This window comes from Ensifer sp. 4252 (assembly GCF_050434565.1).
In the GTDB taxonomy this organism is placed as follows: Bacteria; Pseudomonadota; Alphaproteobacteria; order Rhizobiales; family Rhizobiaceae; genus Ensifer.
This window is the reverse complement of the sequence record NZ_JBNDIU010000021.1, coordinates 57,672-114,526: the sequence shown is the minus strand read 5'-3', so window position 1 is coordinate 114,526 and position 56,855 is coordinate 57,672. Positions and strand designations below refer to the sequence as shown.

At 60.1% G+C, this 56,855-nt stretch carries 50 protein-coding genes and 4 pseudogenes (1 of these 54 only partly in view); 32 read left to right on the top strand and 22 right to left on the bottom strand.

The window, feature by feature from the left end; translation table 11 throughout:
- Positions 1 to 96: 96 nt before the first annotated feature.
- The 8 genes from ABIE33_RS28445 to ABIE33_RS28410 all read left to right on the top strand — a co-directional run bounded on the left by ABIE33_RS28445 (position 97) and on the right by ABIE33_RS28410 (position 6,391).
- Positions 97 to 675 carry a HupE/UreJ family protein gene (locus tag ABIE33_RS28445; protein WP_429131283.1) on the top strand — a complete coding sequence of 193 codons (579 nt, stop codon included), beginning with the start codon at positions 97 to 99 and terminating at the stop codon, positions 673 to 675.
- A gap of 108 nt (positions 676 to 783) precedes the next feature.
- Positions 784 to 1,398: an urease accessory protein UreF gene (locus ABIE33_RS28440; RefSeq protein ID WP_429131281.1), complete on the top strand. Its 615-nt coding sequence runs from the start codon at positions 784 to 786 to the stop codon at positions 1,396 to 1,398.
- Positions 1,399 to 1,462: 64 nt separating this feature from the next.
- Positions 1,463 to 2,035 carry a YqhA family protein gene (locus ABIE33_RS28435; protein ID WP_429131279.1) on the top strand — a complete coding sequence of 191 codons (573 nt, stop codon included), beginning with the start codon at positions 1,463 to 1,465 and terminating at the stop codon, positions 2,033 to 2,035.
- Positions 2,036 to 2,075: 40 nt separating this feature from the next.
- Entirely contained in the window at positions 2,076 to 2,900 is an 825-nt protein-coding gene (locus ABIE33_RS28430; protein WP_429131277.1) for an urease accessory protein UreD, read from the top strand.
- A gap of 23 nt (positions 2,901 to 2,923) precedes the next feature.
- The gene (gene ureA, locus ABIE33_RS28425) at positions 2,924 to 3,226 is read left to right on the top strand and encodes an urease subunit gamma (RefSeq protein WP_429131275.1); all 303 of its coding nucleotides are present in this window, start codon (positions 2,924 to 2,926) and stop codon (positions 3,224 to 3,226) included.
- Between the two features lie 10 nt (positions 3,227 to 3,236).
- Entirely contained in the window at positions 3,237 to 3,542 is a 306-nt protein-coding gene (locus ABIE33_RS28420; protein ID WP_429131273.1) for an urease subunit beta, read from the top strand.
- Between the two features lie 9 nt (positions 3,543 to 3,551).
- Positions 3,552 to 5,255 (top strand): urease subunit alpha, encoded by a 1,704-nt coding sequence (gene ureC / locus ABIE33_RS28415; RefSeq protein ID WP_429131271.1) that lies wholly within the window; start codon positions 3,552 to 3,554, stop codon positions 5,253 to 5,255.
- Between the two features lie 98 nt (positions 5,256 to 5,353).
- Positions 5,354 to 6,391 (top strand): urea transporter, encoded by a 1,038-nt coding sequence (locus tag ABIE33_RS28410; protein WP_429131270.1) that lies wholly within the window; start codon positions 5,354 to 5,356, stop codon positions 6,389 to 6,391.
- A 34-nt stretch (positions 6,392 to 6,425) separates the two neighbouring features.
- Here the strand turns inward: ABIE33_RS28410 and ABIE33_RS28405 are convergent, their stop codons facing one another.
- From ABIE33_RS28405 to ABIE33_RS28390, 4 genes are all read right to left on the bottom strand, one after another.
- The gene (locus ABIE33_RS28405) at positions 6,426 to 9,572 is read right to left on the bottom strand and encodes an efflux RND transporter permease subunit (protein ID WP_429131268.1); all 3,147 of its coding nucleotides are present in this window, start codon (positions 9,570 to 9,572) and stop codon (positions 6,426 to 6,428) included.
- Positions 9,569 to 10,699, bottom strand: a complete 1,131-nt coding sequence (locus ABIE33_RS28400) for an efflux RND transporter periplasmic adaptor subunit (RefSeq protein ID WP_429131266.1) — start codon at positions 10,697 to 10,699, stop codon at positions 9,569 to 9,571. Before ABIE33_RS28400 ends, ABIE33_RS28405 begins: the two co-directional genes overlap by 4 nt.
- Before the next feature lie 257 nt (positions 10,700 to 10,956).
- A complete protein-coding gene (locus tag ABIE33_RS28395) occupies positions 10,957 to 12,018 on the bottom strand; it encodes a helix-turn-helix domain-containing protein (protein WP_429131264.1) in 1,062 nt (353 codons plus the stop codon).
- A gap of 410 nt (positions 12,019 to 12,428) precedes the next feature.
- Positions 12,429 to 13,487 carry a helix-turn-helix domain-containing protein gene (locus ABIE33_RS28390; RefSeq protein ID WP_429131263.1) on the bottom strand — a complete coding sequence of 353 codons (1,059 nt, stop codon included), beginning with the start codon at positions 13,485 to 13,487 and terminating at the stop codon, positions 12,429 to 12,431.
- A 250-nt stretch (positions 13,488 to 13,737) separates the two neighbouring features.
- Between ABIE33_RS28390 and ABIE33_RS28385 the strand changes: the two genes are divergently transcribed.
- Both ABIE33_RS28385 and ABIE33_RS28380 read left to right on the top strand, forming a co-directional pair.
- A complete protein-coding gene (locus tag ABIE33_RS28385) occupies positions 13,738 to 14,034 on the top strand; it encodes a type II toxin-antitoxin system RelB/DinJ family antitoxin (protein ID WP_429131261.1) in 297 nt (98 codons plus the stop codon).
- A pseudogene (locus ABIE33_RS28380) lies at positions 14,031 to 14,296 on the top strand (type II toxin-antitoxin system RelE/ParE family toxin). Before ABIE33_RS28385 ends, ABIE33_RS28380 begins: the two are co-directional and overlap by 4 nt.
- 73 nt (positions 14,297 to 14,369) lie before the next feature.
- Here ABIE33_RS28380 and ABIE33_RS28375 read toward each other — a convergent pair.
- Positions 14,370 to 15,309, bottom strand: a pseudogene (locus tag ABIE33_RS28375) (arginase family protein).
- A gap of 459 nt (positions 15,310 to 15,768) precedes the next feature.
- On the opposite strand from ABIE33_RS28375, the gene ABIE33_RS28370 reads away from it, so the two are divergent.
- Positions 15,769 to 16,329 (top strand): GNAT family N-acetyltransferase, encoded by a 561-nt coding sequence (locus tag ABIE33_RS28370; RefSeq protein WP_429131259.1) that lies wholly within the window; start codon positions 15,769 to 15,771, stop codon positions 16,327 to 16,329.
- A 1,039-nt stretch (positions 16,330 to 17,368) separates the two neighbouring features.
- On the opposite strand, the gene ABIE33_RS28365 is transcribed toward ABIE33_RS28370, so the two are convergent.
- The gene (locus ABIE33_RS28365) at positions 17,369 to 17,806 is read right to left on the bottom strand and encodes a hypothetical protein (RefSeq protein WP_429131257.1); all 438 of its coding nucleotides are present in this window, start codon (positions 17,804 to 17,806) and stop codon (positions 17,369 to 17,371) included.
- A 277-nt stretch (positions 17,807 to 18,083) separates the two neighbouring features.
- Between ABIE33_RS28365 and ABIE33_RS28360 the strand changes: the two genes are divergently transcribed.
- The 3 genes and pseudogenes from ABIE33_RS28360 to ABIE33_RS28350 form a co-directional block, all read left to right on the top strand.
- The gene (locus ABIE33_RS28360; protein WP_429131255.1) at positions 18,084 to 18,290 is read left to right on the top strand and encodes a hypothetical protein; all 207 of its coding nucleotides are present in this window, start codon (positions 18,084 to 18,086) and stop codon (positions 18,288 to 18,290) included.
- Positions 18,291 to 18,935: 645 nt separating this feature from the next.
- Positions 18,936 to 19,241 carry a DUF1236 domain-containing protein gene (locus ABIE33_RS28355; RefSeq protein WP_429131253.1) on the top strand — a complete coding sequence of 102 codons (306 nt, stop codon included), beginning with the start codon at positions 18,936 to 18,938 and terminating at the stop codon, positions 19,239 to 19,241.
- A 533-nt stretch (positions 19,242 to 19,774) separates the two neighbouring features.
- Positions 19,775 to 19,924, top strand: a pseudogene (locus ABIE33_RS28350) (LysR family transcriptional regulator); the annotation flags it as partial.
- 375 nt (positions 19,925 to 20,299) lie between these two features.
- On the opposite strand, the gene ABIE33_RS28345 reads toward ABIE33_RS28350, so the two are convergent.
- From ABIE33_RS28345 to ABIE33_RS28330, 4 genes are all read right to left on the bottom strand, one after another.
- Positions 20,300 to 20,494 (bottom strand): hypothetical protein, encoded by a 195-nt coding sequence (locus ABIE33_RS28345; RefSeq protein ID WP_429131251.1) that lies wholly within the window; start codon positions 20,492 to 20,494, stop codon positions 20,300 to 20,302.
- 646 nt (positions 20,495 to 21,140) lie between these two features.
- Positions 21,141 to 21,893, bottom strand: a complete 753-nt coding sequence (locus tag ABIE33_RS28340; RefSeq protein WP_429131249.1) for an ABC transporter ATP-binding protein — start codon at positions 21,891 to 21,893, stop codon at positions 21,141 to 21,143.
- Complete coding sequence (locus ABIE33_RS28335; RefSeq protein WP_429131247.1) at positions 21,887 to 22,954, bottom strand: FecCD family ABC transporter permease; 1,068 nt, start codon at positions 22,952 to 22,954, stop codon at positions 21,887 to 21,889. Before ABIE33_RS28335 ends, ABIE33_RS28340 begins: the two co-directional genes overlap by 7 nt.
- A gap of 3 nt (positions 22,955 to 22,957) precedes the next feature.
- Positions 22,958 to 24,088 carry an ABC transporter substrate-binding protein gene (locus ABIE33_RS28330; protein WP_429131245.1) on the bottom strand — a complete coding sequence of 377 codons (1,131 nt, stop codon included), beginning with the start codon at positions 24,086 to 24,088 and terminating at the stop codon, positions 22,958 to 22,960.
- A gap of 109 nt (positions 24,089 to 24,197) precedes the next feature.
- On the opposite strand from ABIE33_RS28330, the gene ABIE33_RS28325 reads away from it, so the two are divergent.
- Entirely contained in the window at positions 24,198 to 25,037 is an 840-nt protein-coding gene (locus ABIE33_RS28325) for a class I SAM-dependent methyltransferase (protein WP_429131243.1), read from the top strand.
- 170 nt (positions 25,038 to 25,207) lie between these two features.
- Here the strand turns inward: ABIE33_RS28325 and ABIE33_RS28320 are convergent, their stop codons facing one another.
- From ABIE33_RS28320 to ABIE33_RS28295, 6 genes are all read right to left on the bottom strand, one after another.
- Complete coding sequence (locus tag ABIE33_RS28320; RefSeq protein ID WP_429131242.1) at positions 25,208 to 26,089, bottom strand: dihydrodipicolinate synthase family protein; 882 nt, start codon at positions 26,087 to 26,089, stop codon at positions 25,208 to 25,210.
- Between the two features lie 27 nt (positions 26,090 to 26,116).
- On the bottom strand, positions 26,117 to 27,736 hold the full coding sequence (locus ABIE33_RS28315; protein WP_429131240.1) for an ABC transporter ATP-binding protein: 1,620 nt from the start codon (positions 27,734 to 27,736) through the stop codon (positions 26,117 to 26,119).
- Positions 27,729 to 28,652, bottom strand: a complete 924-nt coding sequence (locus ABIE33_RS28310; RefSeq protein WP_429131238.1) for an ABC transporter permease — start codon at positions 28,650 to 28,652, stop codon at positions 27,729 to 27,731. The genes ABIE33_RS28315 and ABIE33_RS28310 overlap by 8 nt, the downstream gene beginning before the upstream one ends.
- An 11-nt stretch (positions 28,653 to 28,663) precedes the next feature.
- Positions 28,664 to 29,578 (bottom strand): ABC transporter permease, encoded by a 915-nt coding sequence (locus ABIE33_RS28305; protein ID WP_429131236.1) that lies wholly within the window; start codon positions 29,576 to 29,578, stop codon positions 28,664 to 28,666.
- An 88-nt stretch (positions 29,579 to 29,666) separates the two neighbouring features.
- Entirely contained in the window at positions 29,667 to 31,166 is a 1,500-nt protein-coding gene (locus ABIE33_RS28300; RefSeq protein WP_429131234.1) for an ABC transporter substrate-binding protein, read from the bottom strand.
- Between the two features lie 27 nt (positions 31,167 to 31,193).
- Positions 31,194 to 32,078 carry a DMT family transporter gene (locus ABIE33_RS28295; RefSeq protein WP_429131233.1) on the bottom strand — a complete coding sequence of 295 codons (885 nt, stop codon included), beginning with the start codon at positions 32,076 to 32,078 and terminating at the stop codon, positions 31,194 to 31,196.
- A 237-nt stretch (positions 32,079 to 32,315) separates the two neighbouring features.
- On the opposite strand from ABIE33_RS28295, the gene ABIE33_RS28290 reads away from it, so the two are divergent.
- From ABIE33_RS28290 to ABIE33_RS28280, 3 genes are read left to right on the top strand one after another with little or no spacing between them, the layout of a single operon-like run.
- Positions 32,316 to 33,512: a sialidase family protein gene (locus ABIE33_RS28290; RefSeq protein WP_429131231.1), complete on the top strand. Its 1,197-nt coding sequence runs from the start codon at positions 32,316 to 32,318 to the stop codon at positions 33,510 to 33,512.
- The gene (gene pdxA / locus ABIE33_RS28285) at positions 33,509 to 34,465 is read left to right on the top strand and encodes a 4-hydroxythreonine-4-phosphate dehydrogenase PdxA (protein WP_429131229.1); all 957 of its coding nucleotides are present in this window, start codon (positions 33,509 to 33,511) and stop codon (positions 34,463 to 34,465) included. Before ABIE33_RS28290 ends, pdxA begins: the two co-directional genes overlap by 4 nt.
- Positions 34,466 to 34,472: 7 nt before the next feature.
- Positions 34,473 to 35,591: an iron-containing alcohol dehydrogenase gene (locus tag ABIE33_RS28280; protein ID WP_429131227.1), complete on the top strand. Its 1,119-nt coding sequence runs from the start codon at positions 34,473 to 34,475 to the stop codon at positions 35,589 to 35,591.
- A gap of 76 nt (positions 35,592 to 35,667) precedes the next feature.
- Here the strand turns inward: ABIE33_RS28280 and ABIE33_RS28275 are convergent, their stop codons facing one another.
- Both ABIE33_RS28275 and ABIE33_RS28270 read right to left on the bottom strand, forming a co-directional pair.
- Entirely contained in the window at positions 35,668 to 36,369 is a 702-nt protein-coding gene (locus tag ABIE33_RS28275) for a FadR/GntR family transcriptional regulator (protein ID WP_429131225.1), read from the bottom strand.
- Between the two features lie 3 nt (positions 36,370 to 36,372).
- Positions 36,373 to 37,401 carry a four-carbon acid sugar kinase family protein gene (locus ABIE33_RS28270; RefSeq protein WP_429131223.1) on the bottom strand — a complete coding sequence of 343 codons (1,029 nt, stop codon included), beginning with the start codon at positions 37,399 to 37,401 and terminating at the stop codon, positions 36,373 to 36,375.
- Between the two features lie 525 nt (positions 37,402 to 37,926).
- Here ABIE33_RS28270 and ABIE33_RS28265 point away from each other — a divergent pair.
- From ABIE33_RS28265 to apnL, 7 genes are all read left to right on the top strand, one after another.
- Entirely contained in the window at positions 37,927 to 38,754 is an 828-nt protein-coding gene (locus ABIE33_RS28265; protein ID WP_429131222.1) for a phosphogluconate dehydrogenase C-terminal domain-containing protein, read from the top strand.
- Positions 38,755 to 38,878: 124 nt separating this feature from the next.
- Positions 38,879 to 39,820, top strand: a complete 942-nt coding sequence (locus ABIE33_RS28260; RefSeq protein WP_429131220.1) for a D-ribose ABC transporter substrate-binding protein — start codon at positions 38,879 to 38,881, stop codon at positions 39,818 to 39,820.
- 68 nt (positions 39,821 to 39,888) lie between these two features.
- On the top strand, positions 39,889 to 40,527 hold the full coding sequence (locus tag ABIE33_RS28255) for a DUF2291 family protein (protein ID WP_429131218.1): 639 nt from the start codon (positions 39,889 to 39,891) through the stop codon (positions 40,525 to 40,527).
- A 2-nt stretch (positions 40,528 to 40,529) separates the two neighbouring features.
- Positions 40,530 to 42,074, top strand: a complete 1,545-nt coding sequence (locus tag ABIE33_RS28250; RefSeq protein WP_429131216.1) for a sugar ABC transporter ATP-binding protein — start codon at positions 40,530 to 40,532, stop codon at positions 42,072 to 42,074.
- Positions 42,074 to 43,138 (top strand): ABC transporter permease, encoded by a 1,065-nt coding sequence (locus ABIE33_RS28245; RefSeq protein WP_429131214.1) that lies wholly within the window; start codon positions 42,074 to 42,076, stop codon positions 43,136 to 43,138. Before ABIE33_RS28250 ends, ABIE33_RS28245 begins: the two co-directional genes overlap by 1 nt.
- A gap of 2 nt (positions 43,139 to 43,140) precedes the next feature.
- On the top strand, positions 43,141 to 44,175 hold the full coding sequence (locus ABIE33_RS28240) for a Gfo/Idh/MocA family protein (RefSeq protein WP_429131213.1): 1,035 nt from the start codon (positions 43,141 to 43,143) through the stop codon (positions 44,173 to 44,175).
- Positions 44,172 to 46,040 (top strand): D-apionate lactonase, encoded by a 1,869-nt coding sequence (gene apnL, locus ABIE33_RS28235; RefSeq protein ID WP_429131210.1) that lies wholly within the window; start codon positions 44,172 to 44,174, stop codon positions 46,038 to 46,040. The genes ABIE33_RS28240 and apnL overlap by 4 nt, the downstream gene beginning before the upstream one ends.
- A 3-nt stretch (positions 46,041 to 46,043) precedes the next feature.
- Here apnL and ABIE33_RS28230 read toward each other — a convergent pair whose 3' ends face one another.
- A complete protein-coding gene (locus ABIE33_RS28230; protein WP_429131208.1) occupies positions 46,044 to 46,760 on the bottom strand; it encodes a transcriptional regulator NanR in 717 nt (238 codons plus the stop codon).
- A 147-nt stretch (positions 46,761 to 46,907) separates the two neighbouring features.
- Here ABIE33_RS28230 and oiaX point away from each other — a divergent pair, with 147 nt between their 5' ends.
- The 3 genes from oiaX (at position 46,908) to ABIE33_RS28215 (ending at position 51,102) form a co-directional block, all read left to right on the top strand.
- Positions 46,908 to 48,164 (top strand): 3-oxo-isoapionate-4-phosphate decarboxylase OiaX, encoded by a 1,257-nt coding sequence (gene oiaX / locus ABIE33_RS28225; RefSeq protein WP_429131206.1) that lies wholly within the window; start codon positions 46,908 to 46,910, stop codon positions 48,162 to 48,164.
- Positions 48,165 to 48,167: 3 nt separating this feature from the next.
- The gene (locus ABIE33_RS28220) at positions 48,168 to 49,469 is read left to right on the top strand and encodes a four-carbon acid sugar kinase family protein (RefSeq protein ID WP_429131299.1); all 1,302 of its coding nucleotides are present in this window, start codon (positions 48,168 to 48,170) and stop codon (positions 49,467 to 49,469) included.
- Positions 49,470 to 50,025: 556 nt separating this feature from the next.
- The gene (locus tag ABIE33_RS28215) at positions 50,026 to 51,102 is read left to right on the top strand and encodes a nucleotidyltransferase family protein (RefSeq protein ID WP_429131204.1); all 1,077 of its coding nucleotides are present in this window, start codon (positions 50,026 to 50,028) and stop codon (positions 51,100 to 51,102) included.
- A gap of 6 nt (positions 51,103 to 51,108) precedes the next feature.
- On the opposite strand, the gene ABIE33_RS28210 is transcribed toward ABIE33_RS28215, so the two are convergent.
- Complete coding sequence (locus ABIE33_RS28210) at positions 51,109 to 51,465, bottom strand: hypothetical protein (protein WP_429131203.1); 357 nt, start codon at positions 51,463 to 51,465, stop codon at positions 51,109 to 51,111.
- 463 nt (positions 51,466 to 51,928) lie between these two features.
- Here ABIE33_RS28210 and ABIE33_RS28205 point away from each other — a divergent pair, with 463 nt between their 5' ends.
- Entirely contained in the window at positions 51,929 to 52,516 is a 588-nt protein-coding gene (locus ABIE33_RS28205) for a DUF1349 domain-containing protein (protein WP_429131201.1), read from the top strand.
- A gap of 638 nt (positions 52,517 to 53,154) precedes the next feature.
- Positions 53,155 to 53,298, top strand: a pseudogene (locus tag ABIE33_RS28200) (LysR family transcriptional regulator); the annotation flags it as partial.
- Between the two features lie 54 nt (positions 53,299 to 53,352).
- Here the strand turns inward: ABIE33_RS28200 and ABIE33_RS28195 are convergent.
- Together ABIE33_RS28195 and ABIE33_RS28190 are read right to left on the bottom strand one after the other, a co-directional pair.
- Entirely contained in the window at positions 53,353 to 54,339 is a 987-nt protein-coding gene (locus tag ABIE33_RS28195; RefSeq protein WP_429131199.1) for a quinone oxidoreductase family protein, read from the bottom strand.
- Between the two features lie 51 nt (positions 54,340 to 54,390).
- Positions 54,391 to 54,957, bottom strand: coding sequence for a TetR/AcrR family transcriptional regulator (locus tag ABIE33_RS28190; RefSeq protein WP_429131198.1), 567 nt, complete (start codon positions 54,955 to 54,957; stop codon positions 54,391 to 54,393).
- Between the two features lie 227 nt (positions 54,958 to 55,184).
- Between ABIE33_RS28190 and ABIE33_RS28185 the strand changes: the two genes are divergently transcribed.
- Positions 55,185 to 56,279 (top strand): branched-chain amino acid ABC transporter substrate-binding protein, encoded by a 1,095-nt coding sequence (locus tag ABIE33_RS28185; RefSeq protein WP_429131196.1) that lies wholly within the window; start codon positions 55,185 to 55,187, stop codon positions 56,277 to 56,279.
- A gap of 83 nt (positions 56,280 to 56,362) precedes the next feature.
- Positions 56,363 to 56,855: the beginning of an adenylate/guanylate cyclase domain-containing protein gene (locus tag ABIE33_RS28180; RefSeq protein WP_429131194.1), read on the top strand. It continues 1,976 nt past the right edge of the window; only the first 493 of its 2,469 coding nucleotides appear in the window; it begins with the start codon at positions 56,363 to 56,365; its stop codon lies beyond the right edge, outside the window.

Here is a 56,855-nt window from a genome sequence, read left to right as displayed (position 1 = left end):
CCGATTGGTAAGCATGTTTCCGGCGGGCCGCCGGAAACGAGAGTATCTGCCGGTTTTCGAACGCTCGTATTCGATCAACTAGACGGAGATGGTACGATGAGAAAGTTGTCCGTTCTGACCCTTGCATCCTTACTGACGGTGAGCACGCCAGCCCTCGCTCATGTCGGTCATGCTGAACACGGTTCCTTCATAGCCGGGGCATTGCACCCTCTATCGGGTATGGATCACATCTTGGCGATGGTCGGTGTCGGCCTTTGGGCGGCCGCCCTCGGCGGACGCGCGCTCTTGGCCGTTCCTGCGGCCTTTGTCGGCGTTATGCTGCTCGGCTTTGTCATGGCACTCTTCGGATTGCCCGTGCCTTTCGTCGAGCCTGTGATCCTGGCCTCGATCGTGGTCGTCGGGCTGCTGGTCGCCATCGCCCAGCCTGTCCCGACTGCAGCCGCCGCCGCGATCGTGGGCTTGTTTGCGTTTTTCCACGGCCATGCGCACGGCGCTGAGTTGGCTGGCAATAGCGCCTTTTGGTTCGGTGCCGGTTTCGCGCTTGCGACAGCCTTTCTTCACGCCGCAGGCGTCGGTCTCGGCATTGCCATGGGCCGCTTCATGCACGGTTCGGCGGGTGTGCGGATCGCCGGTGGTGTGGCCGCTCTCGGGGGTGTCCTTTTGCTTGCCAATTAGCAGGCGAAGGCTTCCGGTCAACTCTTCGGAGAAACTAACGTGCCGCGCGACCAAGTACCCAGCAGCTTGCCCATCCAGCTTCTCAGGCTCGTAAGCCCGAGTCAGCCAGTGGGTGCATTCGCCTACTCCCGGGGCCTCGAATGGGCAGTCCACGATGGGATTGTTTGTGACGAAGCCACCGCATCCGACTGGATACTCGGCCTGATAGAGCACAGCTACGCTGTCTGCGACGCAGCCCTATTCTGGCGCATGATGCAGGCGCTTGCAGCGGGAGACCGCGTTGCATTCCTGAACGCCAACGCGTGGCTGTCGGCGGCGCGTGAGAGCCGGGAAATCGAACTCGAGGACAAGCAGATGGGAGAGGCGTTGCTGCGGGTTCTGAACGACCTCGACGTGTCCTTAGCTCGATCGTTCGTCGACAGGCGACTGAGCTACCCGGCAGCATTCGCTATCGCCGCAACACATTGGAACATCACGGCGTCCCATGCGCTCCAAGGGCTGCTGTGGAGCGCCATCGAGAGCCAGGTGTCTGCGGCGATCCGGCTCGTGCCATTGGGGCATACCGCCGGTCAGCGTCTTCTCATGGACGCGGCCGGCGTCATCGAGCGCGCCGCCCTAAGGGCTGAAACCATTGAGGACGACAACATCGGCAATGCCGCACCGGCCATGGCAATGGCCAGCGCTTGGCACGAGACGCAGTACAGCCGGCTGTTCCGCTCATAGGATCTCTTTCGTAGCTATGGGCGAACCAGGACCAGTTATTTAGAGTAGCAACGAGGGCAGTGATTTGGTTTCTCTGTTTGGCGGCCTCCGGTCCATTCTCATCCTTGCCGCGGCCTGCGTGCTGTTTGGCGCTTTCCTAATGTTCTGGGAGGCGGTCCTGATGCTGTGGCAGAGTTTCCGGATGGCGCGGCTCGACCCCGATGTTTCGGTAATCGTCGCGGTCTTGCGCGCGACGGACAAGATTCTGCTGGGCATCGTACTGATGGTTGTCGGTTGCGGCATCGCGCTCGGCTTTGCACTCGACGTTCCCGAGGCGCAACGCTCGAGGCTGCCGCAGTGGATGATCATCGATACGGTTGCCGAGCTGAAGAACCTCTTCTTCCAGATGATCATCCTCTACCTCGTCGTGCATTTCGCAGCACAGGTGGGTGAAATGCAGACGGCCCTGGAATGGGAGGCTCTCGTTTTGCCGATATCCGCACTTCTGCTGGCAGGTGCGATGAAACTAACCGCGAGTTCGCATCATCTGTCGGAGGAGGTGCGTCGTAACCGCAGCGACGACGATCGGAGCCAGTCTGATCAATTGGCCCGAGTGCAGCCGTCAATCTCGAGAACGAAAGGCGCTTTTGAAAAGTAAGACCGCCGGGAAAGACAGATCGAAGAGAGGATTTTCGCCAATGGCAGATGGCTGGCACGCCGAGCTTGAACTGTGGTTTGCCAATTCCCACGGGAAGACGCGACTGATGCGCCGGCGGCATTGTGGGCCGCTTGCTGTCCAGCGTGCTTTTCATCCAGAAGACGACGGCTCCGCCCATGTTTATATCCTCCACCCCCCAGGGGGGGTGGCCGGCGGCGACGTACTCGACATTGCTTCCCATCTCGCGCCATCGTCGCGCGTGGTTCTCACCACGCCCGGTGCCACGAAATTTTATCGCAGCGAACGCGGCATGAGCGTGCAGCGAACCCTGATCGATGTCGGGGCTGGCGGCACTTGCGAAAATCTGCCTCAGGAAACGATCCTTTTCGAGGGAGCCGATGCCTCGATCAGCACGCGCATCATGCTCGGCGATGACGCTGTGTATGCCGGCTGGGATCTCATCAGCCTCGGTCGCCCGGCCGCGGGCGAGCGCTTCGCGCGCGGGCGCTTTCGCCAGCGCATCGAAATCGCGCGCTGTGGCGAAATTATCTGGTTCGAGCAGATGGCGTTCTCCGACGCCCCTGAGGTTTTGACCGCACCGTTCATCTTTGCCGGCCACCCGATCATGGGGACGATGGTCTACGCGGGCCCGGCGCTCGAAAATACGGTTGAGCACATCCGTGATCATTTGGGTGAAGCGGCGCGCGGGGTGTTCTCGGTAAGCCAGCTCGAACGCGTGATCGTTTGCCGCTACCTCGGCCAGCGCATGTCGGAAGCCAAGAGACTTTTTCTCCAGGCGTGGAGCGTTCTTCGCGAACGAGGCCTGATGAAGAAGGCCGTCGCACCACGCATCTGGGCAACGTGAACCCAAACAATGAGGAAAATGCCATGGAACTGTTAGGGCGAGAAAAAGACAAGCTCTTGATTTTTACCGCGGGCCTGGTCGCCGAACGCCGCAAGGCAAAGGGCCTGAAGCTGAACTATCCCGAAGTCGTGGCATACATTTCGGCAGCACTGCTGGAAGGCGCCCGCGAAGGCCGAACGGTCGCCGACCTCATGACCTGGGGAGCGACGCTGCTGGCCCGCGAGGATGTGATGGAGGGTGTGCCAGAGATGCTCCACGACATCCAGGTCGAAGCCACTTTTCCGGACGGCACCAAACTAATCACTGTCCACAACCCCGTTCCATGAGGAGGCCATCATGATTCCCGGCGAATACTTTATCGAGGATGGCTCCATAGACCTCAATGCTGGGCGGCAGACGCGCAAAGTCGACGTCGCCAATTCCGGCGACAGGCCCATCCAGGTTGGCTCGCACTATCACTTCTATGAAACGAATGAAGCCCTCCTGTTCGACCGCGAAGCCACGCGTGGCTTCCGCCTTAATATTCCGGCAGGAACGGCCGTCCGCTTCGAGCCGGGCCAGGAACGCACTGTGGAGCTCGTGGCGCTCGATGGAAAGCGCGAGGTTTACGGGTTCAACGCCAAGGTCATGGGCAAGCTATAGGAGGCTCGGATGGGAACGATCACACGACAGGCCTATGCCGATCTCTACGGGCCTACGAAGGGCGACAGAATACGGTTGGCCGATACGGAACTCGTCATCGAGATCGAGGACGATCGCACCGTCTATGGCGAGGAGGTGACCTTCGGTGGCGGTAAGGTCATTCGCGATGGCATGGGGCAGGGCCAGCGCCCGGCGGCCGAGGTCGCCGATGTGGTCATCACGAATGTCATCATCGTTGACCACTGGGGCATCATCAAAGCCGATGTCGGCATCAAGAACGGCCGTATCTCCGCCATCGGCAAGGCGGGCAATCCGGATATCCAGCCGGAAGTGACGATCATTATCGGCGGAGGTACGGACGTCATTGCCGGAGAGGGCCGGATCCTCACGGCGGGCGGCATAGACACGCATATCCATTTCATCGCGCCTCAACAGGCCGAAGAGGCTCTCGCAAGCGGAACGACTACCCTTGTTGGCGGCGGCATGGGCCCCACCGTCGGCACACTCGCGACGACCGTGACGGCAGGTCCCTGGGCGATCCACCGGATGCTCGAAGCCGCGGAAGCATTGCCGATCAATGTCGGCCTTCTCGGCAAAGGCAATGTCAGTCTTCCCGATCCATTGCGCGAACAGATCCGCGCGGGCGTCGTTGGACTGAAGCTTCACGAGGATTGGGGCACGACGCCGGCGGCGATCGACAACTGCCTCACCGTCGCTGACGAGATGGACATCCAGGTGGCGATCCACACGGACACCCTGAATGAGAGCGGTTTCGTTCGGGACACGTTCGCGGCCATGAAGGGGCGCACGATCCACAGTTTCCACACGGAAGGCGCCGGCGGCGGCCATGCGCCCGATATCATCACGGCGGCCGGGGAGGAGAACGTGCTGCCTTCCTCCACGAACCCGACGCGCCCCTATACGATCAATACCGTCGACGAGCACCTCGACATGCTGATGGTTTGCCACCATCTCAGCCCGCAGATTCCAGAAGACGTCGCCTTCGCCGAGTCGCGCATCCGGCGGGAGACGATTGCCGCGGAGGACATCCTTCACGATCTTGGCGTCTTCTCGATGATGTCGTCGGATTCCCAGGCGATGGGCCGCATCGGCGAAACGACGCTTCGTTGCTGGCAGACAGCGCACAAGATGAAAGTGCAGCGCGGCCCCCTTCCGGAAGACAGCGAGCGAAACGACAACTTCCGCGTCAAGCGTTATGTCGCCAAATACACCATCAATCCGGCCCTGACCCACGGCTTCGCCCATGAAATAGGCTCCGTTCAGGTGGGCAAGCGCGCGGACCTTGTCCTGTGGAAACCTGCTTTCTTCGGGGTCAAGCCGCAGATGGTTATGATCGGCGGCATGATCGCGATGGCGCCGATGGGCGACCCGAACGCCTCGATCTCGACACCACAGCCGGTGCATTATCGCCCGATGTACGGCGTGCTGGGACGGGCGCTCAGTTCGACGGGCGTCACCTTCGTGTCGCAGGCCGCGTTCGACGACGGGATCGGCGACAGGCTGAAGCTGGCCAAGCAGCTTGTCGCCATCAAGGGCACCCGCACGGTACGCAAGAAGGACATGGTGCATAACAGCCGCACGCCGAAACTGGAAGTCGATCCCCAGAACTACAATGTGCGCGTCGACGGAGACACAATCACCTGCGAACCGGCGGACGTTCTGCCGATGTCGCAGCGCTACTTCCTTTTCTAGGAGCAACAAAGAACGAGCACAGTAACGCATCCGGCAATCATCGATCGTCGCTGGGCATACGTGTTCGTTCTGAAACGTGCGTGAGGAGCGGAGATCAAATGCACCTGGATCGTTTTCGGGATCATCCATCCTTGGCGTTCGCAGATTGGTCCCTGCGCGGCGTCGGGCAGGTCGTCTTTCAGAACAATTCCCTTTCGGGTCTGGTGATCCTAGCCGCGCTCGCCTGGAACTCCTGGATCTACGCCGCGATCTGTATCCTCGGCGTGATCTCGAGCACGGCGACGGCCCTCTTTCTCAGGGCCGACAGGGGCATGATACGGGACGGATTGTATGGCTTTAACGGAGCGCTGGTCGGACTGGCGCTCATTGCCTTCACTAGCGAAGATTTCCGCACTGGCGCCGTGCCGTCGCTTGCGATGGCCGTCTATCTCATCTGCGCCGCCGCGTTCACCACAATGGCATTTGCCAGCATGGGCGCCGTTCTGGCCCCGCATAGGGTCGCGCCCCTGACAATGCCTTTTGTGTTGGTCGGTTGGTTGTTTCTTTTCGCCGTCCTGAAGTTCGATGCTATCGATGCGGGGCCAATGGCCAAGCCGATCTCACCGGAACAGTTCTCCGAGACGGTGCCCTTTGTTCTTTCGACTTGGTATGAAGGAATAGGTACGTCAATCGGCCAGATATTCTTTCAGGACAACTGGATCTCTGGCTACATCATTCTCCTGGCGATTGCCCTGAATTCCCGCATCTGCGCGGCGATGGGGCTCATGGGCGCGATCGTGGGCACCGTGGTGGCGGCCGTTTATGGCGGGCCCGAAGGGGCAGTTAGGGACGGCCTCTTCGGCTACAATTCCGCCCTGACCGCGATGGCGCTTGGCGGCGTCTTTCTGGTTCTGACATGGAGGAGCGTGCTCTATGCCGTTTTCGGGGCCGCCGTGGCCAGCTGGCTCTGGGCCTCGGTCGCCATCTTCCTGAAGCCGATCGGAATGCCTGTCCTGACATCCACCTTCGTTCTCGTTACCTGGCTCATGCTGTTGGGGCAGGGGGCATTCAAGGCGCTGGTGCCGGTGTCGCCGCCCGAACCCGAAGCGCCCGAGGAAAACCGCACGGGCAAACTTGGGGGGGAGAAGCTCCAGTAGGTGCGCAAGATGCTTCTGGGAGATCGAAGGGCTGCTATTCGGCGACTACTTTGTGTTCGGCGCCGGGTTTCACACCGAAAAGCCGTTGCTTGAGCACCTCTCTTACCGTCTGGACCACCACGTAGAGAACTGGGATCACGACAAGTCCAAGCACAGTGCCGCTCAGCAAACCGCCAAAAACTGTGGAACCGATGGCCTGGCGGCTACCTGCTCCAGCGCCGGAAGCGATCACCAGAGGCACGACGCCCAATATCGATGCAAGGGCCGTCATCAGAACCGGCCGGAAGCGCTGGGACGTACCTTCGGTCGCAGCCTCGATGATGCTCATGCCTTCCTCGCGGCGTTCCTTTGCGAACTCCACGATCAGGATGGCATTCTTGGCCGCCAGCCCGATCAGCAACAACAGGCCGATCTGGGCATAGATGTTGAGATCGATCCCGCCGACAACGAGAGCGCCAAGAGCGCCTACGACCGCGACGGCGACCGACAACATGACGGCTATCGGCACGCTCCAGCTTTCATATTGCGCGACGAGGAAAAGGTATGTGAAAATGATCCCCATCATGAGGATGAGTATCGTCTCATTGCCTGCCTGCTTTTCCTGGAGTGCGAGCCCGGTCCATTCGAAACCGAACCCGGATGGCATTGTCTCTGCCGCTAGTTCTCCCATGATGTCGAGCGCCTGACCCGAACTGGTGGCTGCCGCTGCCTGTCCGTTGATCGATGCCGCCGAAAATAGATTGTACCGGCTGACTGAGCTTGGTCCGTAGTTCGTCGAGATCGAAATCATGCTCTGAAGCGGAACGAGGTCGCCGGTCTGGCTTTGCACCCTCAGGCGCTGAATGTCCTCGGCTCGCTGGCGAAAGACCGGCTCGTCCTGCAGACGGACCTGGTACACCCGCGAGAAGATGTTGAAGTCATCGACATAGGCCGAGCCCAAATGAGCCTGTAGCGTGCTGAAAATCGCTGCAGGCGAAACGCCGTAGAGTTCGGCCCGCTTTCGGTCGATGTCCAGGTAGAGTTGGGGGACGTCGGCCGAAAACGTGCTGAACACGCCGGCAAGGCCGGGCGTGTGGTTTGCTCGGATGACAAGATCACGCATTACCTCGGCGAGCTCCTGCTGGCTTTGTCCTGCCCGAGCCTGAAGGCGGAGGTCGAACCCACCGGTCGTGCCGAGCCCCGGTATTGCAGGCGGGTTGAAGGGCACGATCGATGCGGTCGAGATCGCTGCAAATCTGGGACGTAGGTGGTCTATCAGGGCGAAAACGCTTTGGTTCGCCCCGCGCTCGCTCCACGGTTCCAGGGCAGAAATGATCATGCCGCTGTTCGAGCCGCCGCCGCCAACGACGCTGGCGCCGGCAATACCGATCGTATTGGCGATCCCCGGGGTTCCCTGAAGCAGAGAACTGACTTGCGCTATCGTCTGCTGCGTCCGTTCCTGGGATGCAGCGTTCGGGAGCTGTACGTTTATGAACATGTATCCCTGATCCTCGGCCGGGACGAAGCCCGTCGGCAAGACACGAAAGAAACCGTAGATACCGAACACGACGGCGATGAGGAGAATGCCGGAAAGCGGGAGACGCCGCGCGAGGATCGTAAACAGTCGCAGATAAAAGCGGCGAGACCCATCTAGACTGCTGTTCAGCTTGGCGAAGACTCCCGTGTTGCGGGTTCGTTGAGGCCTCAGGATGAGTATGCAAAGTGCCGGGCTCAAAGTCAGGGCATTGATTGTCGACAGGATGATCGTCACGAGGATCGTGACCGCGAACTGGCGATAGAGTTCGCCGGTGATGCCGGCCAAAAATGCGACAGGAAGGAAGAGGGCAGCGAGAACCATCGTCGTCGCTACGATCGGTCCTGTCACCTGCTGCATTGTGGTGAGGGTCGCATCACGGATGTCCATGCCCTGTTCGCTCATTAGCCGCTGAACATTTTCCACGACGATGATGGCGTCATCAACCACGAGACTGATCGCCAAAATAACGGCGAAGAGCGTAATCGTATTCGCCGAATAGCCGAGCACATAGAGAACGGCAAAACCACCGATCAGCGACACGGGAATCGTCAGGGTCGGGATAATGGTCGCACGCCAGTCCTGCAGGAAGGCGAAGACCACCGCCACGACGAGCGCGAAGGTAATCGCAAGTGTCACGAATATCTCACGAATGGTTTCGCGCACGAAGGACGTCGTGTCAAAGACGAGCGTATAGGCGACATCCTCAGGGAACTGCGCCGAAAGCCTCCGCAGTTCAGCGAGCACGGCGGTCGATACCGCCAGTGCATTGGCGTCGGATGATTGATAGACAACGATGGTCGCACTCGGACGGCCGTTGAGGGTGGACGCCGTGTCATAGGATTGCGCGCCAAGTTCAACGCGCGCGATATCGCGAAGCCTCACGATACCGCCATCACGGTTGCTCCGCACGATGATATCGCCGAATTCAGCCTCGCTTGCGATCCGCCCACGCGCGGTTACGGTGAGCTGGAGCTGCTGTCCGGTCGTAGCGGGTGGCGACCCGATTTGGCCGGCCGAGGCCTGGGCATTCTGTGCCCGGATCGCGGCGCTGATGTCTGCTGCAGTGATATTCAGCGCCTCCATCCGCTCCGGGTTCATCCAAATGCGCATGCTGTAAGTCGGCCCGAACACGCTGGCTTCGCCAACACCGGGAAGGCGTGCAATAGCGTCACGGATGTTCACGGACGCATAGTTGCTGATGAAAACCTCGTCCCTGGTGCCCTTGGGCGAATAGATCGCCAGGCCGAGCAGCATGCTGGACGACCGGCTGCGAACCGACACTCCGTCCTGGGTCACCGTAGCTGGGAGGCGAGGCGTCGCAAGCGCCACGCGGTTTTGGACATTGACTTGGGCGATCGCGGGATCGGTTCCCGCTTCGAAGGTCACGGTCAGGCTGTATGTGCCGTTGTCGGAGCTGGATGACGACATGTACATCATGCCTTCCACGCCGTTCACTTGTTCTTCTATCGGCGCACCGACGCTATCAATTATCACGGAAGCGTTGGCGCCCGGATAGCTGGCGGAGACCTGGACTTCCGGCGGCGTGATCTGGGGAAACTGGGCCACTGGAATTTGCAGGAGTGCGATCGCGCCGGCGATGAGAGTGACGACCGCAATTACCATTGCGAAGCGAGGGCGATCGATGAACGGTGCGGAGATATTCATTTGGACACCGCAGTCTGAGATGTGTCCGCGACGGCGTCGACGACGGACCCCTCCGTGATGTTCTGTAAACCTTCGACAATCAGGCTTTCGCCACCCACCAGCCCGCTATCGACGACCCAGCTTCCATTTCTCTGCCCGGATACGGTGATGCGTTGCTGGACGGCTTTCTTGGCCTTATCGACCAGCATGACATATTTGCCTTCCCGGTCCTGCTGCACGGCCCCGAGCGGGATCGTGGGGCGGTCGATCCGAACGTTTTCGGCGACGACAACCGTAACGAATTGGCCAGGGATCAGCAGGAAATCGGGGTTGGGAAAGAGCGATCGAACAGGAAGGGTGCCGGTTCGCTCATCGACTTCGCTTCCCAAGAACGAGATGGGCGCCTTGTGCTCGTAGGCCTGGCCTGTCGACAGCATTAGCGTGGTCGAATACCGTCTGATAAGATCATCCTTGCTCACTCCTCCTGCGGCATTCCTGAGGTCAAGCAGGGTGCGATCGCTCACGGAGAAGACAACACGAATAGGATCTAGCTGCACAACGCGCGCCAGTGCCAAGGAGGCGGAGTTGACGACACTTCCGTCCGCAAGCGCAGCAGTTCCGATGCGCCCCTTCAGCGGAGAGAGGATGTGGCTGTAGCTGAGATTGAGTTCGGCCTGCCGCACTCCAGCCTCCGCGGAGACAACGTTCGCTGCCGCCGTATCGCGCGCGGTCTCACTCTGTTCGAGCGTTGCGCGGGCGACCGTTTGGTTGAGGGACCGGTTTCGCGCAAGCTGGCGATCAGCATCGAGCAGGGTCGTCTCCGCCCGGGCAAGGGAGGCCTTTGCATCTGCAAGTGCGATATCCAGAGCCCGGCTATCCATCCGGAACAACTCCTGGCCTTTTTCTACGAAGGAGCCTTCCTCGAACAGCCGTTGATCGAGGAAGCCGTCGATGCGGGAACGGATATCGACGGCGTTGAGTGCTTCCACCCGTCCCACGAATTCATGCTTCGGTGAAACGTCTTCGAGGGCGACGGTTATCGTCGCAACTTTCGGCGTGTCGTCGGCACGTGCCGCGACCGGTAGAAGCTGCCATCCCGTTGCCAAAGAGGCGACCAGGAGGCGCGAAATTCTGGCGCCAATTCCCATTCGTTCCACTCCAGAAAGTCAACGATGCGACGGGTTGATCAGCGTATGCGCCGCCGCCGCGGGAAGCTTATTTCTGCCTCGCGCTAGCATGAAAGCAAAAATTACCTTTAAAACCCGTGATTTGCCGCCGTTTGCAGAAAAATGGACGCGGTGCATGGAGGAGGGATAAAATGCATAGGGACGTCGATTGCGCGGGCAACCCTCAGGTGAAACACCGGCTGGTGCGAAAGACACGAGTGTTCATCTGAGAAATTGCTCTAAAACGTGCTGTTAAAATGCCCTGCGAGATAGTTCTTCATCAGAAGAGCGTTCAAGGGCAGGCTCCCCACGTTGACCGGTGCCTGCTCAGGGGCGGTGCGCAAGTGCTTGAGCCTGCGCCAGCCCATCTCTCGGGCCACCTTCGGAGTCATGCCGAATTCTCGTCTGAACGTTCGACTGAATGCGGATGCATCCATAAACCCCCATTCCTCCGCAATCGCCGATATCGACCGCTTGTCGATGTCGTCGGAAAGGATATCTCGGGTACGCAGCAGGCGCTGGCGTCGGATATAGCTGGAGATCCCTCCGGCCGGTTCGAAAATCCGGTACAGCCGCGATCGGGATACATTCAGGGCACGGCATAGTTTATCCGGCGAAAGATCGGGGTCGGAGAGCTGTTCGGCAATGATCTTGTTCGCACGCGCCATGATTACCGCGTCGATCGGCCCTTCCGCTTCGAAAATCTGATTGCGGGACGGGGTGATGCATGCAGCCAGCAGGCTTGTTGTTGCAGTGGTGATATATTCGACGTCGCGTTCTGTCCGGTCCGGGAGGGAGCGGTGGAGGAGCAGGATGTAATCGGCGATGAAGGCGGCCATTTCCGGGCGTATGGCAAGATCAAAGGGCTGCGAGAACGCAAAATCGCGTGGCAGCAAAAGCGAAAGGAAACCGTCGTCTTCACTCTCATCTTCATGGGGAACCGCCAGGCACCGCCACCGCAGTCTCCCAACGACCTCGGTTCCAACGACGAGCCGGCGCGGGACGGTAAGACACCAGTGGTCGAAGACCGGATTCTTTTTGTTGCTCCAGCGCCGTCGATAGCCGGTGCCGGGGTAGCTCACCGACAGCAGGACGAGATTGCCCAACTGCCAAACCCGCTCGCGCGCCGCGAATGCTTTAAACTTCTCGCGTAGAAGCGTGATGTCGACCAAGTTGGCGTGCCAGCTTCTGTAAAGATCGAACTGCTCAGCCGCTGGTGCCGTCGATGTGTCGATGTCAATGACGCACTTCAGAGCGGTATGTTCGTTGCTTTCCACGGAGGTTTCATCTTTGCTCTGCATGGGACCATCCTACCGTTTGGACGCCGGGGCAGCCGCCCCGCTCAGGTGCTGGCTTGGACGAACCGCTGAACTTCGAGCGGTTTGAATGCATTCGCCTGTCCAAATTGTCGGGCAGGACATTACTGGGGCTCAATGTTGCAGGACGCAGAAATTCTGGATCAATGAGGTATCGAATGCACGCGTTGCGTTCGGAATTGTTAGCTTGATGAGACCTACTGTGGAATCACGGACACAATTCAACAAACGCCGAAACGTGAAAGGTTTTCGATCGTCACGATACAGCGGTTTGGTCGAATTAGACTGTTAACTTCAACCTGCCAAAGAATCGAATTCTGCATGAGGGCGCCTGATAGTCTGTAGTAGAACAAAAACATTCGGAACTTGCTCGCCGAGCGCGGCAACATACTCCCCTAGGTGGTATTCATGGACAATCCCAGCGAATTGTTGATCAGGAGGGTGTTGAATGTGCTGGCGACGTCAGCGGGCTGGTCGATACTGAGCCAGTGCGGTTGCTGCACTCCTTGCCATCCAAGAGCTCGTGCCTCTTTTGGGGACAAGCCAAACTCGCGTTTGAACATGCGGCTGTAGGTCGATGGATCCATAAACCCCATGCTCTCGGCAATGGTGGAGACCGAGCGTCCATCGGTGCTGTTCGCAAGCGCGCGGCGCGTCTCCAGCAGGCGTCGTCGGCGGATGTAATTGGAGATCCCGCCAGCTGGCTCAAAGATCCGATAGAGGCGGGATCGGGAAACTCCGACACTTCGACAGAGGTGATCCGGGGTCAAGTACGGGTCGGCAAGCCTGGCTTCGATGGCGCGAACGGTGCGTGTCGTGATCACGGCGTCGATAGGGGCCTGGGCCTCCGCCAGTTTTTCTCGGCAAGGGACAAGGGTCGCAGCGACCATGTATGTGATTGCTGCAACGACGCCGGAAACATTGCCTTGCTGGAGATGGGGGAGATTGCTGTGAAGCAGGGCCAGATAGTCCGCGAGAAAGTCGGCCGCACCGTCTGCTATCTCAGGATAAAGAGGAGCTGTAACAGCACTATGAGGGAGGAAAAGTGCGATGATGGCCCCTTCGGTTTCGCACATATCTCGCACTAACAGATTCTTTATACGGAGCTTTCGCCGACGTGTGCCGTCGGCCGCTACGGGAGCGGACTTCACGGTCACGAGCCAGTGGTCGACGACCGGTTTTTTCTTATGCTCCCAATGCAGAAGATGGTCGGGGGACGACTCGATAACCGCAAGCGCACAGTCGCCAAGTTGCCAGATCTTCTCCCGCGCCTTGAAGGTGCGGGTCTCGCCGCACCGAAGGCCCACATCGACGATATCGGAATGCCAGCTGCGAAAAAATTCGAAGCGCTTATCTGCGGATGCGTAAGCCGTATCACATTCGACCACGCACTTTAGCGGCTCGTTCAGGAAAGGATCGCCGGGCTTCGGGCCCCGTTCTACCGTTGCATCCATGATGGCTCCTTCAAATCAAAGTAAGCAAGCATGAAGTCGCGCGAATATCCGTCTGAGCGGTGAAACTGATATAAAATCCCAGGCGCATCGAGAATGCAATACTACTTTTATACTGGAATTGACCGCGGACGTTCATCATTAGCAGTGTCCGAGTCCATGAACGGATGATGTGGAACGTAAAGTCCTTTAAGTATAGCTTTCTCAACATGGGGACGGTAGCTCCACTGTCCCTCTCAGCCGTTCGTTCGCGTTGTATCTGGACCAGAAGGTTGATGTCGTCGATTGGGACCGTGCTACTGCAGTCCTGCAGAGCATGGGTCTAACGGTTTCGGATGCCGTGCGAATCCTCTTAACTCGGACGGCGAAGGAAGGCTCGCTTCCACTGGAATTGGTCGGTAGCACTGAGGCTCACGACGCCTGGTTTCGGGCCAAGGTGTTGCAGGCTCTTGAGAACACGCGACCCGACTCCGAGGATGCCGACGCTGAAGCTCGCTTCCGCGAGCGCCGGATGGCGGCTGCGCGTAAAGCAGGAGCGGGCGACCGATGAGGCTTGTCTGGGCGCAGTATGCGCTTGACGATCGCGATGCCATCTTCAGCGACATCGAAAGTGAGAACCCGAATGCGGCGGTTCACGTCGACGAGGAAATCGCGCGCCGTTCGGCGCCTCCTAGATTTCCCCGAAAGCGGCAGGCCTGGGCGCGTTGAGGGAACGCGCGTTCGCGGCGTACATACTGATGGCGGATCGCATCCGCATTCTTCGTATCTTGCATGGAGCTCAGATTTGGCCCTTCGCGTTTGGGGACGAGTAATAGCACCACCGGCGCATGGCTCTTGTCTGCGGTTCGATTCTCTCCACGGCGAGGGATAGGAGAAGAAAGTGCACTATCCGACGGCACGTGTGCGCCCAGTTACGCGTGGGATGCAGACGTTGCGCGCCGTGTTGAGGCCCAGCGCCACAGCCAGTACGTCGGCCAGGCCGCGCCCGGCGCGACCGTCCTCATCAAGGCGCGGTTTGTAGATGGTGATCTCGATGCCGACTGCCTTGCCGCTCGCCATGGCAACCCGAAGCGTGGCCCCTAGCTCGTCCCAGGATAAGCCGCCCGGCACGCGGAAATCGACAGCCGGCATGATGACGTCGTCGAGGCAATCGGCGTCGAGATGGATGAAGAAGCCGTCCAGTTCCTCTCGCGTCAGGTGGTCGACCGCTTCGCGCGCGGCGGCCTCGATGCCCATCGCTCGCACGGCGGGAAGGTCAATCGCCTTGAGTTCTTTGGGGAGCGGCTGGCTTCCGAACTCCTCCTGGTCCTTATGATCGCGATACGCGAACGCGACAGCGTCTTCGGGACGGACCAGAGGACCGCGACCTTCAATGTCGGTCAGGTATGACGGGCATAGCCTGTGGCAGGGCGAGGTCCACAGAGGCACCCTCACCGTTGGGTTCCGCCTCGGGCTGGAAAAAGTCGGCGTTTCCGTCGATGAAGAACAGGCCATAGCGGCCGCGCCGTCGAAATGCGAGCATCGAGCCGAGCACGATCGTGCAATCGCCGCCCAGCACTACCGGAAACTCGCCGGCGTCCAGCATCGCTTCCACCGCGTCGGCCAGATTGGGCGACCACGCCGCAATTGCCCTGGCATTCAGGGTGCCAGTCTCGGGATCGGGCGTCGGGTCCTTGGGGGGCACCGCCAGCCGCGCGACGCGGCGCGCATGGATGCGCTCCGCAAGACCGAGATCCAGGAGTTTGTCGGGCAAGTTCTCCACCCCGCCCGTCGCCAGACCCAACGTGGAAGGGGCTTCGAGAATTGCATAGGGAAGGGACGGCATCGGCGCTTCCGTTAGCGACTGTATTGCGGAGTACGAGACATGGTGGATCACAACGACCCCCGCTCCAGCTTTGTCCCTCTAACGGCAGCTTCTGGTGATTGTTCCCTCAAAGCCGACTGTCCTTGGTCCGGAACTAAAGCAAAGCTGACGGGCAGCTTACGGGATTAATCGATGAGAAGCACCGTATCGACCTTGAAGAGGCATTCCAACGACTTCTCTCGGCTCCTGAAAGCGGACATGCAAACACCCGGGTCGACGCCAGCTCCATCTGAGGTAGTATGTTTGAATGTCCATGTCCGGAGGCCAGAATGGAACGGAGCGAATCCGGAACTGCTGATTCAGCAGCAATCGGCATCGCTCCACGCCATCCGGGTTACGATGCGTAGCTGAACGGGCTCGGGCGCCACGTCGGACCACCTACGTCAGGAGGGCAGTGTGAAATCACCAACAGTGAGAGTTATGGCCGCGGCCGAGGAAGATCTGGCGGTGGAAACGGTCGTGCTGGCGTTTGCCGCGGATCCGATGGCGCGATGGACATGGCCGCATGCACACCAGTACCTTGCGGCCATGCCGCGAATGATTCGGGCCTTCGGGAGCAGCGCATTCTCTGACGGAAGCGCCTTTTGCACCGACGGCTACGCTGGGACGGCGCTGTGGCTATCGCCCGGAGTACATTCCGACGAGGAAGAGCTTGGTGCGGTGATCGACAGCACGGTTGCGCGCTCTATTGCCCCCGAAACCACGGCCATATTCGAGGAGATGGCCACGTATCACCCGACCGAACCACATTGGTACCTGCCGCTGATCGGCGTCGACCCGGCGCATCAAGGCGAAGGTCACGGCGACGCCTTGATGGCGTACGCACTCGCACGGTGCGACCACGATCACGCGCCAGCCTATTTGGAATCCTCGAACCCGCGCAACATTCCGTTCTACCGACGCTACGGCTTCGAACCGCTCGGCGCGATCCAGGTCGGTTCGTCGCCGACGCTCGTCCCGATGCTGCGGCGGCCGCGTTGACCTTCTGGCGCCGAGCGCGTGGCGAAGACGGCCGGTGGGCGCCTAGTCGGGTTATAGGCGATGTTCGCTTTTAGAAAGTCGGACGACGTAGCTTTGAGGAGCGAGATGTGGGCACGCATAGCCGCTTAGTCGCGATCTTTGAAAAGCGGACCATTTGGTCAGCGACCGTTCGCATTCAACGTTACTCGAGACGATTTTGTGACAGGAGATTAAGTGGATGTCCCTTTCGCGGCAGTTGTTCACTGCAATTTTGTCTATGGATTCCTATAATCGGGGATATGGCAGGCGTCCAAATCACCGGCAATCGCATCGGCACGGCGACGACAGGTGACGATTCCTCCATTCTACTCGAAAACGGGCAGCGGCTCGATATTGATGCGGGCTTTTATGCGATCTCGTACAACTGGGACCGCCTTACCGTTATCTCGTACCGCGGCACAAGTGCAGACAATGCCGCCAATTTCGTCACCGACGTCTTAAATGGCGATTTCGCGGGTGCCGGACAATCGACAAACGGCCAAGCTTGGCTATCCAGACAGGCGAGCGCACGGCACTGTCGTATCTCGTCAACCCGCTTGCCGATCAAACCGCGAGGACAATGCGGGAGGAATAGAGGGTGTCTCGTGTTGCGAGCACGCGCGTGTTCCGTATTTCGGGCCGCCACAAACAATAAAGGTTGACTATTCTTGGTTTGTTCTTCGTTGATCGAACAATATATCGAGCGGAACCCCGCTAAGAAGCGCCGCCAAGTCTTGCTATTTCGGTTTTCCTGTCAGCCGTCGTCGGATCCGGGGCTGGGGCGGGATCTGGACAATCTACGAACAGCTCTGATAATCCCGAAATCCACGGGTGCAGAAGCGCCGTTAGGTGGGCGCCAGTTTTCTTGACATCCGTTGTTGGCCCGATGACACGGCGCTATGTCGCGATGGCATCCGACAGCTTGATGCGACCGCCGATAGACATCGGCGAGCTCAGCATTGGCTCTCAGTTTCATGGTTATTTCGCCGTCATACGGCGAGCTCCGCGACCCTCGTCGGTATCATCCAACGATCATCGCCCGCAGCCAGTTCAATAAGCCATCCGACCGGTCAACATATCTTGCCCGGATGTAGCGGGCAGTCTTTTCCGCACTGACTGTCGTGCCGAAATGACAGTAGCAGACGATTTTGTGCAATTGAGCGTGCGAGAGCTCGAAAAACCGTTTTGCTTCTCCATACGTGTCGTTTTCCAGCCCGGCTGCGCGAAGGACCGGGTCGTTGAAGGCGACCGAGATCGCCGAGTTGTCGCAGCGCAAGGCGGCGCGCACAGCTTGCGGCTGAAATTCAGTTTCCCGTAGCGTCGAAAGGATTCGCTGCGGGTCCGCTTCGAGGAGTTCCACCCAACGTTGGAGACGCTTGTGGCGCGGCATGACTTGATGAGGAAAGTCCTGGTCGATTCTGGCAAAACTCTGCAGTTGATCGAATTCATGGTGCTTCATGTCGCCCTCCATTGACGATTGATGCTCAGACCACGACAGAAGTGTGAACCGCCCAAATGCCCAAGTCCAGTCACCCATGCGAGGTAAGAAGCGCCTCGGGTTCGGCCCGATATCTTACGCATGGCGCGGATTTCGCTTGCGCGTAGCCGTAGCGTGGCCGCCGCATCGACGTTGCTCGGCGATTTTTTGGGATCGCGTGCCTCAAGCTCTGCATTCGTTGCATGCGGCAAGGTGACGTGACTAAATCAGTGCCAACATGCCACTGGAGTGACCACTGTTGCCGAGCCATGATCACGACCTCGCCGAAATCCAGTTTCTCGAAGAAGCACTGCACCGACCATCGGTTAGGCATTCGAAGTTAGCGGTCGAAGCATTGCTTGCGAAAGAGTTCGTCGAGTTCGGAGCATTGGGCAGAGTGTATCGTCGACCAGAGGTGATCGATCTTTTAAGTCAGGAGGAGAATGACACCCACAGCATTCTCTGAACGTCCAACTATGCTCTAGCGCCTATTTCGCAGAATGCGGTGCTTTTGACGTACGAGAGCATCTCACATATCCCGACGGGTCCGAACGATCCGCTTTGCGAAGTTCAATCTGGAAGCATGACGGGACGAAATGGCAGATATTTTTCCATTAGGGTACAATGCAGCGGCCGTGACAATGTGTGCCGTCAACGACTCCCTGGTGCAGCCTTCTCGCGAGACGGACAAGGCCCCCACCAAGTTCCAACATTTTGAAATCGGCATTCGCGAGGAAATAGCCGTCTGCAAGCTCAACCGGCCCGTTGCGCTCGATCGGAAAGCGACAGGAACTCGGCCTCCAACGCCTCCTGGCCAAGGAGGACGCGGTCTGGGTGACCTTCCGGAAGTGTCGGCGCGGGAATCTTCGACATGGCATGTCCTCCTGCCGACTTTGCATTCTGCGAGGCTTTGCTAATTTAAGGATTCAAGTGTGTCGAAGTGGCAGGCTCGGTACACGCACTTCCCCGACTATTGTCTGAAAGCCCCGCCAGACTAAGGTCGAAACCCATGCGACTGAAGTCTGGCCATCGGAACGGCAATAGCCCAGCGGCGTTGGTAAGAAGTTCCCGCATTGAGAGTGGGAGCACAACAACCAGCCTGGAGAAGAAAATGAAGAAATTTGTCAGCTCGGCCGTCACAGGACTGCTTCTGCTCGGCGCTTCGAGTATTGCCGTGGCTCAGACAGTCATTGTCACCCCGGAACAGGAAACGGTCGTCCGCGAATACGTGAAGAAGAAGCCAATTGCTTCCATCAATCTTCCCGGAGTGGAGCTCAATGTTGGGTCGACGGTTCCCGAAAAGGTGGAACTGCACGCCATTGATGCGCCGGACATCACCTACCGATACGTCGTCGTTGACAACCGCACGGTGCTGGTGGACCCGGGCACCCGCAAGGTCGTTCGGGTTATCGACTAGCCCTGGTAGACGGTGCCCCTTCCCCTGCGGGGAGGGGGCAGCCTTTACGGTCTTTGATCGTCGACGTTGAAGATCAGATCTCCTGCTTTTGCGCCGCGACGATATTCTTTTCTTATAGGCTCTCTGCTCATAACGCGGTCCGTCAGCGGCGCTCCGGAGACCAGCGCTCATGACCGCTTTCATCCTTCCAAGAATCCGCTAACACGTCTCCGGCTAAGGCCGTAGTTGCAAGCGGCGAGGGTTGGAAGCTTCATGTCTGGTTTCCTTCTTGTTCATGCCAGTTCAACGCGAGGAAGCTCCAAACCGGACGTTGCGCTACTAGCTTAGTTGAAGCCATCGCGCCTCTAGCAGGGGACGCAGTTCGACTACATCCGCCTGCGGCAGATTTCCTCGCATTCGTCGATCAGCGCCTCCCGACGGGGAAGTTCACGTTGAAAATTATCTAGTGCCGATGATGCAAGTGCGTAGCACTCAAAGAGGTCGTCCAATCGCGAGGCCATGGTTGTGAGCAACCAGCCGCGCTGGCGCGGCTGGATCTGCCCAACCGCAATTTCGAGCTGAGGAAGGTGAGGGGCGTCGATTTCAGGATCGGGCTCGATGTCGCCTGGTCCAAGGACGATCCGACGGCCGCGCGCGACGACATCATCGTTATCGCGCGGTCGCTGGTCAGGCAGGGCAGGTGAAGTTGAATGCGGACTGCCTCCGTGCGAACCCTCGATCAGCGGAGCGGCTTGCGTGCCCAGGCCTCCCGGATACCGGCCGTTGGTCGTTGGATGCTGATCCTCCGAAACGAGGTTTCGGTCAAGCCACCATTCCGGTCACCTTCCTGCATGGGCTGCAGCCGAATTCCGTCAAGGATAGCCGCAATGACGGCGAAGCTGACCGAGGCGCTGCCTAATCGACTGATGGTGGGCGCGGGATATCCGAGTGTCCCTCGTCGGCGGATCGAATATCGTTTCCATCCCACAAACGAGTGATTTAGGGATGATTTCCAGGCCATTGGGATTCGAGAAAGCTGACCGGGACCTCAGAGTAGCGATCTGGCACGCGTTTCCGCGCTATTCGAGAGCGACCGTCGGAGGGACTTCGGCGTGTTCGGCTACCGCTTCGCCAAGCGGGGCTGCCGCGATTGATTTGATCTGTTGAGCGAGAGCCGCAAGTTTCACTGCAATGTCCTGCAGCTCGGCTGGTGCGTTCTTGCCCTTACGGGTGGCTTTGATGCCTTGCTTGTCCACGTTCTCGACCTCTTGCATCAGGACTTAGGGCGCTTAGTATATTTCCACTATCGAATATAAGACCACTTCCCATTACGCGCTTTCCTGCCGCTGCACAGCTGTGGGTTTCGGCCGATCAACAGCCGGTGACGCGGAACATTGTCCGGAATGCGCCACGAGGGTTGAGCACCAGCGTTGTCAGGCGCCCCGCAACAAGGCCGGTACCCGCGCCTGACCTTCGTCGTCCGTTGCGGGGGCGTTAAATGGTTGTTCGCAACAACGCAACTAGATCTGGTTCGGATCCTCGATGCCGTTGTAGAACGAATGCACTCTGCGATAGCGTCGCAGAAGTCTCCGACTAGCGCGTAGCGGGCTTTGTTGCGATCTTCGGGCGGCATTGAAGCGATGAAGTGCATTTGGTTTGCTATCGCGAGCATCGCGCGCGTGTTTCGCCGCGCCACTTTCTCCGATGTGGAAAATGGCGCGCGCATTTCCCGCAGCAGGCGCTGTATCGCCGTTTGGTAACGCGCAACGCCCGCCCCCAAAAAAATCGGACAAATGATCGTCAGAGAAGGTGCGTCTCCGTGACCACTGTGGAACCGCTGGGCGCTCCTTAGGGGCGAGTGTGAGGGCACTCGGATCAAACGCCGAGTGCCAATGGGGTCGGGCAAGCGCGCGACCCCGGCTAGATCGGCCCGTCGACGATCACCAAAGCGCGGCCTTGCGAGCAATTCTCGATGCGGGCCTTGACCTGGTAGATGTCCTTGAGCATCGGAGCGGTGATGACGCTTGCGGTCTTGCCGCTCGCAACCATAGTGCCGTTGGCAATGACGATGGTATTTTCGCAATAGCGCAGGGCATGGTTCAGGTCGTGAAGTGCGATCAGTACGATCATGCCCTTGCGGCGGGCGAGGTCGGAAACGAAACTCAGCACGTCAACCTGGCGGTGAAGGTCGAGAGCCGAGGTTGGTTCATCCATTAGCAGGATCTCGGGGTTGCGGATCAGGGCCTGGGCGAGGGAGACCAACTGCCGTTGTCCACCGGAAAGCTCGCCGAGGCCGCGAAAGGCAAGACTGTCGATCCTGAGTGCCTTGAGAATGCGGTCGATCTCATCGAGTTCGTCATCTTGAACGCGCCAACTGCTGCCTTGTTTTGCAGACAGAAGGATCGATTCATACACGGTCAGGACGGCATTCGCGCCGGTATCCTGCGGCATGTAGCAGATGCTCTTCTGCCCGCGATCAATGTCAGACAGATGAACCATTCCCGGACCGGAAATCAGCGATGCAATGCGTTTGAAGAGCGTCGACTTGCCTGCGGCGTTCGGGCCAATCACGGCTGTTACTGAGCCCTTTTCCAGAATGTCTGTGGTGACGCCGGAAAGCACCGTGGTGCGCCCATAGGTGGCGCCAATGTTGTCGAGGGCGAGCGCTACCATGCACGTCTCCGGTTGCTGAATATCAGGACGAAGAAGAACGGTACGCCGACGAGCGCGGTGATGACGCCGATCGGCAATATGGCGCCGGGAATGATCATCTTGCTCACCACCGAGGTCGCCGAAAGCAGCAGCGCCCCGCAAATTACCGAACCCGGCAGAAAGAAGCGCTGGTCCTCGCCGACCAGCATGCGCGCGATATGCGGCCCAACGAGGCCGACGAAGCCAATCGTGCCCACGAATGATACCGGGATCGCAGCCAGCAGGCTGACAATCATCATCGTCTGAAGGCGAAGCCGACGCACGTTCACGCCCATGCTGGCCGCCTTGTCGTCGCCGAGGCGAAGCGCGGTCAATGCCCAGGCGTCCTTCATGAGGAAGGGTACCATTGCCAGCAGAATGGCACCGGTGAAATACACTTTTGGCCACGTCGCCTTGGTCAGGCTCCCCATCGTCCAGAACACCACGGCTGCAAGTGCCTGCTCGGAGGCCAGATATTCCAACAGTGACAGCGCCGCATTGAAGGTGAAGACAAGGGCAATGCCGAGCAGCACGATCGTTTCGACGCTGACGCCGCGCATGGTCGAAGCAAAATGAATGAAGAGAGCTGCCACCATCGCCATCAGGAAGGCGTTGAGCGGCACCATGTATTGGATTGCCGCCGGGAACAAGGCGACCCCTCCAACCAGTGCCAGTGCGGCACCGAAACTGGCCGCGGCTGAGATCCCGAGCGTGAAGGGGCTGGCAAGCGGATTGGAAAGGATCGTCTGCATCTGGGCGCCGGCAACCGAAAGCGACGCGCCGACAGTCACAGCCATTAAAGCGATCGGCATGCGGATGTCCCAGATGATGACGCGTAGCTGATCCGAAGCTGCCACCGGATCAAGCAGTGCGGAAAGAACATCCGAAAGCGGGTAATTTGCCGGCCCGAGCGCCATATCGAGTGAAATGCTGAAGCAGAGTGCAAGGATCAGCACGATCAGGATGGCGATGCGGCGAAACGCCAGGGCGCGATACTGCTCGCGCCCTGTTGTCGTTGTTGTAGTGGCAGCCTCGATGGCCATCGATCATTCGCCCTTGAGCGAAACGAAGTATCCCGGCTTGTAATCAAGCGGCAGGAAGCGTGCGTGCAGCTCCTTGAACGTCGCTTCCGGGTCAAGGTCGGCAAACAGATCCGGATGGAGCCACTTGGCGATCTCCTGGATCGCAACGAACTGGTATGGATTGTTGTAGAACTGATGCCAGATGGCATGGACGTTGCGGTCGGAGACAGCCTTGACGCCGGTGAAGGCGGGACGATTGGTCAGCGCTTCGAGTTTGCGCTCGGCTTCCTTGAGATCGGCGCCGTAGCCGACGCCGACCCAGTCGCCGCCTGGAATATACTTGTCCCAGTTGCCGCCGGTGATGATGATCTGGTCCGGATTGGAGGCGATCACCTGTTCCGGATTGACGGTGCCGAAGGTGCCCGGGATGATGTCCTTTGCCATGTTGGTGCCACCGGCAATCTCGACCATCTTGCCGAAATTCTCGTTGCCGAAGGACATGCAGCAATCGTCGGAATAGCCACCGGCACGCTCGACGAAGACCAGCGGCTTCTTCGGATCGGCTTTCGCCAGCACGTCCGTGACCCGCTTAATGCTGTCAGCGCGGAACTTGATGAAATCCTCGGCAATCGCTTCCTTGTTCATGAGCTTGCCCATGATGCGCATGCTCGGCTCGGTGTTTTCCATCGGCTTTTCACGGAAGTCGACATAGACCAACGGGATGCCGACCTTGCCGAGCTTTTCGATGTAACCGGCTTCTTCCGTTGCGGTCTTGGCATCGACGTTCATCAGGATCACGTCGGGCTTGAGGGCGACAGCCTGCTCGATATCGAAGGTGCCGTCCTTCATGCCCCCGAAGGTCGGAAGCTTGGCGATCTCTGGATATTTGGCCAGATAGGCTTCGTAGGATTCCGGGTCAGCCTTCGGCAGGTCGTCACGCCAACCGACGACGTGTTCAAACGGAGCGTTCTTGTCGAGCGCGGCGAGGAAATAGATCTGCCGACCTTCGCCAAGGATCATGTTCTTGACCGGAGCTTCAACTTCGACGTCGCGTCCGGTCACATCCGTGATGGTAATCTTGTCGGCGAAAGCCGGCCAGACGGCGGTCGCGAAGAGACCCATTGCAAGGGTGGTTGCCTTGGCTGTAATACGCATCGAATTTCACTCCGTGGAAACTGCGATGGGCTGTATTATTATATGACTTTAATAGTCAAGTTCTATCTATTAGAACCATTTTAAGTTCATGGGATCAGGAGCAGACGGAATGGACGCAGGGGCGGCGACGGGCCACAATTTTGGGCTGCGTGAAGAGATTAAATCCTATTGGTCGGCGCGCGCGGCGACCTTCGACCAATCGCCTGGACATGAGATCTTTTCCGAAGAGGAGCGCCAGGCCTGGCACCGGTTGATCATCAGGCACCTCGGGCAAGGTGAGGGGCGCCGGGCGCTGGATCTGGCATGCGGCACGGGTGTCGTATCGCATCTGATGGATGATCTCGGCTATGATGTCACCGGGCTCGACTGGGCCGAGCCGATGCTGGAACGCGCCCGCGCCAAGGCGAAGGCGCGGGGGCGAACGATCGCCTTTCGCATCGCCGATGCCGAAAACACAATGGAGCCGGACGGTAGCTATGACGTCGTCGTGACGCGTCATCTGGTCTGGACACTCGTGGATCCGAAACAGGCCTTTGCGGAATGGTTGAGAGTGCTGAAGCCCGGCGGAACCTTGCTGATCGTCGATGGCGACTTCGTCAACGCTGGTATCGCGGAGCGCTTCCTGAAAGTCGTGGTGCGATGGATCGAGGGCATGAGATTGGCGAAACCCGGCCCAATGCACGCGCCGGAAGGCATGGCCGAGTTGCACGGCCGCATCCTATCGCAGGTCCATTTCTCTGATGGCGCGCGCGCCGAGCAAGTCGCGGCGTTGATGGAGGACGCCGGGTTCGCGAACATTACTGTCGACACGAATATGAAAGCGATCCATCGTGCCCAATCGAAGCACTTGGGTTATTTGAAGGGCCTGTCACGCGGGCTGCAGCATCGCTACGCGATCGTCGCTCGCAAGCCGTTACAAGCAGGCACGATGACAGCGCAAAGACGGTGATCCACCAACCGATTGACATCAGCGACCACATCGCGGACGTATCTTGGCCGCTGGACATCCGACGTCATTGCTAATCCTTGGAATGGATGCCACGGCCGCCGCCTGTGTTCAGATGGCTGGCCCATCGGCTGCGTTGGAAAGATTACCGGCGAGCCTAAAGGCATCGCCGGTCACAGGAGCTTGTACCGGCGCAGAATTTCCTCGATTTGAGCGTCCTGATCCTTGTTTGGCAACAGGGCCGGTTGGCGGCTGGCCCCGACGGAGGCGTCCTGCAGATAGAGCGCACGCTTGACCATCGCAGGCGCGAATCCGAGGGCGTACAGATCCGTACGGAAGGCGGAGTAGATCGCCTGCTGCCGCTCGGCTTCGGCGATATCGCCGGTGTTGAAGGCGTTCAAAATTTCCGCCAGGACGTTCGGCATGGCATTACCGAGGCCCGATATGCAACCGGCGGCGCCGTTCTGCAGCGCCCAAAGCACCAGATGGTCAGGGCCGGAGTAGACTTCGAAACCGTTTACGTCTTTGGCCACTTCGAGATAAGCCTCAAGTGTTTCTTTCGCTCCGCCCGAATCCTTGATGCCGGCAATATTGCCGTGGCGCGACAGCGTGCGGGCGGTCTCCGGCTCGATGTGGTTCTGCGTGCGGGCTGGAATGTCGTAGAGATAGACGGGCGTTTCGACGGCATCGGCGACGGTCGAGAAGTGGCGGATCAGACCGTCCTGGGTACAGGCGATGAAGAACGGCGTTATGACGGCGATACCGTCGACGCCGATGCGGTCGAATTCACGTGAAAGCTTCAGCGTTTCGAAGGTGGCGGGCATGCCGGCATTGACGATGACCTTGACGCGACCGGCGACCTCGTCGACCACTTCCGTTGTCAGGCGCACTTTCTCTTCGAAGGTGAGGGCGCTGAAATCACCATTGGTGCCGGCGCACATGATGTTGTTGCCGGCGTCGACCTGGCGGCGGACCTGGGCGCGCGTTGCGTCGTAGTTGATGGTCTCATCGTCGTTGAAGCAGGTGACGAGCGCGACAAAGGCTTGCTTGGACATTTTCAGTCTCCAGGGATTGGGGGCGCCTCAGGAGGCGCATTCGAGCCGTGCGGCGCGATTGGCCGCCTGAACGTCGGGGTCGGGATCGAGGCCGGCTGCAAGAAGCGCGCGGGTATAGTCTTGGCGCGGGGTTTCAAATACCTCCTGCACCGTGCCCAGTTCCACGACATTACCCTTCTGCATCACCATGACGTGGTCGGCGAAATCACGAACCACCGGCAGGTCGTGCGCAATGAAGATGAAGGCGATGCCCATGTCCTTGCGAAGCCTGTCGAGCAGGGCAATGACCTGGGCCTGGACCGAGACGTCAAGGGCTGAAACCGCTTCATCGCAGATGATCAATTGCGGCTCAAGCGCCAGCGCCCGGGCAATTGCGATGCGCTGGCGCTGCCCCCCGGAAAACTGATGCGGATATCGCCCCATGTGTTCCGGGCCGAGACCGACCTGAACCAGAAGTTCGGCCACACGTTCGCGCCATTTTGCCTTCGGCAGAATGTTCGGATGGATCACCCAGGCCTCGGAGATCAGCTGGTAAACGGTCATGCGCGGATTGAGCGACTGGGTGGGGTCCTGGAACACCATCTGCAGGTCGCGCCGCAATTTGTAGAGCTCCGCTGGCGATAGCTTAAAAAGGTCGCGGCCCTTCCATAGTGCGCTGCCGCTGTCGGGCTCATCCAGCCTGAGGAGAATGCGTGCGAGGGTGGATTTGCCCGAACCGCTCTCGCCGACGACCGCCATGGTCTCGCCGGGCATGAGGTCAAAGGAGATGCCTTTTAGCGCTTCGAAGCTGCCGTAATGCTTGCGCACATCACGAACCGAAAGGACCGGCTCGCCGCGCGCCCCTGGCGAATGCATCTTTCCCTTTCCGGGGGCGGCGGCAATCAACTTGCGGGTATAGGGGTGCTGCGGGTTCTTGTAGACATCGCGGACCGTTCCCGCCTCGACCAATTCACCCTTTTCCATCACCACGACGCGGTCGGCGATCTCAGCAACGACGCCGAGGTCATGCGTGATGATGAGAACCGCCATACCGGTTTCCTGCTGCAGCTCTTCGAGAAGCGCCAGCACTTCAGCCTGCACCGTCACATCGAGCGCCGTCGTCGGCTCATCGGCGATCAGCAGATCGGGGCGAAGCGCAAGCGCCATGGCGATCATGACGCGTTGGCGCTGGCCGCCAGAGAATTCGTGCGGATATTTGTCGAGTGATTTTTCCGGGTCGGGAATGCCGACGCGGGTGAGCAGGCGCAGGGCCTCTGACTGTGCCTCGGCCCTCGCGGCACCGTGAGTCGTCAACGCCTCGCGGATCTGCCAACCGACCGTGTAGACCGGGTTCAGATGGCTGAGCGGATCCTGAAAGATCATCGCAATGCGGCGACCGTTCACCTCGCGTCGTTTCTGCGCCGGCATTTTCAGCAGGTCGACGCCGTCGAACAGGATCTCGCCCGAGCTGATACGCCCTGGCGGCATGTCAATCAGGTTGATGATCGCCGACGAGGAGACCGATTTGCCCGACCCGCTTTCCCCCAGGATCGCGAGCGTTTCACCTCGATCAAGATGATAGGAGATGTTGCGGACGGCTTTGACCACGCCCATGACCGTGTGAAATTCAACCGAGAGGTTGCGCACTTCCAGCAGATGGTCAGCCATTGCTACGGCCTTTCATTTCCAGGCGCCAGCGCTGGACGGGATCGAGCGCGATGCGCATCCAGTTCGAAAGCAGGTTCAGCGACATCGTCGTCAGGATGATTGCAAGGCCCGGCCAGAAGGACAGCCACCAGGCATTGGTGAGATATTGCCTCCCTTGAGAGATCATCAGGCCCCAGGTGATTTCGGGCGGCTGGATGCCGATGCCGAGGAAGGAAAGCGCGCTTTCCGCCAGCATGACATAGGCGAAGTCGAGCGTTGCGAGCGTCGTCAGCGTTGGCAGGACCACCGGGAGGATATGCCGGAACAGGATGCGCCTGCTGGACGCCCCCATGACGCGCGCCGCCTGCACGAACATGCGTTCGCGGATCTCCAGCACCTCGGCGCGGGTGGTGCGCAGGTAGACCGGAATGCGGGTGATCGAGAGGACCAGCATCAGGTTCAGGATCGATGAACCGAGGACATAGAGTACGATCACCGCGATCAAGAGCGAGGGGAACGACATGATAACGTCGGCCAGCCGCATGATGATCTGGTTGACGCGCGCGGAAGAGAAGCCCGCGATCAGGCCAAGGGTCGTGCCGACGACGGCGGAGATCGCCACGGCGCCGGCCGCGACCATGAGTGTGTTTTGCGTTGCCACGATGATGCGGGCCAACAACGGACGTCCGAGGGCATCCGCCCCCATCCACCAGACCCAGCCGCGTTCCCACTCGAACGGAGCGGCATTTCGGCCCCGCAGGTTCTGCTTGGTCGCAAGATCGCCCAGCCAGCTCGGACCGACGATCGCCAGGATGAGGACGACAATGAGGAAGATGGCAGCACAGAGGGCGAACTTGTCGGCCCACAGCATGCGCGCCATGCGAACCAGGAACCCCGGTTCGGCGGCGATTGTCGTATCTGTCGTCTGTAAAGTCATGGCCGAACTCTTCAATGACGGATGCGCGGATCGAGCAGCGCATAGGCGAGATCGATCAGCAGATTCATGACGAAGATCGCGAGCGCGGTGACGAGAATGGCGGCGAGCACCACATTGAAGTCACGTTGCAGGATGGAATCGATCATCAGCTTGCCAACGCCGGGAAAGCCGAAAATGGTCTCGACAATGACGGCACCGTTCAACAGGCTGGCCGCCTGGTCGCCGATGACGGTGATGACGGGAAGCATGGCATTGCGCAATGCGTGGAGAAAGATGATCGGCCCTGATTTGACGCCCTTGGCGCGTGCCGTCTTGACGTAGGCCGAAGAAAGCGCGCTGATCATCGAGCCGCGAACCACTTGGACGATAATGCCGAACGGGCGAACGAACAGCACGCCGATGGGCAGGATCCAGTGTAGGAGCGAACCGGTGCCGGAGGTGGGAAGCCAGGCAAGGTTCACCGAGAAAACCACGATTGCGACAATGGCGAGCCAGAAATCTGGTACGGCCGCACCGATCAGCGAGATGACCGAGGAGAGGCGATCGAAAAAGCCGCCGGCGCGGAAGGCGGCCAGCGAACCGACGACGATGGCAGCGCCAGTCACCAGGGACATGGTGATGGCGGCAAGCCAGAGCGTCCACACGAACGCTTCCAGAACCACGTCGAGTGCCGGGCGTGCCTTGCGCAGCGACTCACCGAAATCGCCGGTTACGACGTCACCGACATAGCGGGCAAACTGAACCATGAGCGGATCGTTGAGGCCGTGGATCTCGCGAAATTGCTGCTTCATTTCCGCCGAGGCTTCGACGGGAAGGAACAGGGCAGCGGGATCTCCCGTCAGACGCGAGAGGAAGAAGACCATCACGATCAGCCCGATCAGGGAAATCAGGCTGGCCACGGCGCGTTTACGAATGAAGCTCATCATTGTGCCCCTCGATTGCATAGGGCGGCGAGATCGTCCCGCCGCCTTGACTGCGTCTGTCCCTGGCGGATTTGATCACCGCCAGGACGGTTCACTTGATGCCGATCTCCGAAAGCTGAAGCATCGAGTTGGTCGCCATGGTGGGCTTGAAATCCAGGCGTTCGGAAACGCGCGAGAAGCCGACCATGTGGAAGAGCAGCACGTCGGCCACCACTTCATCATGCACATAGGCGATTGCCTGCGACCAGAGCTTGGCGCGTTCGTCACCGACGGCAGCGGAGGCGCGCTTGATCAGATCGTCGACCTTGGGATCGGAGAAGCCCGACTGCGTGCCCTCGGTTGCGTATTTGAAGAACATCGAGAAGGACGGGTCACCCTTGGAGTTGTCGTGCATGGCGGCGACAAGCTGCGGGCCGCGACCCTCCTTGAACGGCTTGGAATAGTAGCCTTCATGCTCTGCGACGTCGACGAACTTGAGATCGATCTTGAAGCCGACTTCCTGCAACTGGGCCTGGATCGCTTCCATGATCTCCGTCACGTTCGGGAAATTTGCAGAGCGCGCGATGATGGTGATCGGTGTCTCGACCTTCACGCCTTCCGCCTTGGCTTCCTCCAGCAGTTTTTTCGCGCCTTCCGGATCGTACGGGAAGACCTTGACGTCCGGGTTCCAGCCGAGCGTCGGCGGCGGCACAATTGCCGTGGCGAGCAGCGCGCTGTCTGGAACCAGGGTGCCAAGGAACGCCTGACGGTCGATGGCCATGTTGAGGGCACGGCGGACGCGCACGTCGTTCATCGGCTCGATGTTGTGGTCGATGCGCAGATAGACGGTCTCGCTGTCGAGATAGGAGAAGTCGGTCTTGGGGTTTGTTGCGTCGAGCTGCGAGATGGAGGGTGAGAGGTCGGCCTCGCCCGCCTGAACCATCGCGGCACGCACGGACGGATCTGCACGGAACAGATAGGTCGCTTCCGTGACCTGCGGCTTCTGGCCCCAATAGTCATCGCGTCCACTCAGAACGATCTGCTGGCCCGGGGTCCAGTTGGTCAGCTTGTAGGGCCCGGTGCCGATCGGTTCGCGGATGAACTCCAGCGGCGTTTCTTCCGGAACGATGGTGACGAGCGACATCAATAGCGGCAGGATCGGCTGAACCGGATCGGCGCTGAAATCGATCGTATGGTCGTCGACGACGTTCGCGGTAACCGTCATCCCACCGAAGTAACGGCGGGATTCGCAGGCATTCTTGTCGCTCATGATGCGGTCGAAACTATGCTTGACGTCCTTGGAGTCGAAGGTCGTGCCGTCAGAGAATTTCACCCCTTGGCGAAGATGGAAACGCCAGCTTCCGTCCTCATTCTGCTCCCACTTCTCGGCAAGGCGCGGCAGAACGCCCTTGCCGTCGCGAACGTCGAGCTCGGTGAGGGTTTCGCTGACATTCTGCATGATGACGCGGCCGATATTCGAGCGGGTCGCCATGCAGGGCTCGAGCAGATCGGCTTCCTCCGCCAGCACGATCTTGATCGGCCCTGATGCGGCAAAGACAGGTGACATGGCGGAGCCCAACATGAGCGCACCCAGGATAAGCGTTTTCTTCATTGCATTCTCCTCCCTAGAAAGTCTTGTTCAGTTCGACTTGTTGTCAGACCCGAATTTTCCGGAACGCGCGGCAATCAATGCGGCGCAGCATATGAGCGCGCCTCCGCCGATGGTGGTCAGCGCGACGGTTTCGCCGAACAGGGCAAATCCGCCGAAGGCCACGAGCGGCAGGCGCAGGAAATCCACCGGCGCCACGACGGTCGCTGGCGCCAACGAAAAGGCATGGGTCATCAGCCCCATGCAGGCGGTGCCGACCACGCCCTGAAGCGCAAGCAACCCCATTTCCCTTGGGCCGGGAATGGCAAAGAAGGGGACCGCGAGCAGCAGGGCGATCGGCACGGTCAGAAGAAGGTTCCACACGACGAGCGTCGACGTGGCGTCACCTTTCGACATGGATTTGAGGATCAACTGGATCGCTGATTGAAGCATGGCGCCTGCCAGTGCCAGCAAGATCGCCAGCGTAAAGCCTGTTCCCGACGGGCCGATCACCAGCATGGCGCCGGCAAAACCAAGGGCGACCGCTGCAATCATCGCCGGGCCCGGTCGCTCGCCCAACGTCAACGCTGCTCCGAGGACGATAAAGATCGGAGAGGTGAAGGCGATGGCGGTCACGTCGGCCAGCGGGCCCCAGGTGAAGGCGGCAAACAGCGCGATCATCGCCAGCAGCTTGAAGGCGGCGCGCAGGGCGTGCTGGCGCATCGGGTGCGTCGTACGAAGAACGGAAGGGCGCAGGGCGATCCAGGGAAGAAGGATGAGCGCGCCGAAGAACGCGCGGAAAAATCCGATGACGAAAGGGTGTACCGCACCGCTTAGCGCCCGCACGATCACGGCATCTGTCGCGGCGAGCGTTGCTGCTCCCGCTGCAAAGACGACGGCTGTCGTGGCCTGATGGTGGCTGTTGGCGGTGTGCATGAAGATCCTCCGTCCCCGGCATCCTCGCGCCGGGTTGTCATGACCATCTAACTTTCGAGTGAGTTTGTCAAATTCTTTTGCTATGTAAAAATTATTTGCGTTTGCAGCGGCGCAATAAGTCACGTTATTTCAATAAGATAGACTGAACAATGGTGTTTGGATGACAAAACAAATAACATTAAAAAACTTGACAACTTGGAAAATTGGTCGATTTTCGAGCGTGACAGGAGGGCCTAAATGCATCCCGATGAAATCGCTCGCAACATGAACGGCGTGCTTCGATCCGTGTCCCCAGGGCGCGACGAAGCCTTGCTGCCTTCGCCAATGATCCAGAACCATGCGGCATTCCTGCACTTGCTCGATGACCGCACGCTTGTATGCGCCTGGTTCGGGGGAACGCTCGAGGGCAAGTCGGATATTTCCATCTTCGCTTCGGTGCTAGCGGAAGGCTCCATGACTTGGGGAGCACCCCAGCGCCTGAGCGACGATCCTTCCCACTCTGAGCAGAACCCGGTGTTGTTTTCCGCGCCGGACGGGGCACTCTGGCTCTTTCATACTTCCCAGCCTTCCGGCAATCAGGACGAATGCCGGATCCGCATGGCCGAGGTGGCGCGCGATCCATCGGATCCGCAAAAGCTCGTGGCCAAACAAGGTCGCTATCTCGATCTGCCGCGTGGTTGCTTCTTACGCGCGCCCGTTGTCGTTCGCGACGACGGAGCGTGGCTCTTGCCGATCTTCCGTTGCGTGCAGCGGCCCGGCCAGAAATGGAACGGCAGCCACGATACGGCAGCCGTCGGCGTATCGATCGATGGTGGCCAGACTTGGAGGCTCGACGATATCGACCAGTCCACGGGCTGCGTGCACATGTCGCCCGTAGCGCTCGCAGAGGGCCGATACGCCGCTTTCTTTCGCCGTCGGCAGGCCGACTTCGTCTACCGCAGCGACAGCAGTGATGGTGGGCGGTCCTGGTCCGTGCCTCACGCCACGGATGTGCCGAACAACAATTCATCGCTTGCCGCCGCCCGCCTGCGCGACGGTCGGATCGCCATGATCTGCAATCCCGTCAATGCGCTGTCGTCGAGCGACCGGCGCGCCTCGCTCTATGACGAGTTGGGCGAAGAGGATAGCCGGCCCGATGCGGATCCAAGCGGAGGTTGCGTTCCTGTCTGGGGTGTGCCGCGCGCACCGGTCACGCTCTGCCTCTCCGACGATGGAGGGCGTTCCTTTGCGCTGCGCCAGTCAATCGAAGAGGGTCCCGGCACCTGCCTGTCCAACGATTCGACCGATGGCCGCAACCAGGAAATGTCCTACCCGTGGCTGCTCGAAGGTCCCGACGGCACCATGCATCTCGCCTACACCTATCATCGGCGCGCGATCAAATATGTCCGTCTTGCTCCCGGCTGGGACAGTGCGGCTCGACGGAGTGTTTCATGAGCAATATCATTGGAATAACCATGGGTGACCCATGCGGGGTCGGTCCGGAGATCGCGGTCCGCGCCTTGGCTGAAATGTCCCGTGAGGATCGCGCCCGGACGCGGATCTACGGCAATCTGACCACGCTGGAAGCGGCTCGGGCCGCACTGGGCCTTGATATCGAGCTTGAGCCTTTCGTCCTCGACCTCCCGATCGAGGGCGCACCGCTTCCGTGGGGGCAGTTGAGTGCGGTCGCTGGAGACGCCGCTTTCCGCTTTATCGAGAAGGCGGTGCGGGACGCCGAAACCGGTGCGATCGGCTGCATCGTCACGGCGCCGATCAACAAGGAGGCGCTGAACCTCGCCGGCCACCACTATGATGGCCATACCGGCATGCTGCGCAGCCTGACCGGTTCGAAGGCCGCCTATATGCTGCTCGCCTCCGACCGGCTGAAAGTCATTCACGTCTCGACGCATGTCTCGCTGCAGGAGGCCATCAGGCGGGCGACGACCGACAGGGTGCTGGCGACGATCAGGGCAGGCGACGCGCATCTGAAGCGCATCGGTTACGCCGCGCCGAAAATCGCGGTCGCCGGCATCAATCCGCATTGCGGCGAGAATGGCCTGTTCGGCACGGAGGATGATGACCAGATCGCGCCGGCGGTCGCGGCGGCGCGTGCGGAGGGGATCGACGTTCAGGGGCCGATTTCGGCCGACACCGTATTTTATCGCGCCTATTCCGGCGCATTCGATCTTATCGTCGCCCAGTATCACGATCAGGGGCACATCCCCATCAAGCTCGTCGCCTTCGATACCGCGGTGAACGTCTCGGTGGATCTGCCGATCGATCGCACATCCGTCGATCACGGGACGGCTTTCGACATCGCCGGAAAGGGGATCGCCAATCACGGCAACATGAACTCTGCCATCGCCTACGCGCGCAAGCTCGTTAGCGGCCGCGCCAAGCAAGGATGACCAAGCCATGACCATCGCCCAAATCACCCTTCATCAACCCCGCCGGCTGGCGGTTGGAGCCGGTCTCGTCGGCGAGGTCGGCCCCTGGGCGGCAGACGCCCAGTCCACGCTGGTGATCGCAACGCCGATTACCGCGGGGTTTGCCGATCGGTTGAAGCTTTCCGGCCGCGTGACCGTGTTTGATGCAATTCCGGGTGAACCGGATGTCGCGACGCTGGAGGCAGCACTTGAGGCGGCGCGTCAGTCCAGACCGGAACTGATCGTCGGGCTCGGCGGTGGTTCGGTGCTCGACGTGGCAAAGCTGGTTGCCGTGCTTTGGGATTCGGATCAGACGCTTGGCGATGTCGCCGGGCCGAACCGCGTTGCCGGCCGCCGCACCCGCCTGGTTCAGGTCGCGACAACAGCGGGAACCGGCTCAGAGGCCGGTATTCGCTCCTTGATTACCGACCCCGTAAAGGGCAACAAGATCGCCGTGGAAAGCCCGCATATGATCGCGGACTTTGCCGTCCTCGACCCGGAATTGACCTATTCGGTGCCGCCGGCAGTGACGGCAGCGACCGGTGTCGATGCGATGGCTCATTGTGTCGAGGCATTCACCAATCGGCGTGCGCATCCGATGATCGACGGGTTTGCGCGAATGGGCTTCCATCTCGTGGGCAAATATCTGGCGCGCGCGGTCAAAGACGGATCAGACACCGAGGCGCGGGAAGGGCTTATGCTTGCGTCCTACTACGGTGGCATCTGCCTCGGCCCAGTCAACACAGCAGCCGGACACGCTATTGCCTATCCGCTTGGGACACGGCTCGGCTTGCCGCACGGGCTCGCTAACGCCATCATATTTCCGCACGTTCTCGCCTTCAACCAAGCGGTTGCGGCAAAGAAAACGGATGAGGTTGCTTGTGCGCTGGGGTTGGGCGAAGCCCTGTCCGAAACTCAGCTTTTGACCGCTGCACACGGCTTTTGCAGGAGCCTCGGTATCGAGATGTCACTTGCAGCTCACGGCGCGACGGCAGATGATCTGCCCCGCTATGCAAGTGAAGCGCATGCAAACCGCCGCCTGATGGACAACAATCCGGTCGATATGAGTGTCGAGGATGTTCTGTCTGTCTATCGCGCAGCCTTTTAGACGACGGACGTGCCTTTCCACGAAGTAAAATGCCTCGGCTTTCCCCCGAGGCATTTTTCTTTGCGGCGCAGTAAGCCTATCTGGTCGTCTGAAAAAGGCGCTCGCGCGAGCCGGTCAGGTGATCATGCATGAGTTGCTTTGCCCGCGTGCCGTCGCCGGAGGCGATCGCTTCGGCAATCGCCTCATGTTCGGCGAACACGCGCGTAAGGCCAGCGGCCTCGCGCTTGACCGATGCGCCGTGGAATTTCATGCCGACGGCAATATGGTCCTTGAGCGCTTCCATGGCGGTGGAGAAATAGCTGTTTTGAGCCGCGCGCGCGATGGCCAGATGGAACTGGAAATCGGCGTCCTCGCGGTGCGACTGGCGATTGGTGGCGTCGCGCATCAACTCCAGCGCCCGGCGAATGGCGCCAAGGCTGGTGGTATCGTGGCGGGCCGCTGCTGCGGCGGCCGCGGCCGGCTCGACTGTCAGCCGGAATTCATAGCAGTTCAGCAGATCCGCAACATTCTCCAACTGTCCGAAGCCGAGCGGCTCCTTCATGCCGACGGCGCGTACGAAACTGCCGGCTCCCCGGCGCGAATAGATCAAGCCCTGGTCGCGCAGACGCCGCAGCGCCTCGCGGATCACCGGCCGCGAAACCTCGAATTCCGCTGCCAGGTCGTGCTCGGTCGGCAAGCGCTCATCGGGCTGATATGCGCCCGATTTGATCGCGCGATGCATCCGCTCAAACACGACGTCGGCCAGGCTCTTGCGTGTCGTTCCGTTCTCCAGTCCCATTTGTCATCCCATATCGCGGAGAATCCTGTCCGCAATCTCCCTCAGCGTTCCCGGTTGTCCGAATCCTCCGGATTTAGCGATGATGCAACGGCCATCGGCATGGGCCAAGCCCAGTCCTGGCATGCACTCGCCCACCAATCTGAAACGCGTGATCCCCATTTTCTCTAACACGGCTTCCGCAGTCGCGCCGCCGGAAAGAAGCAACGTGGAAGCGACCTCAGTCAGTGCCGGAAAGACGCTTTCAGCCAGAAGTCGGGACACTTCCTGCGAATTCGTCGGTGCAGCGCCTGGAACCGCCTGTACCAGAGTTATCAGGCTCCCATCTGCCGTCGCATTGGCAAGCCGGCCATTTGGCGCAGGCATGTAACGCGGCCTGCATATGGCACGCAATTCCTCGATTTGCGCCAGCGTGATCGGATCGCGCGAACCGATGACGAAAAGTCCCGGCCCCGGTGGGATGTCGGCAGCAAACGCATCTGCTCCGCCGCTCATTTGGTAGGCGAGTGCCTCGGCCAGTCCGCGCGCGCCGATCAGCAGATCCGCCCCCGATTGCTGCGACGATTGAAGCCAGTCGTTCATTTCCTGCGGGGTCGCGACATCGGGGATCGTCACGCGGCGTGCGTGCCGTCCGAGCTTTTCGGCAATCGATATCGGTATGTCGACGCCGAAACCCTGGACATGGCCAGCGTTCACTATCCGTCCGAAATCCGGAATGGCAGGCGCGACGAGTGCTGCGCGAAAAGGTGTAACGTCGAGCTCGGCTTCTATGTTGCCCTTGAGGCGCGAGTCGATCTTCTTGAACAGGCGTGTGCCAGGGGGCAACGCGGCGAGCGCCGCCACTGTTGCCTTCTGTGCTCTTGCGACGTCCAATTCCCGTGAGCCAACATTGATTGAAATCACCTGTGGGTGCTCGCTCAAGGCCTCAGGAATCGCTCCGACAGTGAGCGCTGTCTGCGTATGCAGTCCCCTGCTGGCGAACGGGGCAGCTGCATCCAGGGCGCCGGTCAGGTCATCGGCGACAATGGCCAGCATCAAACCAACTCCGATAATTTGTTGTTATCTTTAATTCAGGCACTTTTGCTTGAAATGTCAAGGAAATTTGAGAATGATATTACAAATACTGCCGCCAAGGGAGGCGTACGTTCAGTCATTGAAGGCCGCGTTCTCTGTCGATCATATAGGCGTTCCGCCAGTTCGGCTTCTTGCAGATCTCTCCATTTCTATTTTTCGCTGACGCAATCGTCACAAGTGCCGGCGAAGAAAGCATAACGGCGCGACGCAGCCACGCGTCGGTGCAGCCCGCGCGTGCGGTGGGAGCTTGAGATGACGGAGGACCCTGAGGGCGACCTGAGATTGCACGAACCATTTCGGGGTTTGCGCGGCCGGTGGAGTTCGGTCTGAGGCGCATCTCGCAGCAGCTGGCGAGAAGCGCATCACATATCGTGATAGATAGTTATTGACATGTTATACCAGTTGGGAAATATATCGTCGGCGCTGGAGAGGCGTGGACATCCAGCTGGCCCAATTGGGTAAGTTCAGGCATTTAAGGAGACTTCGATGACATCGATCGCGTTGTTTGGTGCCGGTGGCAAAATGGGCTATCGGCTTGCCAAGAATCTCAAGGGTTCGCGCTTCGATGTCCGGCATGTAGAGGTCAGCGAAAGCGGCAAGGCGCGGCTTTCCGATCAGCTCGGCATCGCCTGCGTTTCGGCGGAGGCGGGTCTCTCGGGGGCTCAGGTCGTCATTCTGGCTGTTCCCGACACCGCGATCGGTAAGGTCGCGGCCGGCATCGTCGACACGCTGGAGCCGGGCACGATGGTCATCGCGCTCGATGCTGCAGCACCGTTTGCCGGCCACCTTCCGCAGCGCGCCGATCTTACCTATTTCGTCACGCATCCCTGCCATCCGCCGATCTTCAATGATGAAACGGACCCTTCCGCCAAGCGCGACTTTTTCGGTGGCGTCGCTGCAAAGCAGCACATCGTTTCTGCTCTGATGCAGGGCCCCGAAAGTGCCTACGCTCTCGGCGAGGAGATCGCCAAGGTGATCTGGGCGCCGGTCATGCGGTCACACCGGGTCACGGTCGAGCAGATGGCGCTGCTCGAGCCGGGGCTTTCGGAAACTGTCTGCGCCTCGTTGCTCGTCGTCATGCGCGAGGCCATGGACGAGTGCGTTCGCCGCGGAGTTCCCAAAGAGGCGGCTCGCGACTTCCTGCTCGGCCACATGAACGTGCTCGGTGCCGTGATTTTCGAGGAGACACCGGGGGTCTTCTCCGATGCCTGCAACAAGGCAATCGAGTTCGGCAAGCCGGTGCTCATGAGGGATGATTGGACGCGCGTGTTCGAGCCTGCCGAAATCGCAGCCAGCATTCAACGCATCACCTGACATGAGGCGGGCGCTGCCCGCCACCTTAGGGCGTCTCGCGGCGCCCGAACGAAGCGATCGCACGGAGGGCCACTTTCAATGGAGGGGTGGTCGAGGAAAGCCTGTGCCTAACTGGGAGGAGAATATGAGAGTTGCCCGAAGATTGCTCACCGTCGGCTTCGTCGCCGTCTTGGCTGCAAGCGCCGCAATGCCGGCTTTCGCTGCCGACCTCATTGCGATCATCACACCGAGCCATGACAATCCGTTCTTCAAGGCGGAGGCGGTCGGCGCCGAGGCCAAGGCCAAGGAACTTGGCTACGAGACGCTGGTTCTGGTCCACGATGACGACGCCAACAAGCAGTCGCAGCTTATCGATACGGCCATCGGCCGTGGCGCAAAGGCGATCATCCTCGACAATGCCGGCTCCGAAGCATCGATCGCCGCCGTCAAGAAGGCCAAGGACGCAGGCGTTCCCTCGTTTCTGATCGACCGCGAAATCAATGCGACAGGCATTGCCGTCTCGCAGATCGTCTCGAACAATTATCAGGGCGCGCAGCTCGGTGCCGAAGAGTTCGTGAAGCTGATGGGCGAGAAGGGAAATTACGTCGAGTTGCTCGGTCGTGAAGCCGACCTCAATGCGGGCATCCGCTCCAAGGGCTACCACGACGTCATCGACGAATTCCCGGAGATGAAGATGGTCGCCCAACAGTCTGCCAACTGGAGCCAGACCGAGGGCTATTCCAAGATGGAGACGATCCTTCAGGCAAATCCGGATATCCAGGGCGTGATCGCCGGCAATGACACGATGGCCATGGGCGCGATCGCGGCACTTCAGGCCGCCGGCCGCAAGGATGTCATTGTCGTTGGTTTCGACGGCTCCAACGACGTGCGCGATTCGATCAATGCGGGCGGCATCAAGGCGACCGTCATGCAGCCGGCTTTTGCGCAGGCACAGCTCGCCGTCACCCAGGCGCATGAGTACATCACGACCGGCAAGGCTCCGGCCGAAGAAAAGCAGCTCATGGACTGCGTGCTGATCACGGCAGACAACGCCGACAAGCTCGAGACATTCGCGCTCTCCGAGTAACTTTTCCCGCGATAGCGCAAGGCGGCCGATCCCCGCCTTGCGTCCTATAGTCATAACGGAGAACGGGAATGCCCAGGTTTCAGGCTGCATGTGCACTCATGCTTGCCGGTGCTCTTGCGCTTGGCGGCTGCAAGCTCGTCAAGACCGAGGATGAGCAAAGGCAGGCGGCAGCAGGTGCTTTCAATCCCGACAGGCTGGTTGCCGATATCTGGGATGCCAAGGTCATTCCCTACCTCGATGGTCGTGCCGGCGCCTTCCAGAAGGTCTCGGCGCTGACCGCGACCGATCTCGGTGCTGCGGCGGAGAAATACGGCCACAAGGAGAAGCAGGGCAACGCGCCCTGGACTTTTGCCGCCAAGATCGACGGCGTGATCGTGGGAGTGGAAACGAAGTCACGCGCGGCCTATGTCGATGTGGATGTCGACGGCGACGGCAAGGCGGATGTGCGTGTCTCGATAGGCCCGGCAATTCGCGGCACAGCGCTGCGAGACAGTCTCGCGTTCGTCAATTTCAACGAGTTCAAGAACCAGATCGAATGGGCGCAATACGGAAAGTCGTTCAATACTCATGTGAATGGCGCCCTGCTTGAAAAGCTGCCGCGCGACGGTCTGACCGGCAAGAAGATCAAGGCGACCGGTGCCTACCCGTTGCCGGCCAAAGGCCAACTGCCGCAATTCGTGCCGGCCACCATCACCGTTGGAGGCTGACCATGAGCGGCATCGAGGACGGGGACGTTATCCTTGGACTGAAGGACATCACCAAGGCCTATTCCGGCATAGTGGCGCTCAAGAAGGCGGACCTCAAACTCCGGCGCGGAGCCGTAAACGTACTCGTCGGTGAAAACGGTGCCGGCAAGTCGACGATGATGCGCATCATCGCCGGCGTTGAACGACCGACGCTGGGTGAAATCTGGCTGGACGGCGAGCGCATACACCTCGACAGCCCCGCCGATGCTGTGCGTCACGGCATCGGCATCGTCTTCCAGGAGCTGAACCTGTTCGGCAATCTGTCCGTCGCCGAGAACATTTTTGCGACCCGTGAGATGACCCGCGGCATTCGCGGTATCGACCACCGCGCACAGGTCGAGAAAGCCAATGAATTCCTCAACCGCCTGGAAGCGGGGATCTCTGCCGAGACACTTGCCGAGGACCTGCCGATCGGTCAGCAGCAACTCGTCGAGATCGCCCGCGCAGTATCGCTCGATACCCGCATCCTGATCATGGACGAACCTACTTCGGCGCTGAGTGCGGCCGAGGTCGAAGTTCTCTTCCGGGTCATCTCCGATCTGAAGGCGCGGGGTGTTGCTATCGTCTACATCTCGCATCGGCTGGAGGAACTGATGCGTATTGGCGACTACATCACCGTTCTGAAGGATGGCCAGATCACCGGCCATGCCATGGTCAAGGACATCGACACAGGCTGGATCGTCCGCTCGATGATCGGTTCGGACGCCAAGGATTTCGCCAAGCAGGTCGATCACGAGCCGGGCGAAGAGGTCTTCCGCACCGAGAACATCTGCCTGCCGAGGGCGCAGGGTGGCTTTGCCGTCGATCACGTTTCGATAGGCGTTCGCAAGGGCGAAATCCTCGGCATCTACGGTCTGATGGGCGCCGGCCGCTCGGAGCTTTTCGAGTGCATCATGGGTTGCCATGAACACTATACCGGCAAGATCTATGTGGAGGGCCAGGAGCTCAAGGGCCGCGATACGACCCGCCGCATTCGCAACGGGCTGGCTCTCATTCCCGAAGATCGCCAGCGCGAGGGTCTGGTGCAGTCCATGTCGATCGCCGACAATCTGACCATGGCGAGCCTCGGTCAGTTTCTCAGGGCCGGGTTTCACATCGACATCGCGCGTGAAGCCAAAGCGATCAAGGAGGCGATCCGCAATCTCTCGATCAAGGCGAGGAACCCGGAATTCGAGGTGACGTCGATGTCAGGCGGAAATCAGCAGAAGGTCGTGATCGGGAAGGCACTCATGACCAATCCGAAAGTCCTGTTGATGGACGAGCCGAGCCGTGGGATCGATGTCGGCGCAAAGGCCGATGTCTTCCTGACCATGCGGCGTCTGGCGGGCGAGGGCCTCGCCATTCTGTTTTCCACCTCCGATCTGGAAGAGGTCATGGCCCTTTCCGACCGCATCGCGGTCATGAGCAACGGCCGGCTGGTGACCGTGGTCGATCGCAAGGACGCCACCGATGAGATGATCGTTTCGGCCTCCGCAGAGGGACATAGAACCAAAAGGATGCATGCGTGATGACGACAGCAAGTCAAACTGCCGCCGCCGATAGCTTTTCCAGCGGGTCGGCGCTCCTCACGGTCATGAAGCTGAGGACATTCATCGCGCTCTTTGCGGTGATCATCTTCTTCTCGATCTTCGCGCCGAACTTCCTTTCAACCGGCAACATGATCCTGATGACAAAGCACGCGACGCAAAACGCGTTCCTCGCGATCGGCATGACCTTCGTCATCATTACCGGCGGTATTGACCTGTCGGTCGGCTCGATCGTCGGTCTCTGCGGCATGATCGCCGGTGGGCTGATCATGTACGGCGTGGTCCTGCCGCTCGGCTACACGATGTACTTCAACGTCATCGAGGTGGCGATCATCGTCGCCGTCGTCGGCATCCTGATCGGAGCGATCAATGGCCTGCTGATCACTCGGTTGAACGTCGCCCCGTTTATCGCGACACTGGGCACCCTCTATGTCGCGCGCGGGATGGCCCTGCTTTATTCGGACGGCCAGACATTGCCCAACCTCACGGGGCGTGAGGATCTTGGCAACCAGGGTTTCAGCTATCTCGGCTCGGGCACGATCCTCGGATTGCCCGTCTCTGTGTGGATACTGGTGGTGGTTGCCTTTGGGGCCGGCTATTTTGCCCGCTTCGTGCCGCTTGGCCGGCATATTTTCGCCGTCGGCGGCAACGAGCGCGCTTCGCGCATGTCGGGCATCCGCGTCAACCGCGTCAAAATGTTCGTCTACATGTTCTCCGGTTTCTGCGCGGCAATCGTCGGGCTGGTCATTTCGTCGGAACTCATGGCTTCGCATCCGGCAACCGGCACCAATCTCGAACTCAATGCCATTGCCGCGGCCGTTCTTGGTGGTACATCGATGTCAGGCGGGCGCGGGACGATCGGTGGGACGATCATCGGCGCCTTCGTGATCGGCATTCTCTCTGATGGATTGGTGATGATGGGCGTCAGCTCGTTCTGGCAGATGGTGATCAAGGGGCTGGTGATCATCGTCGCAGTGGTAGTGGACCAGGCGCAGCGTCGCCTGCAGCAGCGGGTCACCCTCATGCAGATGGCAAAGGCGGGCTGAGCATGGGCAGGATCAAGGGCGCGCTGATCGGCTGCGGCTTCTTTGCAGTCAACCAGATGCACGGCTGGCAGGACCTGCCGGATGTCGAGATCGTGGCGATCTGCGATCGCGATCCGGAACGGCTCCGGATCGTCGGCGACCAGTTCAAGACATCGAGGCGCTACCTGTCGGCGGAGGCGATGTTTGCCGATGGCGGTTTCGATTTCGTCGACATTGCCACGACCGTTGGCAGCCACCGGGCACTTGTCGAACTTGCCGCATCCTACAAGGTACCAGCGATCTGCCAAAAGCCATTCGCACCGACGCTTGAAGATGCCGAGGCGATGGTCAAGGCTGCCGACGAGGCGGGCATCGCCCTGATGATCCACGAGAATTTTCGGTGGCAGACGCCGATGCTCGCGGTGAAGGCGGTGCTCGCGAGCGGGGCGATCGGCGTGCCGTTCTGGGGCCGCATCTCATTCCGCTCCGGCTTCGACGTTTTCTCCGGCCAACCTTACCTCGCCAAGGGTAAGCGCTTCATCATCGAGGATCTCGGCATCCATTCGATTGACATCGCCCGCTTCCTGTTCGGCGATGCAAGCCGCATGACCGCCCGCACGGCGCGCATCAACCCGGCTATCGCCGGCGAGGACGTTGCAACCATGCTGCTCGACCACGACAACGGCATCACCTCGATTGTCGATGTCAGCTATGCAACCAAACTGCCGGAAGAACCCTTTCCGGAAACCTTCGTGGAGGTCGACGGCAGCGAGGGTACCCTACGCCTCGGCAAGGACTACAGACTTACCGTCCACTCCTCAGGCGGCACCAAGGAAAGCGTCGTTGCGCCCAATTTGCTGCCCTGGGCCTTGCGGCCCTGGCACAATATTCAGGAAAGCGTCGCGCTCATCCAGAAGCATTGGATCGAACGGATCGCATCCGGCCAGCAGCCCGATACTTCGGGCCGGGACAATCTAAAAACCTTCGCGCTGGTCGAGGCTGCTTATCTCAGTGCAGAGCGCGGCGAAACCATTGCCGTTGGAGACCTGCTGGCATGAGCCGAAACATGCTCCGACTTTATGGAACCGCGGAGCGGGAGCCGGTGAGCCGGACGCTTGTTGCCGGCGATTTGAGCGTGGAACTGCAGAACGGCAATCTGCGCGGATTGCGTTTCCGCGGTCATGAGGTATTGCGCGCCATCTCCTTCCTCGTGCGCGACAGGGATTGGGGCACCTGCACCGCCTCAATCAACGATCTCGCAGTGACGGAACAGGAGCGCGGCTTCTTGCTGCATTATCGCGCCCGCTTTACCGCTCCATCAGGTGCAAATCTCGATTGCGACATTTCGATTTCCGGCACTTCAGATAGTGTGACTTTTTCTGCCGACTGCGTCAGCGACGCGGATTTCGAGACCGCTCGGGCGGGCTTCGTCGTCTTGCATCCGGTCGTCGGTGTCGCTGGAGAGCCGGTTGAGGTCAGACACGGCGACGGTAGCATTGAGCAAGCTCGATGGCCCGATGAGATCGAGCCCTGGCAGCCCTTCAAGGATATCGCCGCGATCACGCACCGCGTTGCACCCGGCATTATGGCGATAACGGAATTCGTGGGCGACGTCTTCGAAATGGAGGATCAGCGCAACTGGACGGATGGTTCCTATAAGACCTACGTGCGACCGCTGGCTCTGCCCTGGCCCTACCTTGTGCGGAAGAACGAGCCCTTTAGTCAGCGGATTTCTGCGCAAATCCGGGCAGAGGAGGGCGCGGCGCCGGCGGTTAGAAATTCGGATCTGATCGCGATCAGCCTGGTGCCGACAAACAGCCGGTTCCCGGCGATCGGCATAGGATTGAGACCTGAGTGCCGCGAGGAGGAACTGGCTTCGCTCCACGTGCTGACGACGGTTGGCGCTAAGCATCTGATCGCCCATTTCGATCCCGGCGCCGGGCATGGGTTAGAGGCGTTGAGGGGCTACGCGGCGATCTCGGCGAGGTCCGGCCTGAAAGTAACACTGGAGCTTGCCGTGCCGTGCGTGCGGCCTGTCGAAGAGGAGATGGCGGAATTTGCCGCCCTCGTCGAGCGAGCGGGTCTTGCGCTCGATACGCTGTTCGTCTGTCCGTCAGTGGATCGGCAGTCAACGCCGCCCGGCCGCGCGTGGCCGGAATGCCCTGATCTCGCCGATGTCTATGCGGCCGCGCGCGCTGCCTTTCCCGGCGTTCGGCTTGGCGGCGGCATGATGAGCTATTTCACCGAACTCAATCGCAAGCGGGTGCCTTCCGATCTGATCGACTATGTCAGCCATTCGACGAACCCGATCGTGCATGCGGCCGACGATCTTTCGGTCATGCAGACCTTCGAGGCATTGCGCTACGTCATCAGCACCACCCGCGCGATCTATGGCGACAAACCCTACCGCATCGGCCCCTCGACGGTCGCCATGCGCCATAACCCCTACGGCAGCGCGACGAAGGAAAACCCGGCAGGGTCCCGAATTCCGATGGCCGATACCGACCCGCGGCACAATGGCCAGTTTGGCGCGGCCTATACGTTGGCCTATGCCGCGACAGTGGCAACGGCGGGGCTGGAGGTGCTGACGCTTTCGACCCTTGCCGGTCCCTTCGGGCTTTCGGCCGGCGATGGAGAGGTGACGGCGAGTGGAGAACTTCGGCCGCTGGCGCGTGTGCTGGCGCGCCTCGGTGCCATGTCACATCAGCCAATGCATGCGGTCGAGACGGCGCGACCGGACGCGGTGCTTGGACTGGCCTCAAGCGAGCGGTTGCTTGTTGCGAACATCACCTCTGCGGCCCAATCCATCGTCTTGTCCGCCAAACCGTTCAAGGTTGCAGTGATCGCTGCCGAAGGGGGGGAATTGCCGGCACAACAGCGAATTACGCTGCCGCCCTACGGCTGCGTCGAGATCGTGCTTTGAGCGCTATTTCTGACCCTTGAGGGCGTAAAGCGCGCGGGAGCGTTCCAGGTGTTTGACCATGGCCTGCTCGGCGAGATCGGCGTCGCGGCTTTCGATGGCGCGGATGATTTCCTCATGCTCCGAGAGCGTGAAATTCTCGCGACCGGTCCAGATGAGCATTTCCGTATGATAGGACTTGAGCCATCCCAGCATTGCTCCGCTGACCGCAGCGAAGATCGGGTTTCCGGAAATTCGGGCGATGCACTGGTGAAATTCCATGTCCGCGTCGATGAAGGCGTCCGCATCGCCGAGGCTCTGCTTCTGCTTGTCGAGGAGCGCGCGCAGTTCGGCGATCTGCGTCGGGGCCGCCTTGTCCGCTGCCTCGCGAACCATGCCGCGCTCGAAGAAGATGCGCGCGTTCTTCAGGTGCTCCAGCAAATCCGACGAGCCGGACAGCATCAGTTTTGCCGGCAGGTCGACCTGTCTGATGATGGATTCGGCCGTGATGCGCAGGACCTTGGCGCGCTCGCCTTGCGAGATTTCGACGAGACCTTTCCCGGCGAGCGCCTGCATCGCCTCGCGTATGGCCGGGCGGCCGACACCGTAGCGTTCCATGAGTTCGCGTTCGGAGGGCATCTCGTCGCCCGCTTTCAGCTCACCGGTTTCGATCATCTGCTTCAGCCGCGCGAAGACTTCATCGGAGAGTTTTTTGCGGACGATCGGTTCGGAAATGACGTTCATGAGTCACCTGATTTGGACAGGTCTGAATATGCATCAAGTTCCATCGCCGCAATAGCCTTGCCGGAGACGACTTGCAATAACATAAATACTCATTATACCAGTTGGCGCACCTTAACAAGCATGCCGCCATGTGGTGGAGGAGAAAACGTGATCCGCCTGACTTATCGCATAGAGACGCCCGGCTCGGTGGAGGCGATGGCGACAAAGATCGCCAGCGATCAGTCGACGGGCACCTTCGTGGCCCTGCCAGGCGAGACGGAAGAGCTTAAGGCGCGGGTGGCCGCCCATGTCGTTGCCATCCGTCTCCTGTCGTCGACCAACCATGCCTCCTTTCCCGATGAGGCCGGAGGGAACACGCATTTCAATCGCGCAGACGTCGATATTGACTTTCCGATGGATGCGGTTGGCACCGATCTCGCCGCCCTGATGACCATTGCAATCGGCGGCGTCTATTCGATCAAGGGCATGACGGGCATTCGCATCGTTGGGATGAAGCTGCCGCAGGAATTCGCTGCGGCCCATCCGGGCCCGCAGTTCGGCGTGCCCGGCAGTTTCGCGCTGACTGGAGTGAAGGACCGGCCGATCATCGGAACCATCGTCAAGCCGGCGCTGGGGTTGAGGCCCCACGAGAGCGCCGCGATGGTCGGCGATCTGATCGAGGCGGGTGTCGACTTCGTCAAGGATGATGAGAAACTGATGAGCCCGGCCTACTCGCCCCTGAAGGACCGGGTGGCCGCAATCATGCCGCTGATCCTCGATCACGAGCAGAAAACCGGCAAGAAGGTGATGTATGCCTTCGGCATCAGCCATGCAGACCCTGACGAAATGATGCGCAACCACGACATCGTGCTGCAAGCCGGCGGCAATTGCGCCGTGGTCAACATCAATTCGATTGGTTTCGGCGGCCTTGCCTTCCTGCGTAAGCGTTCCGGCCTTGTGCTGCACGCCCACCGCAATGGCTGGGATATTCTCACACGCCATGCCGGCCTTGGTTTCGAATTTTCCGTCTGGCAGCAGTTCTGGCGGCTGCTCGGCGTCGATCAATTTCAGATCAACGGTATTCGCGTGAAGTACTGGGAGCCGGACGAAAGTTTCGTGCGGTCCTACAGAGCCGTCAGCACGCCGCTCTTTTCCGAGAGTGACGTGGCGCTGCCGGTCATCGGCTCGGGCCAGTGGGGCGGACAGGCGCCGGATACGATCGCGGCCACAGGTGGATCCACCGAGCTGCTCTATCTTTGCGGCGGTGGCATCGTCAGCCATCCGGGCGGACCCGGTGCCGGTGTAAAGGCCGTCAAGCAGGCTTGGGAGGCGGCGGTTGCGGGAGTACCGCTTGGGACCTATGCGAAGGATCATCCGGAACTGGCGCAATCGATCGAAAAGTTTGCCGACGGCAAGGCGGCCTGAATGATGTCACGCCCCCTGATCAGCTACTACGGCGACGATTTCACCGGTTCAACGGATGTTATGGAGGCGCTTGCCTCAAACGGGGTCGATACGGTCCTGTTTCTGAAAGTGCCTGACAATGACCTGCTGTCGCGCTTTTCTGGCGCGCGCGCCTTCGGGCTTGCCGGCACCAGCCGCAGCGAAACGCCGGCGTGGATGGACGCGCATCTCAGTGAAGCCTTCGCCTGGCTGAAGATGGTCGATGCCGAACTCTGCCACTATAAGGTCTGCTCGACCTTCGATTCCGCGCCGCATGTCGGAAACATCGGCCGGGCGATCGAGATCGGGCGGGCGGTCTTCGGCGAGGAGACGGTGCCACTCATCGTCGGCGCGCCGCAGATTCGGCGCTATACGGCCTTCGGTGAACTCTTCGCCGCCTATCAGGGCCGCAACTACCGCATCGATCGTCACCCTGTGATGTCGCGCCATCCGGTCACGCCGATGGACGAGGCCAATCTGCTGCTGCATCTTGCACGGCAGACGAAGCTGTCATCGGCGCTCGTCGATATCGTCTCGCTTCCTGGCGCGGATAGGCCGGAGAAGGCTGATGTGCTGCTCCTCGATGTCGTAGACGAAGCAACGCAGGCTGCTGCCGGTGCGCTGCTATGGAGTAAACTCCGCCGGGAGAGCCGCTTCGTCTGCGGTTCCTCCGGCGTTGAGTACGCCCTCATTCCCGCCTGGCGCAATGAACGGCTGATCGGAAACAAGCCGGTCTTCGCCGCGGTTGGCCCAGTCGATCGCATTGCCGTCGTTTCGGGTAGTGTTTCGCCGACGACCGAGCGGCAAATTCGCCATGCATTGGCTAACGGATTCGGGGGTGTCACGCTCGACCCGGTCGCGCTCTCCGGCGACGGCCGCGCGGCGGCCATCGCCACGGCGGTCGGAGCCGGCCTGAGCGTGCTGGAGAGCGGCCGAAGTGTCGTTCTTTACACGGCGATGGGGCCATCCGCCGATCGTGGCGTCGAGCTCGATTCATCCACCGGCGCGCGCCATCGGCTCGGCAAGGCGCTTGGTCGTATCCAATCCGAACTCGTCGCGCGCGCCGGCCTTTCCCGCGCCGTGGTCGCTGGCGGCGACACCTCCAGCCACGCGCTCGGCGAAATGGGCATTTTCGCCCTCACGCTGAAGATGCCTCTGCCGCAAACACCTGGTTCACCGCTTTGCGTCGCACATGGTGGCCCGGCAGAGGGCCTCCAGATCGCACTCAAGGGCGGCCAGGTGGGAGGCGACAACTATTTCTCCATGATCCGGGCGGGCGAGGCGTAACGGCTGGTAGAGCCAGATGTGTGGGGCCCGAGGCATTTGGTGCGTTTGGCGGTAGCTGACGCTGCCTTTCAGATCGAAGCTTCCCATGTTGCGATTTGACCTTCGAGCCACTGGGTGCAACGACTTATGGATTGCGCACCAGAAAGCACTATGAGGGCAGTGGAGATTCGTCGATCGGCGCATGTCTAGCGGCCCATTTGGCAACATCAGCCTTCTGGGTGCTCCCACAGGATTGCCTGGCAACAAGGCTGCAAGGCAATCTGGTAGTGCCGGCGGCAACGCCGCCTGCCGTCGGAGAAGTCCGCCTTCTCGCGGAGCTTGCCGACGATAATCGACCCTTCCGCCCCAGCGTTCTCAGCGATCTGATGGATCGGCGCCTCGACGGCCCGCCGGACGGTCTCGATCCCGACTTTCTGGCCTGTTTCGAAGATTGCTCATGAAAAGTGGGGTCGGTGTTATACTAAATACGCAAATTTAGTATAACTTGCGCGTCTACCATTCCTTGATGGATCGCGCGCGCTGTACTGAAAACTCCGATTTAGTACAGCGAGGCAACATGAAGCAGATCGATCTCATGTATCGCACCATGACCGCCGAACTCGGCCAACGGCTGCTCGATGCTTCCTTCTCGGCCGACTTCCCGGTTGAAGGCCGCTTCGTCGGGGTCAACAACAAGGGCCGGAAATACTGGTACTTCGACCAGCCGCCGGAAGGGGAAGGGTATCGCCAACAGCGCCGATATGTTGGACCGGCCGATGATCCGGAGATCGACAAACGGGTCGAGGACTTCAAGGCGATCAAAGACGATGCGAAAGCTCGCCGCAAATTCGTCTCGACGCTCGTTCGTGAGGCTGGTTTGCCGGAACCGGATCGCTTTACGGGCGATGTCGTCGAAGCTCTCGCCAATGCCGGAATCTTCCGCCTGCGGGCCTGCCTCGTTGGATCGGTCGCCTTCTCGACCCATCTTGGCGTCCGTCTGCCTGCTGCGTCATTCCAGACCGCAGATGCCGACTTCGCCCAGGACTATGCGATCTCGGCCGAAGTAGGTGACAGCCTTCCACCTATTCTCGAAATCCTGAAGGGCCTCGATCCGACATTCCGCCCGGTCATGCATCGCTCGGGGTCACTGCGTGTGACCGGCTTCATCAATCGCAGCGGCTACAAGGTCGAGTTCTTGACCGGAAACAGGGGACCAGATGACCACATGGACAAACTGGCCGACATGCCCGCCCTTGGTGGAGCCTCGGCCGAACCGCTGAGATTCCTGGACTTCCTGATCTATGAGCCGATCAGAGCCGTCATGCTGCACAAGTCAGGCATCAGCGTGATCGTACCAGCTCCGGAGCGCTACGCGATCCACAAGCTGATCGTCGCCAGCCGCCGCGTCGTCGACACGCTTGGTTCCGCGAAACGAGACAAGGACTTGAGGCGGGCCGTTCTCCTGTTCGAAGCACTCGATGTCGCCAATCGGCTCTATGAGCTGTCGGACGCACTGCACGAGGCATGGGAGAGGGGAGAGGCCTGGCGCTCCGCGATCAAGACCGGGATCGGCTACATGAGCCGCGCTGATCGGGCGAAGACGGAAGCATTGTTCAAGGAACTCGGCGTCGATCCATTCAAGGAAGACAGGTAGGGGCGGCTATTTCACAGATTTAGCAGCTTGTTTCTGACCAAGTACTCGCGCCAATGCCGATCCTTTGGATCGCGGCGCGATCCCCATTGTGATGTCGAAGAATTCCCAATACAGAACTTCGACATCTGAGATCATGGCCTTCAGGTCGGCCACGCTTATGCGTTCTGTGATCCAGTCACCCTTCGCCTTCCAGCTTTTGTACACCAGCTGCGCCGGCTGCAGATCGATATTCCCGTCCTTGTCCATCGCCATCGTGAGATGATCAGCCAAGGTGCTGCGACCAGCGCCGACCTTTACCGATAGTGCATGCCCCTCTCCAGATCTCCCGCCGAGATAGTAAAACGCGCGAACGGCGCGCGACACCCAAAGTAATTAGTTCCCGAGCGCGACCTACGAACCCGTGGAGGCATCGCCTCATTGCGCGTCGACAGGCGATCGAGCTGGAGGCTCATGAGAGATCGGATGCGTGGAGTTGCAGATGTCTATTGATGCGCGGCTACCCGCACGATTGCGACGAATTTCGCACATCACCGCCCGGCGGGACGCAGCCACTATGACCTTAGAATGCGCGGTATGGAGCCGCAGCCGCTGAAGCCGCCCCAATCGCCGTGCGAACGAGCTTCCGCTTGGGCCTGTTGCCGTCGCTGATTCGCTTGATTAAAGACTTGGCGCCCTCGCGGAATTCCGCCGTGCGGTTGGAAAGAATTGCCGCCACAGCGTGGCGGCAGTTCGCCAGAAAAGGTTCTGGAGCAAATGCCTTTACGGGCGATTTCTCCAACCATAGATATCCGGCGTGCAAATGGCGCCCATGCGCGCAGATCGCACAATGGTGGAGGGATTGTTGAAGGATTTTATCTGGTTGAACGAGCCTCAAGACTGGAACGTCGAAAATGGGGTACTCACACTCACGACTGAGGCGAATACAGATTTCTGGCAAACGACCTTTTATGGCTTCAGGCGCCATTCCGGTCATGCCAGGCTGCAGCCAGTGAGTGGAGACTTTTCTGCGTCAGTTGCCGTGCGCGGCGATTATCATGAACTCTACGACCAGGCCGGGCTCATGCTGAGCATCGACGAAACCCATTGGCTTAAGACCGGCATAGAATTCACCGATGGCCTGATGCATTTTTCAGTTGTTGTCACGAACGGAACATCGGATTGGTCTGTAATCCCGCTCCCGCACGCGCAACCAGACGCCGAAGTGCATATTCGACTGACGCGGCATGACGCGGCGGTGAGGGTGCAATTCCACCTTGGCAATGGCGTGTGGCAAATGGCCCGGTTATGTCCATTTTCTGATCGCAATGCTCAGATTGGCGTCATGGCCTGTTCCCCTGAACGTGAAGGGTTCACCGCGCGCTTCGAAGCATTTACCGTGGGACCTGCGATATCGCGTGACTTGCACACCGCCTAGCGGATCGATGGCGTTTATCGCGCCTCGAGCGACACCATTGGGTGTCGGGATGGATCCAACGAGGAAGCGCATCCGGGGCATCCCAATCTGCTGAAGGTCGGGGGCTCCCGATAATTGGAGGTGCCCGCTGCAAGATCGTCTGGTCACGGAGTTAAGGCTGGTGGGCATCGACGACATGGAGGCTGGCAACGCATTTTTGCCTGGCTCACGTCGCACTACAACGCGCGGTTTGCGATTGTCCCTCCTCGGTCATGATCACCAACACCCGCCGGGCTATCGAAGCGCCAGAACCTGCACTACCTAAGCTTTTATCTGGTCAGGAATCCGGCTGGTCATTGCTTGACAGAAATTGCATCGGGGCGTTGGCCAAGCCCTGCTTTCCTCAACCTCCACCGACGGAGGTGATGTTGGAAGACGCTGAAATCGAGAGACGCGCCAGGCAATTATGGGTGAAAGAGAACCCAAATCGACCATGGCTCCCGCTGTCTCAAAGAGTTGAGCTGGGGCAGGATATGTCCGCTTGCGCGACCGAAGAAGACAGGAAGCGCTACATGGAGCGAGTGCGGAGCGGCGAGTAGGGGCAAGTCGCACATCCAGCGCACAGATCCCGCAATGGACAGTCAGACTGTTCTTGGGGCATCAGTTCACCTGCAGAGGCACTCGCCCAACCGGCCTTGAGCTGTCAGATCCAGTCGCTGGAGAGGGAACTTGGCGTGTTGTCGTTCCACCGTTCGACAAGGCGGGTGGAACTGACAAGGGCAGGGGCGTTCTATCATCAGCGGTAGTGCAGCACGTTTCCGGTCGGAAGAGATGGGGCACGAAGCCGATTAGCCCATCTATGCTGAACCTCTTGGCGTGGGGATCAGCAATAGCTTGCCGGTGGTCGCCCGGCTTTCCATGTCGGCATGAGCACGGGCGGCATCAGAAAGCGGATAGATTCCACCAACGCGCAGCTTGAGAGATCCATCGTGAATCCAACGGAACAACTGCTCGGTGCGGGCGCGAAGAAGTTCGGGCGTGCTGATGTGATCGAAGAACGTCGCATAGCCGATTTTGATGCTCTTCGGCAGGCTCATGATGTCGAGCGGCCCCGGACCGCCAAGCACCGGCCCATACCAGCAGAACGTGCCGGAGCGACGAAGCGCGGCGAGCGATCCCTGAAAGGTCTTGGGACCGGAACCGTCATAGACGACGCTTACACCTTCTCCGCCGGTGAGACGCAAAACCTCATCGGCGAAGTTTCCCTCCGTGTCGACGATAACGTGGTTCGCGCCAATCGCATTTGCAACTTCCACCTTGTCCGTGGACGAAACGCGGCCGATCACGTGTCCGCCCCTCAGCCGGATGATCTGTGTCAGGAGCAAGCCGACGCCGCCCGCCGCAGCATGCACGAGCGCGGTGTCGCCAGGCTGGACCGGGTAGAAATCAGTGGCGAAGTGGCTGGCAGTCAATCCTTGCATCATGACGGAGGCTGCTGTCTGGTCATCGATCGTGTCGGGAAGCCGCACGAGCGCGTCCGCTGAAATCAGGACGTGCGACGCATAGCTTCCTGGCGCGTAGACCCAGGTCACCCGGTCTCCGATAGCGAAACCATCGACCCCGTCTCCAAGCGCGACGATGCGTCCTGCACCTTCGACGCCGAGAATTTTCGGGTTGGGCCTGTCTGTCCATGCCATGCCCTGGCGCACACCGATATCCATGAAGTTCACGCCTGCAGCGGCGACCTCGACCACTACATGTCCCGGTGTAGCGACCGGGTCGGGGAGGTCGACATATGCCATCACGTCGGTGCCACCGATCTCATTCATAACCACGGCTTTCATGATCTTCCTTTCTTGACTGATCATTCCAGAAATGCACAAAAAATTTAATCCTCACGTCAGCGCCCGAAGCGCGATCCTGGCAAGGGTCTTGAGCTCTCCTGGTCCCGCGCCGCCGCGCGCAGCGATACGGATGCCGGCGACATTCGCGAAGAGGAAATCGGCCGCCTCGTCCGTGGAGAGCGTTGCGTCCAGATCCCCTTCGGCCTGAGCCTCGGTGATGCGTTGCTCGGCGGCTTGCTTCAATCGCCGATCAGCAGCCTGATGAATTGCCGTCAGGTCAGGTCGGCTCTGGCCGAACTCGCAGATCGAGTTCACGCCTAGACAGGCCTGGGAAGCATTTTCAGCCACTCGCTCCATCATCGCCCGGATGCCGTCCTGGGCACGCGGCGCACCGCGCAGCATGGCGATGTGAGCCTCCGTTTCCGCGGCGGCGTAGCGTTCCACAGCAAGGCAGTAAAGCTTCCACTTGTCGCCAAACGTATCATAAAGACTCTGCCGGCCAATTTTCATCGCACGGACGAGCATTTGGGTGGACGTGCCCTCGAAACCGCGTTCGCGGAACACCTCGATGGCGTCATCCAGCGCCTGCTCTCTATCGAATTCCTTTGTCCTCGCCATATATGTGACTTAGGCATTCTGGAACGATCTGTCAAGAAAAGAGCATGGCGAACGCTCTGATATCTCCTTTGGAGTTTTGACGATGACATTGCAGGGTCGGTGGTTCGCTGCGGGGTGGCGACGGCGACGATACTCTGGAGGGGCGGAAACAGCCGACGTATCCGCACTTGCGCAAAGGACTGTCGGCGTCGACTTTATTAGCGTAAGCTAACGTTAGGGGTACAGTCATGCACCGCGTCACTATAGCTGTTGCCGCGCTTGCGGCTATCTACATCTGCCCCGCGCAGGCGGAGGTAGTGATCGGGGTCTCGGCCGCGATGACCGGGCGGCTCGCCTGGATCGGTGAGCAGGGGCAGCGTGGGGCAGAGATGGCCGTAGCCGACATCAATGCGGCGGGCGGCGTCCTTGGCCAGCAGGTGCGCCTCATCAACGTCGACGATTTCTGCGATCCCGAGCAGGCCGTGGCGGCAGCCCAGAAGCTGGTGGCTGACGGAGTGGTGTTCGTGGTCGGGCATTACTGCTCCGGGGCCTCGATCCCGGCATCAAAGGTCTACGAGGGGGCGGCAGTTCTGCAGATTTCACCAGGATCGACCAATCCGCTATTGACCGAGCAGGGCCGTGACAACGTTTTTCGGGTCATAGGTCGCGACGATAAGCAGGGGATCGTGGCCGGCAATTACCTGGCCGATGTATGGGGAGAAAAGAAAATCGCGATCCTTCACGACGGCACGACCTATGGCAAGGGTCTCGCCGATGAGACCAGAAAGCAGTTGAACAAACGGGGCGTAACCGAAGCTGTCTACGACGCGTACACCCCTGCTAAGAACGACTATTCGGCGGAGATCGATGTCTTACAGGCCGCTGGGATCGCAGCTTTGTATGTCGGCGGGTATCATGCCGAGGTTGCACTGATTGTTCGTGCTGCACGCGACCGCGCCTACGCGCTTCAGGTCATCTCGGGCGACGCCCTGGCAACCGAGGAGTTTGCGCTGATCGCCGGTCCGGGAGCCGAGGGGACCCTCTTTACATTCTCCGCGGACCCGCGGCGAAACCCCGAATCTGCCCCGGTCGTGAAGCGGTTCCGTGCCGAAAACTTCGAGCCCGCAGGTTACACACTGCTGAGCTACGCTGCCGTCCAACTCTGGGCGCAGGCGGTCGGGAAGGCAGCCTCGCTCGAACTGCCGGCGGTCATCGCGACACTGCGCGGACAGGAGTTCGACACTGTCCTCGGCCCGGTCGATTTCGACGACAAGGGCGACCTCACGAACCAAAGCTGGGTGTGGTACGTCTGGCGGGGTGGAGAATATGTGCCGGTTGAATAGCAGCCCGCCGCACGCAGCCGTGCCACTTGAGGCATTTTATGCAGATCAAGCCAGCGCGATCGTTCACATTGAGTGTCGCCGCGATGCTTGAACGCCTAGGCATACGCGGCCGCCTGTTGCTGGCTTTTTTCGGCATCAGCACGTTCGCGGTGCTCGCCACTGTAGCTGCTCTTTATGCCTTCCTGCAGGTAGGCGAGGTCGTCGACCGTATAACCAGGGATCGTGTGCCGTCGGCGCTGGCGTCCCTCCAACTGTCGCGTCAAGCCGAGCGGGTCGCGGCAACTGCGCCGTCTGTACTGAATTCAACGAGCAAGGCACGACACAACGAGGTCTCGGCTGCGATCGGGGTCGAGATGGCGCGCCTCGAGGAACTGCTTGCTGCGCTCAAGGGCGGAACGCTTGGCACGGCGGTGGTGGCCGAGATCGAGGCGGCGGTGCTCGGTCTGCGGCGCAACCTCGACGCACTCGACGAGCTTGTCGCTACCCGGCTCACCGTAGTCGCACGCAAGGAGGAGTTGTTGCGCCGCCTATCGGCTACGACAATTGCAGGCCAACGCCTTCTGGCGGCTGGCATCC

Excerpts from the sequence above, each read along its gene's own strand:
- ABIE33_RS28310 (WP_429131238.1), bottom strand. The coding sequence starts at position 28,652 with ATGACTTTACAGACGACAGATACGACAATCGCCGCCGAACCGGGGTTC.
- ABIE33_RS28260 (WP_429131220.1), top strand. The coding sequence starts at position 38,879 with ATGAGAGTTGCCCGAAGATTGCTCACCGTCGGCTTCGTCGCCGTCTTG.
- ABIE33_RS28270 (WP_429131223.1), bottom strand. The coding sequence starts at position 37,401 with ATGCTGGCCATTGTCGCCGATGACCTGACCGGCGCCCTGGATGCAGCT.
- ABIE33_RS28205 (WP_429131201.1), top strand. The coding sequence starts at position 51,929 with ATGGTGGAGGGATTGTTGAAGGATTTTATCTGGTTGAACGAGCCTCAA.
- ABIE33_RS28195 (WP_429131199.1), bottom strand. The coding sequence starts at position 54,339 with ATGAAAGCCGTGGTTATGAATGAGATCGGTGGCACCGACGTGATGGCA.
- ABIE33_RS28215 (WP_429131204.1), top strand. The coding sequence starts at position 50,026 with ATGAAGCAGATCGATCTCATGTATCGCACCATGACCGCCGAACTCGGC.
- ABIE33_RS28300 (WP_429131234.1), bottom strand. The coding sequence starts at position 31,166 with ATGAAGAAAACGCTTATCCTGGGTGCGCTCATGTTGGGCTCCGCCATG.
- ABIE33_RS28335 (WP_429131247.1), bottom strand. The coding sequence starts at position 22,954 with ATGGCCATCGAGGCTGCCACTACAACAACGACAACAGGGCGCGAGCAG.
- ABIE33_RS28420 (WP_429131273.1), top strand. The coding sequence starts at position 3,237 with ATGATTCCCGGCGAATACTTTATCGAGGATGGCTCCATAGACCTCAAT.
- ABIE33_RS28355 (WP_429131253.1), top strand. The coding sequence starts at position 18,936 with ATGAAGAAATTTGTCAGCTCGGCCGTCACAGGACTGCTTCTGCTCGGC.
- ABIE33_RS28305 (WP_429131236.1), bottom strand. The coding sequence starts at position 29,578 with ATGATGAGCTTCATTCGTAAACGCGCCGTGGCCAGCCTGATTTCCCTG.
- ABIE33_RS28390 (WP_429131263.1), bottom strand. The coding sequence starts at position 13,487 with ATGGATGCAACGGTAGAACGGGGCCCGAAGCCCGGCGATCCTTTCCTG.
- ABIE33_RS28325 (WP_429131243.1), top strand. The coding sequence starts at position 24,198 with ATGGACGCAGGGGCGGCGACGGGCCACAATTTTGGGCTGCGTGAAGAG.
- ABIE33_RS28295 (WP_429131233.1), bottom strand. The coding sequence starts at position 32,078 with ATGCACACCGCCAACAGCCACCATCAGGCCACGACAGCCGTCGTCTTT.
- ABIE33_RS28345 (WP_429131251.1), bottom strand. The coding sequence starts at position 20,494 with ATGCAAGAGGTCGAGAACGTGGACAAGCAAGGCATCAAAGCCACCCGT.
- ABIE33_RS28400 (WP_429131266.1), bottom strand. The coding sequence starts at position 10,699 with ATGGGAATTGGCGCCAGAATTTCGCGCCTCCTGGTCGCCTCTTTGGCA.
- ABIE33_RS28250 (WP_429131216.1), top strand. The coding sequence starts at position 40,530 with ATGAGCGGCATCGAGGACGGGGACGTTATCCTTGGACTGAAGGACATC.
- ABIE33_RS28255 (WP_429131218.1), top strand. The coding sequence starts at position 39,889 with ATGCCCAGGTTTCAGGCTGCATGTGCACTCATGCTTGCCGGTGCTCTT.
- ABIE33_RS28370 (WP_429131259.1), top strand. The coding sequence starts at position 15,769 with ATGGCCGCGGCCGAGGAAGATCTGGCGGTGGAAACGGTCGTGCTGGCG.
- ABIE33_RS28340 (WP_429131249.1), bottom strand. The coding sequence starts at position 21,893 with ATGGTAGCGCTCGCCCTCGACAACATTGGCGCCACCTATGGGCGCACC.
- ABIE33_RS28185 (WP_429131196.1), top strand. The coding sequence starts at position 55,185 with ATGCACCGCGTCACTATAGCTGTTGCCGCGCTTGCGGCTATCTACATC.
- ABIE33_RS28220 (WP_429131299.1), top strand. The coding sequence starts at position 48,168 with ATGTCACGCCCCCTGATCAGCTACTACGGCGACGATTTCACCGGTTCA.
- ABIE33_RS28265 (WP_429131222.1), top strand. The coding sequence starts at position 37,927 with ATGACATCGATCGCGTTGTTTGGTGCCGGTGGCAAAATGGGCTATCGG.
- ABIE33_RS28280 (WP_429131227.1), top strand. The coding sequence starts at position 34,473 with ATGACCATCGCCCAAATCACCCTTCATCAACCCCGCCGGCTGGCGGTT.
- pdxA (WP_429131229.1), top strand. The coding sequence starts at position 33,509 with ATGAGCAATATCATTGGAATAACCATGGGTGACCCATGCGGGGTCGGT.
- ABIE33_RS28290 (WP_429131231.1), top strand. The coding sequence starts at position 32,316 with ATGCATCCCGATGAAATCGCTCGCAACATGAACGGCGTGCTTCGATCC.
- ABIE33_RS28430 (WP_429131277.1), top strand. The coding sequence starts at position 2,076 with ATGGCAGATGGCTGGCACGCCGAGCTTGAACTGTGGTTTGCCAATTCC.
- ABIE33_RS28405 (WP_429131268.1), bottom strand. The coding sequence starts at position 9,572 with ATGAATATCTCCGCACCGTTCATCGATCGCCCTCGCTTCGCAATGGTA.
- ureC (WP_429131271.1), top strand. The coding sequence starts at position 3,552 with ATGGGAACGATCACACGACAGGCCTATGCCGATCTCTACGGGCCTACG.
- ABIE33_RS28245 (WP_429131214.1), top strand. The coding sequence starts at position 42,074 with ATGACGACAGCAAGTCAAACTGCCGCCGCCGATAGCTTTTCCAGCGGG.
- ABIE33_RS28320 (WP_429131242.1), bottom strand. The coding sequence starts at position 26,089 with ATGTCCAAGCAAGCCTTTGTCGCGCTCGTCACCTGCTTCAACGACGAT.
- ABIE33_RS28365 (WP_429131257.1), bottom strand. The coding sequence starts at position 17,806 with ATGAAGCACCATGAATTCGATCAACTGCAGAGTTTTGCCAGAATCGAC.
- ABIE33_RS28445 (WP_429131283.1), top strand. The coding sequence starts at position 97 with ATGAGAAAGTTGTCCGTTCTGACCCTTGCATCCTTACTGACGGTGAGC.
- ABIE33_RS28395 (WP_429131264.1), bottom strand. The coding sequence starts at position 12,018 with ATGCAGAGCAAAGATGAAACCTCCGTGGAAAGCAACGAACATACCGCT.
- ABIE33_RS28410 (WP_429131270.1), top strand. The coding sequence starts at position 5,354 with ATGCACCTGGATCGTTTTCGGGATCATCCATCCTTGGCGTTCGCAGAT.
- apnL (WP_429131210.1), top strand. The coding sequence starts at position 44,172 with ATGAGCCGAAACATGCTCCGACTTTATGGAACCGCGGAGCGGGAGCCG.
- ABIE33_RS28230 (WP_429131208.1), bottom strand. The coding sequence starts at position 46,760 with ATGAACGTCATTTCCGAACCGATCGTCCGCAAAAAACTCTCCGATGAA.
- ABIE33_RS28240 (WP_429131213.1), top strand. The coding sequence starts at position 43,141 with ATGGGCAGGATCAAGGGCGCGCTGATCGGCTGCGGCTTCTTTGCAGTC.
- ABIE33_RS28315 (WP_429131240.1), bottom strand. The coding sequence starts at position 27,736 with ATGGCTGACCATCTGCTGGAAGTGCGCAACCTCTCGGTTGAATTTCAC.
- ABIE33_RS28190 (WP_429131198.1), bottom strand. The coding sequence starts at position 54,957 with ATGGCGAGGACAAAGGAATTCGATAGAGAGCAGGCGCTGGATGACGCC.
- ureA (WP_429131275.1), top strand. The coding sequence starts at position 2,924 with ATGGAACTGTTAGGGCGAGAAAAAGACAAGCTCTTGATTTTTACCGCG.
- ABIE33_RS28330 (WP_429131245.1), bottom strand. The coding sequence starts at position 24,088 with ATGCGTATTACAGCCAAGGCAACCACCCTTGCAATGGGTCTCTTCGCG.
- ABIE33_RS28275 (WP_429131225.1), bottom strand. The coding sequence starts at position 36,369 with ATGGGACTGGAGAACGGAACGACACGCAAGAGCCTGGCCGACGTCGTG.